We start from the raw sequence: 57,671 nt of genomic DNA, 5'->3' as shown, positions 1-57,671 counted from the left end.
TCAGGTTGCCGACGCCCTGGATCTGGATATCGCCACGCTTGCCGGGCTTGTAGCCGGTGGCTTTGCGCGGGATCAGTTCCAGCTGTTCGTTGCCGCGTTCCGGCTCCACCAGTTGCTGGGCCAGGTTGACCAGTTGCGCCAGGCGCAGGTCGCCGGCACCGAGGGCGGCGAACATGTCTTCGGCGATCTTCATGTTGGCCTTTTCGGCCAGCTTGTCGAAGTCCACCTGAGGCAGGCCCAGGCGCGCCAGTTCGCGTTCGAGCAGGCTTTTGCCGGCGGCGACGTTCTGGTCGCGCGCCTGCAGCTTGAACCAGTGGACGATCTTCGCCCGCGCCCGCGAGGTGGTGATGTAACCCAGGTTCGGGTTCAGCCAGTCGCGGCTCGGCGTACCGTGCTTGCTGGTGATGATCTCGACCTGCTCGCCGGTCTGCAGGCTGTAGTTGAGCGGCACGATGCGCCCGTTGATCTTGGCGCCCCGGCAGTTGTGGCCGATCTCGGTGTGCACGCGGTAGGCGAAGTCCAGCGGCGTGGCGCCCTTCGGCAGGTCGATGGCGTGGCCGTCGGGGGTGAAGATGTAGACCCGGTCCGGCTCGATATCCACCCGCAGCTGTTCGGCCAGGCCGCCGATGTCGCCGAGTTCTTCGTGCCACTCCAGCACTTGGCGCAGCCAGGAGATCTTCTCTTCGTACTGGTTGGACCCGGCCTTGACGTCGGTGCCCTTGTAGCGCCAGTGCGCGCACACCCCCAGCTCCGCCTCTTCGTGCATGGCGTGGGTGCGGATCTGCACTTCCAGCACCTTGCCCTCGGGGCCGATCACTGCAGTGTGCAGCGAGCGATAGCCGTTTTCCTTGGGGTTGGCGATGTAGTCGTCGAACTCCTTGGGGATGTGCCGCCACAGGGTGTGGACGATACCGAGCGCGGTGTAGCAGTCGCGCATTTCCGGCACCAGCACGCGCACGGCGCGCACGTCGTAGATCTGGCTGAAGGCCAGGCCCTTGCGCTGCATTTTGCGCCAGATCGAATAGATGTGCTTGGCGCGGCCGCTGATGTCGGCGTCGACGCCGGTAGCCTGCAACTCGGCGCGCAGCTGGCCCATCACGTCGGTGATGAAACGCTCGCGGTCGAGCCGGCGCTCATGCAGCAGCGTGGCGATCTGTTTGTATTGGTCGGGTTCGAGGTAGCGGAAGGACAAGTCCTCCAGCTCCCATTTGATATGACCGATACCCAGGCGGTGCGCCAGCGGTGCGTAGATGTCGAAGACTTCGCGGGCCACGCGGTTGCGCTTTTCGTCGTCGGCGGTTTTCACCGCACGGATCGCGCAGGTGCGTTCGGCCAGCTTGATCAAGGCGACGCGCACGTCGTCGACCATCGCCACCAGCATCTTGCGCAGGTTTTCCACCTGGCCCTGGGTGCCCAGCACCATGGACTGGCGCGGGCTGAGGCTGGCGCTGATGGCGGCCATGCGCAGCACGCCGTCGATCAGCTTGGCCACCACGGAGCCGAAGCGCTGGCCCACGGTGGCCAACGGGATATGCCCTTCACGCACGCCGCGATAGAGCACGGCAGCGATCAGCGAATCCTGGTCGAGCTTGAGATCGGCGAGGATCTCAGCGATTTCCAAGCCGGTGCGAAAGCTCGAAGTGCCTTCGGCCCACAGGTTCTTGGCCGCATTGTCTTGCTGTTCAGACTCACGAGCGAACTCGCAGGCTGCTTTCAAGGCTTCACGGTCCAGTGCCGGGTCGACACTGATGGCATGATCCAGCCATGCCTCGAGATTGATACTGCCGTCGGTGTTGATCGGCTGGTGTGCTCTCACCTGTACCATCTTGCTTACCTTCCCTACGACGCACCTTCGATGCGCCAAAAATCATCGCTGACCTGCTTTATCACTAAAGCTCACACACTCCCTGGCAGGTCACGGCCCAGGAGAATGCAGGCCAGTCGGATTAAACGGGCATCCTAGCCCGCCTCAAATAACGCCATCGCCTCGACATGCGCGGTTTGCGGAAACATGTCGAGGATCCCGGCACGTTTTAGCCGGTAACCCTGCTTGACCAACTCAACCGTGTCCCGCGCCAGCGTCGCCGGATTGCAGGACACGTACACCAGGCGCTTGGCCCCCAGGCTGGCGAGCTTGCGCACAACCTCCAGGGCACCGTCGCGAGGTGGGTCCAAGAGTACCGCAGAAAAGCCCTGTTTGGCCCATTCCGCGTCAGTCAACGACTGGGACAAATCGGCCTGAAAAAACTGCACATTATGCAAATTATTGCTGACGGCATTCAGCGCCGCACGCTCGACCATGGCCTGCACGCCTTCCACCGCGACCACTTCGCGCACCTGGCGCGCAAGTGGCAGGGCGAAGTTGCCCAGCCCGCAAAACAGGTCCAGCACGCGCTCATCGGCTTGCGGCGCCAGCCATTCGAGGGCCTGGGCCACCATCGCCGCGTTGACCCCGGCGTTGACCTGGACAAAATCGCCCGGCCGATACGCCAGCTCCAGAGCCCACGGTTCCAACCGATAACCCAGGGCCTGGTCAGGCTCGACCGGCTCCGGCTGGCCCTCGCCATGCAGCCACAACTGGGCCTCATGGAAGGCGCAGAATTCTTTGAGGATCAGCAGATCGGCGTCGGACAACGGCGCCATATGGCGCAGCAATACGGCGATGGACGACCCGCTGAACAGCTCCACATGCCCCAATGCCTGCGGTTTGCTCAAGCGCCGCAGCATGTTGGGCAAGCGCTGCATGATCGGTTGCAAGGCCTGTACCAGCACCGGGCAATCGTCGATGGCGACGATGTCCTGGCTGGCCACGGCGCGAAAGCCCACTTCCAGGGTCTTGGCCTTGGCGTCCCAGCGCACCGCCACGCGGGCGCGACGCCGATAGCCCAGCTCCGGGCCACTCAACGGTGCCGCCCACGCCTGCGGTTCGACCCCTGCCACACGCGACAGTTGCTCGGCGAGCATGCGCTGTTTCAGGGCAAGTTGTTCAGCATGGGGCAGGTGCTGCACGCTGCAACCGCCGCAACGACCGAAGTGCGCGCACGGCGCCGGGCGCCGTAGTTCGCTGGGCTTGAACACACGCTCGGTGCGCGCCTCGACCACTTTGCCGTGGGCGCCCAATACCCGCGCTTCGACCTCTTCACCGGCCAGCGCACCGTTGACGAACCAGGTGCGGCCTTCAAAGAACACGATGCCACGGCCGTCATTGGCCAGGCGCTCGATGGTCAGGCGTTGCTTCTTGCCCACCGGAATCTGTGGGGTACGGCTGCCGCCCGTCGGCTGGAAGCGCAGGCCTCTCTCGTGCTTGGCCATCAGTTGGGTTCGTCGAAAATGCCGGTCGACAAGTAACGGTCGCCACGGTCACAGATGATCGCGACGATCACCGCGTTTTCCACTTCCTTGGACAATCGCAACATGCCGGCCACGGCGCCGCCGGAGGACACACCGCAGAAGATGCCTTCTTCACGGGCCAGGCGGCGCGTGGTGTCTTCGGCTTCACGCTGGGCCATGTCGATGATGCGATCCACGCGCGTGGCGTTGTAGATCTTCGGCAAATACTCTTCGGGCCAGCGGCGAATCCCGGGGATCGACGCGCCTTCCATCGGTTGCAGGCCGACGATCTGGATCGCCGGGTTCTGCTCCTTGAGGTAGCGCGAGTTGCCCATGATGGTGCCGGTGGTGCCCATGGAGCTGACGAAATGGGTAATCGTGCCCTGGGTCTGGCGCCAGATTTCCGGGCCGGTGGTGGTGTAGTGCGCCTCGGGATTGTCGCCGTTGGCGAACTGGTCCAGCACCTGGCCACGGCCTTCGGCGGCCATGCGCTCGGCGAGGTCGCGGGCGCCTTCCATGCCTTCTTCCTGGCTGACCAGGACCAATTCGGCACCGTAGGCGGTCATCGCGGCCTTGCGCTCGGCGCTGCCATTGTCGGGCATGATCAGCACCATCTTGTAACCCTTGATCGCCGCGGCCATGGCCAGGGCAATCCCGGTGTTACCGGAGGTGGCTTCGATCAGGGTGTCGCCCGGCTTGATCTGCCCGCGCAGCTCGGCGCGCGTGATCATCGACAGCGCCGGACGGTCCTTGACGGAACCGGCCGGGTTGTTCCCTTCGAGCTTGAGCAACAGGGTATTGCTGGTTTCACCCGCCATGCGTTGCAAGCGGACCAGGGGCGTGTTGCCGACGCAATCGGCGATTGTAGGGTACTGCAAGGTCATGGCGTATTCGCAATCCAGACTGCGGGGCGAACATCATACCGGGAAAGCCTGGCGCGCCATATCACGCAAAGTGCGGTGCTTATGGCTTAAAGGCATAAGCACGCAATCAGCCGGTCACGAAGCGGGTCCATTCCTCGCGCGTCAGTTGCTCAATCAATTGCTCCTCGTCGTGCGCCCTCAAGGCTTGCACCTTACGCACCAGCAGCAGGTACGCGCCTTCGCTCATCTCCGCACTTTCGACTTGCGCCTGCGCACGCTCCATTTCTCGATCGTATTGCCCAAGGCGCGCGTCGAACCGCGATCGGTATTTACGCGCCAGAAACTGCCGCCAATATTCTGCTTGCACCAATAAAGCCGGCCAGTCGAACTGAGCTTCGGCGGCCACGATCATTCCGTGCATCCTGGTGATTGAGTTCGCATTGGGACCGCCCAGTGTCCTGGCCAAACGCTCTTCGAATCCAAGGGGTAAATCCAGGCTGTGCGCCAACGCAATGCGGCTGGCAAGGATCATGCTGCTCACCACATCCCACGTTTGATGGCGGTCGAAACGCAACACCATCTCATCGATGGCCTGCAACCGTTTCAGGGCTCGAAAGTAATTCAAGAGTGGCGCCGCATCACCGTCCGTGTCGCGGGCGAGCAGTTCGATCGGCAGGAACTCAAGCTCCAGCGCATTGAGTGATAACAGCCAGCCATCCACCCCGCGATTGAGCTCGAAGCGGTGCTGAAACAGGATCACGGCCAGTTGCTCGTTATGGGTTGCACTCTCGATCAACTGCCACACGCGGCGCGTCAGGTCTTCTCGCAGCGCCCGAAAGCCGGTGGCGATGAGCGACGGATAGGCCGCGATACATGCCAGCAACTCAAAAAAACGATCAGACATCGGGCGTTGCTGCAGTTGCGCCCAAAGTGCCTGGTAGTGGGGAACCTCAGCGAAAGGCAGCACCGCCAACCATGTGTCGGGGCGTGTGGATGCCGCTGCGGGCTGGGCGCCCAGGCCAAAATCGATATCCGCCTGCCCCGGCCACTCACGGTAGCGGCGCATCATTTGCAGGGAGCCCTGTGAAAGCGGGTTGCCTTGCAAATTCATCGCTCGATGAACATTCGGGTAAATGAACAAATCGAGGCTGGTCAAGATCGATATTCGATTGTCACGCAAATCAAAGACCTCCAGTGATCGCAAGATGGCGGCGCCAAGGGGCAGGCTTTCAATTTGCGTATTGCGCAGGTTAAGCACGCGCAACTTCGTCAACCCATGCAGCTTCAAGCGCTGCCCCAGTCTCAGTGGGTTTACCGATAAATCCAGTGTCACCAGGCTGGTCATTTCAGCGAGCAGTAGTACGTCCCCCAGTTGAAGCTTGAGCCGATTATTCGAGAGGTTGAGCAGCGATAAATAGCCCAGCTGTGCCAACCCGACGGGAAGGCGCTGCAGATGATTACCGTTGAAAAACACCCAGCGAAGCTGCGGAAAACACCTGAAAAAACTGGTTGGAATGGTTTCCAGCCGATTGTTTTTCAGGCTCAACAGTTTTACATGACCGAAATAGGCGCCCAGCGGCGGCAAATCATTTAATGCCAAGTCATCCAGGATGAGTTCATACGGTACCCCGCGAACGGAGTCTTCTTTAGCCCAGCAGCGCTGAATGCGCGCAGCCGCCTCACGTTGTGCGGGCAAGTCCTCGGGCTTACCCTGTCGGCACCATCGTTCAAGGTTGGCATTCAAGACGGCGCGCTCTCTGAACATGAAGTTGATCGCGCTTTCCCGCTCTCGGACGGAATCACTCAGGCCCTGGAGCAGCGCGAAGGCCTGCTCATCGGTTTTCGCCGGAAACAGCTGTCGCAGCTTGGCGACGTGTTCACGGTCCACCGGCCCCCAATGATCACCGCCGCTCAACGGGTAACCCATGCGCCCATCCGCCAGGCGCCGTGGCGGGACGTACCAGGGGCGTCGCTGTGGGTCGAACAGGCTGAGGGCGCGTTGCGAACGCTGTTCGATCTCCCGGCGTAGCGCATCGTGGGTGTAGTGCAGCGCTTCACGTTCAATCGACGGTAATGCGTCCAACAGCACCGCCAGGAACGCCCCGGGACGCCCGGTCGGTTGCCGTTCACCGTTCGCTTGAAGAATGTAGGCCTGATAATCCACGTCGACCGGTTCCAGTATCCGTCTGAGCGCGCCGTCGACCGGGCCGATGCTATCGATCAGGCGACCGCGCTCCCACACCTCGACCCGCAGGTGGTTCGGCCATCCGTCGATGTCCGGCAATGTATGCAGGATCAGTCTCGAGGTGTCTTCACTCGCTGCAGCCGGCAGATACAATCCCTCCAGCGCCCTGATCTTGCGCGCGACGCTCACCCGCCAACGCGCGGCCGACATCAGGCTCAAGGGGATGCGGCCGGCCTGCAGGCTGAGGCGCTCCTGCGCGGTGACGTCGCGCACCAGTTCTTCGGCGAGTGCCGCCGTCAAACTGGGAAAATCGCGCTGCAGCACCTGCGCCAATGGATCGCCCGATGGCTGCTGTTTTTGGCCCAGCGCCTTGAAAAACAGGCGCTCCATGTGGGGCCGGTTGCGCGCGACCTCGGCCTCGAGCACCGCGACCTGCTCGGCGCGGGTGGCCGCCTGCCCCACCAACGTCTCGGCGCTGTCGGCACCGACCTCGCCGAGCAGCCTGTCGAAAAAATCCCGCCCCGTATCCACGCCGGTGTTGATCCGTTGATGCCGCATGAAGCGCTCGACGGTCTCCACCACGATTGCCGGCGCGCGCTCATTGCGCAGATGTATCCGGCGCAGGACGTCCGCTGTCACCCCGCTGATCTGCTGAATCTGCTCGATGGCATCCGCCGGCACTGCACGGGTAAACGGCCCCAGGCGCTGGAACGCCTTGGCGCCGTCCCACGTCAGCGGGTTTTCCCATTCGTGCCGCCAGGCGCCGGCACCGTTGTGGCTCAACAGCGGGGCATACGCATCGTTCAGGGACGGGTGCAATAGGCGCCATGGCTGCTCCGCCACCTTGAAATAAGCATCGTCCAGCCACAGGTAGCGCTCCGCCCCCAAGTGGTAAAGGCCAAGGGCATCAGGCTCTGCGGCGATACGGGCGGTATCGACATGACTGACGTAGTGCGCGATCTCGCGCCGGTCGGGATAAAACGCGCCATCCGGCGCACGATGGCGCAACAGGGCGCGAGCGACCTGACGCCGAAAGTCGGCAACGCTGTGCTCCGCGCTCAAGCCGAGTAGACGCCGGTCATCGTCGGACAGCTGGCGCATGATCGCCAGATAGAAACCGTTGGCACCACTCAGCATGGCGCCGGTGCGCGACTCACGGTGGTAATACGGCGAAAATCGCCCTTGGCCCTGATCAATGACCACCACGCTGCGGTCCTGCGCCCCCTGCGAAACATAGGGCAGCGCTTGCGTGGCCGGGCTGACGAGCAACGCCTGGGCGCTGCCGTCGCGCAGCACGCTGTGGGCGAAATGCGCGGCCCAATCCTGGGTTTGCCGGTCGAATCGGCGCGGATGAAAAAGCCCATCGACGATGGCTTCGCGGCGCGTCACCAGGCGTGCGGCGCGCAATGCGTCATAAAGCGCCTCGGGTTGCAGTTGCGACTGCAGCAGCTGGGTTTGCTGATGCTCCGATAACGGGTGTTCGCGCAACACCTCGAGCAACCGCGCCATGCTCAGTTCGGGGTGCAAGGCCCGTAGTTGGGTAATCACCGCCGGTACGGGCTGGTCGGGGCTGACGCGCTCGGGCAACAATTTGAGTACCGATGCACTGGCACCCACCGCGTCAGCACGGCAGGTGTCGGCAAACCGCGTGAGCGCGTCAAACAGATCGTTCCTCAAGGCCTTGGCTTTCGTCGCCAATTGCTGGCGAAGCAACTGCGCGTCACCCGAAACAAGCGTCGGCACCAACGCCACAATGGCCTGTGCCACATGGGCGGTGAAGCGGCGCGGCGTGGCATAGGCGAACTCATGATTTTCCAGCGCGGTCAGCGTAACCACTGCCGTTGTCGCACGCGTTGCCTCCTTATTGTAGCGACGCACCTCCAGGCCCTGATGGTCTTCAATGCTCAACGACATTCCCGCCGGCCAACCCTCCAACTGAGTAAGCAGCGGCGCCATGACGTCCAGCGCGTCGACGGGTGCGGGGCGGCTGGGGTCAGCGTCTGCGGCCAGCCAATCGATCAGCCGGTCGGCGCGCAACCGATGCACGGCGTCGACCAAAGACGCCGACGCTGGCGCGCCCTCCCATACCTGGTTCAAGGTCTCTGCCGAGGTCGCGCTCGTTTCGAGTAAAATCTCGATTTGCCGTGGCAATACGTCCTGGCTGCCGAGCATTCTTTCGAGCACCTGCGGGCTCGACAGATGCCGGTGTTCAGGCACGGCGCTGTAGCGCTGGGACAAGCGTTGATACAAGTGCTGATGGCGACGCAGCACGCTGCGCCCCAAACGCGTATGCAATCGACCACTGATCAGTAAATCGGCAAGGTCGGCAAACCCCTGGAGCAATTCGGCAGGCTCGCCGAGCAGCGCCTGCCGCCCCCCTTCGACCAACGCTTGCTCCATCGCTATGAACATCGCAAACGCCCTCACCCGCCCCAACCCTTTTAACGCCCCCGGCACCGGGATCAGCAGCACATCGAGGATTTCCCCGATCAGGGTCTGGAACAGCTCGATCATGGTGGGCATGAAACCGGGCGTCTGGTGCGCCAATTCCTGCAGATTGGCACGACTGCGCTCGCGATAGAAATCGTTCAGGCTCAGCGCCGGGGACTTTTGCACGACGTTGCGCACATAGCCGACTTTATCGACGATGTTGACGCTCGGAATGACACGGGCCAGCCAGTCGACCAGTTTTTCCAACCCCTCAAGGTCGCGACGCGGCTGCGCGGTTTTACCGATTTGCTTGAGCCGCGCACAGTCACGCAGCCACATGATCTGATACAGCCAATCGACCCGCCCCGCGCGGTAGGCCGCATGAAACTCCGCATGAAACACCTCGCAGGCTTGCCGATGGCTGGCATGATGACGCAGCGACCCGCCGGGGCGATTCGGGATAAAACTGAAAGCCCCCTTGCAACCGCTGACGGAAAAAACGATGTGGGGAATGCTCAAGCTGTCGCCGGGAGGCTGGCCGGCGTAATGCCCGACCAAGCCGATCGATTGTGGCAACCAACTGATGTTGTCCGTCCCATGGGGCACGAAAAGCAGCATTTCCTCTACGCGCTCCCAGCGCGCTTCTCCCGCCAGCGCACGTTTCACCTGCTGGTATTTGTCCCGGTCGACGCGGCTGGCTTCGGTGTTTCTCAAGGCCTCGATGAGGGCGAACTCAAACTCGGCATTCGCCAACCGCATGATGCTGCTGCCCAGCGAGGCGTTGGCCTGCAGCGCCTGGTCGAGACGGCGACGCAGTTGCCCGCCGAGATCGAGCCGGCGCACCAGCGCAATGAATTCGCCGGCGGTCGCGTTGATGTTCCTGTCGAGGTAACTGGCATCGGCCAGGCCGGTGCGGCCGGGGTAGCTCCAGCCGGTCAGGCCGTCATAGTTCATACAGGCGGCGTCCCATAAGGTCACGCTAGAGATCTTGATCTCATCGCCTTTCAATTCGCGCCGGACGCGACCGGAGTGCTTGAGGTAGCGGGTATTGATCTTCGCCACCTTGGGGTCGATGTACTGGCCGGTCAGGGTTATCAACGCGCTGCGCAACGACTCCAGGGCATGTAGCTCGAACGCTTCGGTGAGTTGGCGGATGCCCTGCTCCATGGTGTGCTGGGCATCGATCCAGGCCCTTTGCAGGCGCACGTACTCACGTTTTTCGGCAAGATCGAGCCCGCCGAGAAGGCCGTCGAACTCAGCTCTCAAGCCATCCAGGGCTTGCAGGACTGACCACTCCAGGCCGGCCATCAAGGGTGCGCGCTGCTGCGCGATAAAAGCGCTCAGCGTGTCCTGCGGTGTGGGGGTAATCGGCTCGCTCATGGCTCTGCTCCTGAAAAGCTCAGCCTATCGCCTCGCCGTCAGCGTCTCAGGTAGCTATGTAGCGCCATGGATCAGCCGTGGTTCTTGTCGAAAACCGCCGGTCCCATCGCCGCAATCTGGCCCTCGATCAACGCATCGAAGGGTTTGAGTAACGGCTCGAAAGAAGTGGGCGCCTCCAACACCTGCAACGCCTGCACAATCGCCTCCACCGTCGACAAGGCTCCGGGGCCCGGCGCCTTGCGCAGCCGGTAGCGCGAGACGGCGCCCGCGGCCAGCGTCACCCTGGGCAGCGCCGCCAGCAGCGGGTTGAGGTGCAACAGCTTGCGCGCCTTGCGCCAGGTGCCGTCGGGGACCACCAGCAACAACGGCTCGTCACTCGGCCCATAAGCCTGCAGCGGCTGGGCATCGTCTGCCGGAAACAACAGGCGCGCCTGATAGCCGGGCGGGTTCAGCAAGCTCGGCAGATCGTCGAATACCTCGCCCACCACCAACTGCGCATTGTTCAAGCCCAACGCCGCCAACCGCGCGGTATTGAGCGCATGGTTGACCTCGCTCGGGTGCTGCAGCAGCAACACGCGGGTGCGGCTGTCGAGGCTGGGGATCAGCGCGCACAGGCAATGGGTGGCGGGCCGCAGGCAACGGGAACACTGGGGTCTGGACATGGTTTTTCAGGCCTGGTTGAGCTGGGTTTTGAGCAAGTCGCGAAACGTCTGGATCAGCGGCTCGCGGCTACGGCCACGGCGCATGATCATCGAGAACGGCGCCTGGTAGCCGAAGGTCGCCGGCAGCAGCACGCGCAGGTCGCCCTTGTCGGCCCAGGCCTGGGCGTAGTGTTCGGGCAGGTAGCCGATGTAGGCGCCGGACAGCACCAGGATCAGTTGCGCCTCCATACTTTCCACGGTGGCGGCGCTGTGCTTGAAGCCGTGGCGCGCCAGTTCCGCCTGGCTCCAGTAGCCGCGCCCGACCATGCGCTGCTGGGTGATCACCTGTTCGGGGATGCGCCGCTCATTGAACAGCGGGTGCCGGGTGCTGCAATACAACCAGTGTTGTTCACGGTACAGCGGCATGTAGATCAGCCCGCTCATGCGGTTGGAGAACGCGCCGATGGCCAGGTCCAGGCGGTTGTCCTGCACACCCAGTTGCAGTTCGTAAGGGCTCAGCACCGACAAATGCAGGTGCACCGCCGGGTGTTCCAGGCTGTAGGCGCCGATCACCTCGGCGAACGGCAGGGCCTTGTCGCTGACGGTGGAGTCGAGCACGCCGAGCTTGAGTGTGCCGCGCAGCTCGCCTTTGAGCGCGGCGGCGTATTGCTCGAAACCTTCCAGTTCGCCCAGTAGCCGCAGAGTCTCCTGATGGAACAACTCGCCCTTGCTGGTCAGGCTGAACCCGCCCCGGCCACGGTGGCACAGCACCAGGCCCAACGCCGATTCGAGCTGGCTCATATAGGTGCTGATCGCCGAGGTCGACAGGTTGAGCTCGTGCTGTGCATTGGCGAACCCCTGGTGGCGCACGACGCTGACGAAGATGCGCAGGAGTTTCAGGTCAGGCAAGGCGTTGGCCATGGTCGGCTCCGGGGAGGTGATCGCAGTAGTCTACCTGCCGGCATTAGTTTAGAAAAATCTGAACTAAGTATTTGCCTCTGCCGATTCTTCCCACTCCGGGCTTTTCGCAGAATCGGCCGCTAATAAACACAACACGATGAGGCAATCCCGTGGACAAGATTTTCCACCAACCACTGGGCGGCAACGAAATGCCGCGCTTCGCCGGCATCGCCACCATGATGCGTCTTCCCCATTTGCAATCGGCCAAGGGCCTGGATGCGGCCTTTATCGGCGTGCCGCTGGACATCGGCACCTCGCTGCGCGCCGGCACCCGCTTCGGCCCCCGGGAAATCCGCGCCGAATCGGTGATGATCCGCCCGTACAACATGGCCACCGGTGCCGCGCCGTTCGATTCGCTGTCGGTGGCCGATATCGGCGACGTGGCGATCAACACCTTCAACCTGCTCGACGCCGTGCGGATCATTGAAGAAGCCTACGACGAGATCCTCGAACACAACGTCATCCCCATGACCCTGGGCGGCGACCACACCATCACCCTGCCGATCCTGCGGGCGATCCACAAAAAACACGGCAAGGTCGGGCTGGTCCACATCGATGCCCATGCCGACGTCAACGACCACATGTTCGGCGAGAAGATCGCCCACGGCACCACCTTCCGCCGCGCAGTGGAAGAAGGCCTGCTCGATTGCGACCGCGTGGTACAGATCGGCCTGCGCGCCCAGGGCTACACCGCCGAAGACTTCAACTGGAGCCGCAAGCAAGGCTTTCGCGTGGTGCAGGCCGAAGAATGCTGGCACCACTCCCTCGCGCCGTTGATGGCCGAAGTGCGCGAAAAAGTCGGTGGCGGCCCGGTATACCTGAGCTTTGACATCGACGGCATCGACCCGGCCTGGGCGCCCGGCACCGGCACCCCGGAAATCGGCGGGCTGACCACTATCCAGGCGATCGAAATCATCCGTGGCTGCCAGGGCCTCGACCTGATTGGTTGCGATCTGGTAGAAGTTTCGCCGCCTTACGACACCACCGGCAACACCTCGTTGCTGGGCGCCAACCTGCTGTACGAAATGCTCTGCGTACTGCCCGGCGTGGCGCACCGCTGATGAGCACCCATGAGGTGTTGAAAGCGGCGGCCGACCTAGTGTCGGCCTTCGCACGCAACGACCGCGAGGCTTACTTCGGCGCGTTCAGCGCCGATGCCAGCTTCGTGTTCTACACCCTGCCCCAGCCGCTGCTCAGTCGCGATGCCTACCAGGCATTGTGGGACAGCTGGCGCCGGGACGAGGGGTTTGAGGTGCTGTCCTGCGTCTCGAGCAACGCCGTCGTCAGCCTGCAGGGTGATGTGGCGATTTTTATGCATGACGTGGCCACCGAGCTGCGCATGAACGGGGAGCAATTCAATAGCCAGGAACGCGAGACCATTGTCTTCAGACGGCAAGGGTTGGACGTACAACAAAAACAAGGCCTGTGGCTGGCCTGTCACGAACATTTGTCCGCTATGTCGGAAGGGCTGCCGCCCCCTTAGCCAATGTGATCGGAGCTGATCATGAATAATAAAAACAACGAAAACAGTATTCGCAAGATAGAAACCAACGGGGTCGAACAGATCCCGGACCATGAACGTACCGCCGGGCCCAAGGATCTGTTTCGCCTGATCTTCGGCGGTGCCAATACCTTTGCCACAGCGGTGTTGGGTGCCTTTCCGGTGCTGTTCGGCCTGTCGTTCCAGGCCGGTGTCTGGGCGATTGTGCTGGGCGTGCTGGTGGGTGCGCTGATCCTGGCGCCCATGGGCCTGTTCGGGCCGATCAATGGCACCAACAATGCTGTGTCGTCCGGGGCGCACTTCGGTGTCCACGGGCGGATCGTCGGCTCGTTTCTGTCATTGCTGACGGCGATTGCCTTCTTCTCACTGTCGGTGTGGAGTTCGGGCGATGCGCTGGTCGGCGGTGCGAAGCGGCTGATCGGCCTGCCGGAAACCGACCTGACCCTGGGCCTGGCCTACGGCGTGTTTGCCATCCTGGTGCTGACGGTCTGTATCTACGGCTTTCGCTTCATGCTGTGGGTCAACCGCATCGCGGTGTGGGCGGCGAGCCTGCTGTTTCTGCTGGGGATCTTCGCGTTCGCGCCGACCTTCGACAGCCACTTCGCCGGCAGCGTGGCCCTCGGCCAGAGCGGTTTCTGGGCCGCGTTTATCGGTGCGGCGCTGGTGGCCATGAGCAACCCGATCTCCTTCGGCGCGTTCCTCGGTGACTGGTCGCGCTACATCCCGCGTGAAACGCCGAAAATTCGCGTCATGCTGGCGGTGGTCGCGGCACAGATCGCCACCTTGATCCCGTTCCTGTTCGGCTTGGCCACCGCGACCATCGTCGCGGTCAGGGCACCGGACTACATCGCGGCCAACAACTACGTCGGCGGTCTGCTGGCGGTGGCGCCGAGCTGGTTCTTCCTACCGGTGTGCCTGATCGCGGTGATCGGCGGCATGTCCACCGGCACCACGTCGCTGTATGGCACGGGGTTGGACATGTCCAGCGTGTTCCCGCGCCTGCTGTCGCGGGTCAAGGCCACGCTGCTGATCGGGGTGATGTCTATCGCCTTCATCTTTATCGGACGTTTCGCCGCCAACCTGGTGCAGAGCGTGTCGACCTTCGCGGTGCTGATCATCACCTGCACCACCCCGTGGATGGTGATGATGATCATCGGTCTGATCGTGCGTCGCGGCTTCTACTGCCCGGACGACCTGCAGGTATTTACCCGCGGCGAACGCGGCGGGCGCTACTGGTTCAGCCACGGCTGGAACTGGCGCGGCCTGGGGGCCTGGATTCCGAGCGCGTTGGTGGGGCTGTGCTTCGTCAACCTGCCGGGGCAGTTTGTCGGGCCATTGGGCAACCTCGCCGAGGGCATCGATATCAGCCTGCCGGTGACATTGGGGCTGGCCTCGGTGGTGTACCTGAGCTTGCTGCGCCTGTTCCCGGAACCGGCTGCCGTGTACGGCCCTACCGATCCACGCAGCGAACGCACGGACGTGCGCGCTGAACCGGCGCTGTAAAAAGCCGCCTGATTTCCATAAAAAAGATAATCGGAGACCCGCCGTCATGGCTTTGGATTTATTCGTCGTACTCATCTACGCCGCCGGCATGCTCGTGCTCGGCTATTACGGCATGCGCCGCGCCAAGACCCACGAAGACTACCTGGTCGCCGGGCGCAATCTCGGCCCGTCGCTGTACATGGGCACCATGGCCGCCACGGTATTGGGCGGCGCGTCCACCGTCGGCACCGTGCGCCTGGGGTATGTCCACGGCATCTCCGGCTTCTGGCTGTGCGCCGCGCTGGGCATGGGGATCATCGCGCTGAACCTGTTCCTGGCCAAGCCGTTGCTCAAGCTGAAAATCTTCACCGTCACCCAGGTCCTGGAAAAACGCTACAACCCCATGGCCCGCCAGGCGAGCGCGGTGATCATGCTGGCCTACGCACTGATGATCGGCGTGACCTCGATCCTGGCCATCGGCACCGTGCTGCAGGTGCTGTTCGGCCTGCCCTTCTGGATTTCGGTGCTGCTCGGCGGTGGCGTGGTGGTGATGTACTCGACCATCGGCGGCATGTGGTCGCTGACCTTGACCGACATCGTGCAGTTCGTGATCAAGACCGTCGGCCTGATGTTTATCCTGCTGCCGATCTGCCTGTACCGCGTCGGCGGCTGGGACGAACTGGTGGCCAAGCTGCCGGCGTCGAACTTCAGCTTCACCGCGATCGGCTGGGACACGATCATCACCTACTTCATGATCTACTTTTTCGGCATCCTGATCGGCCAGGACATCTGGCAACGGGTGTTCACCGCCCGTGACGAAAAGGTTGCCCAGTATGCAGGCACTTTCGCCGGTTTCTACTGCATTCTCTACGGCCTGGCCTGTGCGTTGATCGGCATGGCGGCCCATGTGCTGATTCCCGATCTGGATAACGTCAACAACGCGTTCGCCGCGATCGTCAAAGTGTCGCTGCCCGATGGCATTCGTGGGTTGGTGATTGCGGCGGCGTTGGCGGCGATGATGTCGACGGCCAGCGCCGGCTTGCTGGCGGCGTCCACCGTGTTGACCGAGGACCTGCTGCCACGTTTGCGCGGCGGCAAGCAGTCGAGCCTGAACATCAACCGTCTGTTCACCCTGCTGACCGGTATCGCGGTGCTGGGCATCGCGCTGGTGGTGAACGATGTGATCAGTGCCCTGACCCTGGCTTACAACCTGTTGGTGGGCGGCATGCTGATCCCGCTGATCGGGGCGATCTTCTGGAAGCGCGCGACAACTTCGGGGGCGATTACGTCCATGACCCTGGGCTTCGTGATGGCGTTGGTGTTCATGTTCAAGGATGGCTTGGACGCGAACACGCCGATCTACTACAGCCTGGCGGTGGCGTTGGTGAGTTTTGTCGGGGTGAGCCTGTTGTCGCGCCGACCTGAAACGGAACCGGCGCGGGCCGCCTGAACAAGCACGCGGGAAATCAGGTTTTCTTCAGCGGGTGCGACGTCGGATGTCGCACTCGTTTTTTTTTGCGTGGCGTACCACGCATCGCGAGGGCGGGTTTGCTTGCTCCCACACAAGCCCGTTCCTACACAGATTCTGCGGTGTTCCGACGACTGCGGTTCAACGCCGACGTGGACGACGCTGCTCATCATCCGTGCGAATGGGCACCGGCTGCAGCGGGGGCTCGATCAGGCCCAGCGCAACGCCAAGGTCGTGGAGCCAGGTTTGGATTTTCTCTTTCATGATTGCCCCCTTTGAGGGTAGTGCGGGTCGGCGGAAATTCTTTCGCCTCTTCCTACAAATAGTAGCCCTAACTCCTACACATTGCATGAACGAAACCACAACGAACTATTACCAAATTCATGCAAATACGACAGATCGGTCAGGCGATCGCCCGGCTATCTTGCAGGAACCCTGCCTGGCCTTCGCGCTGCAGTTCGATCCATGCGTTGAGATTAGCGCCGAGCATACCCTTTCGCCACATCAGCCAGGTGGTCGCAGTGGCAAAAGGCTCAGATAGGGGATGAACGGACACGCTGTCCTTGCCTGGCAGGCTGTCGAGCATGGATTCGGACATCAAGGCCACGCCGGAACCGGCGATCACGCAGGCGAGCATGCCTTGATAAGACTCGATCTCAATGGCACGACCCATCGCCACGTGCTCGTGGGAAAACCACGTCTCCAAACGTCGGCGATAGGAACAACTGCGTCGGAAGGTGAACACCGCACGGCCGGCAACATCCTGGGGACCGAGTACTGGCGGGTGGTCGGCTTCGCAAATCAGCATCAGCTTTTCGTCGCACAAGGGCACACCGTCCAGGGACGCGATAGTCAGCGGGCCGTCGACCAGCGCCGCGTCGAGACGCCCGGTGATCAAGCCTTCGAGCAGCTCGCCGCTGGGCGCCGATTGCACCTGCAGATTCACCATCGGATACGCCTTGTGATAGCGCGCCAACAGTTTCGGTAAGTGAATCGCGGCGGTGCTGTACATGCTGCCCAGCACAAAGTCACCGGCCGGTTGCCCGCCTTGCACGGCACCGTGGGCTTCGTCGTGCAGCGCCAGCAGACGGGTGCTGTAGTCCAGCAACACTTTGCCCGCAGGGGAAAGTTGCAGGCGTTGACGTTCACGAACGAACAACTCGACGCCCAGTTGCTCCTCCATCTGCCTGAGCCGGGTCGACAGGTTCGATGGCACGCGGTGCAAGCGCTCGGCAGCGCGGGTGATGGAGCCCTCTTCCGCCACGGCCTGGAAAATGCGCAATTGACTGAACTCCATACCTTTCTCCAAAACTGAACAAGTTGCTCACTATTATTCATTTTTACAGAAAGTCAATCCGCCTTAGCCTGCATGTCATTCGCTTTCCCGCAGGAAACCTTGCACATGTCGCCGTTGACTCGCCTCCTCGCCAGCTTTATCGCCCTGATGATGGCCATGGGCATTGGCCGCTTCGCCCTCACCCCGCAGATGCCACATCTGCTCAGCGAGGGGCAGATTGATCTGACCGGTGCCGGGCTGATCGCCGCCGCCAACTACCTGGGTTACTTCGTCGGCGCGGTGGATTCGATTTTCGCGCGCAGCCATCACCCTGTACGCGGTCGTTTGTACGGCGGGTTGTGGTTGTGCGTGCTGCTGACCCTGGCGTCGTACTGGGCCCATGGGTTCTGGCCGCACCTGCTGTTGCGCTTCGGCACCGGCGTGGCCAGCGCCTGGGCGCTGGTGATGATCACCAGCCTCAGCCAACCGCTGGCGATTGCCGCCGGGCGGCCGCGCTTGGGCGCCCTGGTGTTTGCCGGGCCGGGCCTGGGGATTCTGTTGACCGGCCTGCTCGCGCTGGGTTCGAACCTGCTGGGACAAAGCTCCGCAACACTGTGGCTGGTCTACGGCGGGGTGGCGCTGCTGATGCTGCTGGCGATCCTGCCTTTCCTGCCTCAACCGAGCGTCACTGACACGCCCGTCAGCGACGCGAGCAGCAATGCGAGCATCGCGCACCTGGGTTGGGTTTATTTCCTCTACGGCCTCGGCTACATCATCCCGGCGACCTTTCTGTCCCAGATGGCCAGCGCGCAGTTCAAGGGCGCCTGGCAGGCAGACCTGTTCTGGCCATGCTTTGGCCTGGCGGCTGCGCTCGGGGTGGTCGTGGCGAGCCTGCGCCGCAAGGCCGCGAACACAACCCGCCGCTGGCTGATGACAACCTTATGGTTGCAAGCGGCGGGCGTATTTACCTGCTTGCTCGGCAACGGCTGGGGCCTGGCGCTGGGCGTATTGCTCTGCGGCGCACCGTTTCTGGCGTGTATGCAGTTGGTGATGGCACGCTTGCGCGAGGTGGCGCCCCACGGCTACCAGCGCAGCACTGGGGTGCTGACCGCGAGCTTTGCCATCGGACAACTGAGCGGCCCATTGCTCGCGTCGATAAGCAGCCACCTGAGCGGCGGCCTGCAACCGGCGCTGGTGATCGCCGGTTGCGGGTTGTTATTGGCCGGCGCGCTGTTGCTGCGCCCGGCCGCGGCAGTCAGCCAGCCATCAGCGGCGTTGGCACGCGAGCCTGTTCGCGCCGAGCGAGCACCAGGAAAAACAGCCCACCCAGGAAACAACCGGTGAACCAGGCGAAGTTGGCCATGCCCTGCAAGGCCGGGGTGAACGTGATCGCGACACCCACCAGCGTCGCCGGCAACAGAGCCTTGACCGCCGTCCAGTTCACGCCGCCGTCGAAGTAATAACGCCCGCTCGGGCTGTCATCGAACAGCGCATCCACGTCGATCTGCTGTTTTTTGATCAGGTAGAAGTCCACCAGCAAAATCCCGAACAACGGCCCGATAAACGCGGCGAGGATGTCCAGGGTGTAGTGGATCATCAGCGGGTTGTTGAACAGGTTCCACGGGGTGATAAAGACTGAAGCCACCGCTGCAATCATGCCGCCGGCGCGCCAGCTGATTTTGCTCGGCGCAACGTTGGCGAAGTCGAACGCCGGGGACACGAAGTTGGCGACGATATTGATGCCGATCGTGGCCGTGACAAAGGCAAAGGCGCCCAGCAACACGGCCATGCTGTTGTCGATACGCGACACGGTGGCGATCGGGTCGTGGAGCATTTCACCGAATACCGGCAAGGTGCCCGAGACGATCACCACGGTCACCAGGGAGAACGCCAGGAAATTCACCGGCAGACCCCAGAAATTACCGCGACGCACATCCTGCATGCTGCGGCAGTAGCGGCTGAAATCGCCGAAGTTCAGCGTCGGCCCGGAAAAGTACGACACCACCAACGCCGTCGCCACAATCACCTGGCCGAAAGCCTGCCAGCCCGACAAGGACTTTTCCGCCAGGGTAAAGCTGATATTCGCCCAGCCCGCCTTCCACACGATCCAGCCGGCCAGGGCGAACATCACCGCGTAGACCACCGGCCCGGCCCAGTCGATAAAGCGCCGGATAGACTCCATGCCCGCCCAGAATACGGCCGCCTGCACCACCCACAAGCTGAGGAAACCAAACCAGCCCAGGTAGGACAGGCCAGCGAAGTGCGGCTCTGCATACACGGCCATCTGTGGGAAAAAGCGCAGCACCACGATGATCAGCGCACTCGACGCCAGATACGTCTGAATCCCGTACCACGCCACCGCGATCAAGCCGCGTATCACCGCCGGAATATTCGCACCGAACACACCAAACGCCAGTCGGCAGATCACCGGGTACGGTACAGCCGCTTGCTGGCTCGGCCTGGCCACCAGGTTAGCGATCAATTGCACGATGCAAATGCCCGCGAGCAACGCAATCAGCACCTGCCAACTGGCCAGCCCGAGGGCGAACAGGCTGGCGGCGAAGACATAGCCGCCGACGCTGTGTACGTCGCTCATCCAGAAGGCAAAGATGTTGTACCAGGTCCACTTCTGCGGCAGTGGGCCCAGGTCCTGGTTGTACAGGCGCGGGCTGTAGCCTTTGGGCAATTGTTCGGTCATCGCTTGGCTCCTCGAAATACCCGCCTGCGCTGCCGTAACGGGATGCATACGGAAGGCGGCGCGGTTTGTATACGAAAGAGTCAGCAGAATGCGTGCCAATGGCACACAATCCCCACGGGGCGGGGTGCCAAAGGATGTATCGAGAGTTAGATCGGTGTATACCGCTCAGCAACGGTGCACGCCTTAATCCTGTACACAATCACTTGCACACCCGTTGTGCACACAGGTGCCTGACTGCGCAGCAAGCGGCGCTGAGGAATGTGACCAAGTTGCTCAGGTCATCTGCGCCGTAGGCCGACGGAACAAGGATTTACGGGGCATCGGCACAGCCTCTGTAGGAGCGATTCGCTCCTACAGAAGAGCAAACCGCACTCAGCTCAGTTCAATGCGGTCGGCATGAATCACAATCTGGCCCTGCTTGTAGAGCGCACCAATGGCCTTCTTGAAGTTGCCTTTGCTGACGCCGAACAAGTTGCTGATCACCGCCGGGTCGCTTTTATCGCTGACCGGCAGGCTGCCGTTGTTTTCGCGCAACTTGGCGAGGATCTTCGAGTTGAGGCTGGAAGCCGCTTCCTGGCCGACCGGTTGCAGGCTCAGGCTGATATTGCCGTCGGCGCGGATTTCCTTGATAAAGCCCTTCTCTTCCTTGCCCGGACGCAGGAACTTGAACACTTCGTTCTTGTGGATCAGGCCCCAGTGCTTGTTGTTGATGATCGCCTTGAAGCCCATGTCCGTGGCCTCGGCCACCAGCAGGTCGACTTCCTGGCCAACCTGGTAGTTGGCGGGCGTCTTGTCCAGGTAGCGGTCAAGGCGCGCGGTGGCGGTGATGCGCTTGGTGTGTTTATCGAGATAGACATGCACCACGCAATATTCGCCAGCGGTCAATTGACGCTTTTCTTCCGAATACGGCAGCAACAGATCCTTGGGCAAGCCCCAATCGAGGAAGACACCGATGCTGTTGACTTCCACAACTTTCAAACTGGCAAATTCGCCAACTTGAACTTTTGGTTTTTCAGTGGTGGCGATAAGTTTGTCATCGCTGTCCAGATAAATGAATACGTTAAGCCAGTCTTCATCTTCACTGGGAATATCTTTGGGGATATACCGATTAGGCAAGAGGATTTCACCGTCTTGCGCACCATCCAGGTACAAACCAAAGTTAGTGTGTTTAACCACTTGCAAGCTGTTGTAGCGCCCGACTAAAGCCATTTCCAATACCCTCATTGCGTGGGCGGCATTCTACCCGAGTTGCGTCCGGCACGCGCGCACGCCTGAAAATTCGCGGGTTCGCATGGCATTCTACCGGCACCGCCCCGCTCGTCTGATCAATCGGCTGAATTCCGCCGCGCCGGCGGCGCCCGACAGACCGCGTGGTTTCGAGTTAAAACAGTAAGTTAGAGGCTTATTTCGACGACGAACTTTGCCGATTTCAGCCAGCGCACCAAATACAAGGGGATATTTACCAAGCAATTGTCAAGCATTTCCTGTACGATGCCTGGCCAAGTTAATTTTCTACAGGTTAGTGGCCGCCATGCGCGTAAAAGCATCCAACAGCAAAGCAAAGCCAGCTCCCGCCGTCGAAACCAGCGAGTCGATCAACAGCCAGATCGCTGCGTTCCTCAAGTCCGGTGGCGAAATCCAGCAGATTGCCAAGGGCGTCAGCGGCCAGACTTTCGGCCCGTCCAAGCAGATCAGCCTGGGCAAGAAGTAAGCTGACCGCGCAACACACCTGGTCCCTAAGCGTCTTGCCAACAAGGCGCTAGGACTAGAGCCCGAAACACCCCATTGCTTCTCCCGCGACACAAAATCGACCAACGGACCTCACCGTCTGGCATTCGCCGGTATGCTTGCACACGTCTAGCACGGGCATCTGCCTGATACCTTCCGTTACTGCTCCTCGCTTTTCATGGAGTGAAGCATGCTCAAAACCTGTATTTTCCTGCTCGCCGCCCTCGCCGCCAGCCCTTTGGCCGAAGCGCAGATTTTCCAGCGCGAATTGGGCGACTTCGATCTGAAACTGGGCACCACGCCCAGCCGCAGCATGGCCCAGGGCCTGGTCAAGCCAACATCGCCGGGCAGCGACGCCTTCCACGGCGGCCTCGACCTGAGCCACGACAGCGGCCTGTACATCGGCCAGTTCTCACCGAACATGGGCCTGTCTTCGGCGAGCAACCTTGAAATCGACTCGTACATGGGGTTCAAACACCCCTTCGACCAGACGCTCGGCTACGAAGTGGGGTTGATCCACTACAGCTATCCCTCGCTCAGCCCCCTTGACAGCCAGGAGTTCTATGGCGGCCTGAACCTGCTGGGCAATCGCTTCGGCGCGTCCTTCAGCAACGACCCCGACCGCCAGGACAGCACCCTGTTCGCCGACCTTGGCGGCACACAGCCGTTCGGCATCGGCGTCAGCATGAAGTACACCACGCATCAACTGGGCAGCCCGGTCTCGGTGGACGGCGGTTCGATCCGCAGTTTCAGTGACTGGTCGGTGCAATTTTCACGGGCGTGGATGGGCGTTGACCTTGACCTGATCTACAGCGACTCCAGCCTCAACGGCGGCGACTGCTCGGCCTACTCGGGACACAATTCGCAATGCGATGGGCTGTTGACCTTGAAGGCAGCGCGGACGTTTTATTGAAGGGCTGAACTGTCGCACCCAGCGCGGGTTCACATGCATTAACCCCCTCTGCGCAAGGACCCGCCCATGCTGAGCCGGCTCAACTTTCTGCTGCCATTCGTGATCCTGAGCCTGGTGCTTGGCGGCTGCAACCGCGTGGGTTTGGCCTACCGCAATCTCGACGTGATCATCCCGTGGACCCTCAGTGACTACCTGGACATGAACGCCGGGCAGAAACGCTGGTTCAACGACACCCTCCAGCAACACCTGGCCTGGCATTGCACCACGCAGTTACCGGGTTATCTAGACTGGCTCGACCGCCTGCAACAGATGGTCGACAACCATCAGGTCAGCGACAACGCCTTGCAGAGCCGTACCGACGAAGCCAAACAGGCGGTGGGCGAGATCGCGCGCGCGATCACACCGTCGGCGGTCCACTTGCTGCGCGGGCTGGACGACCAGCAGGTCAAGGACATGAACGACGCCCTGGCCAAAGACCTGCGCAAGCGCCAGGACGAATACCTGAAACCGCCCCTGCCGCGACAGATCCAGGCGCGTGCCGAGCGCATGAGCAAGCGCCTCGATGCGTGGATCGGGCCGCTCAGCGCCAGCCAGCAGCAACGGGTGGCGGCCTGGTCTGCGGAGCTGGGTGACCAGAACCAACAGTGGATCGGCAACCGCGCCCGCTGGCAGGCGCAGTTCATCGACGCTGTGCAACAACGCCACGACCCTGACTTTGCGCAGAAAATGCAACAATTGTTGGTGGACCGCGAACGCGCATGGACCCCGGAATATCGACAGGCCGATGCCCAGACGGAAACAGCCGCGCGCAGCCTGATCGTGGATCTAATGGCGCAAAGCAGCGTACAACAACGCCAGAAATTGACGCACAAAATCGCGGGCGTGCGCAGCGATTTCAAGGCGCTCAAATGCCTCAACGCCGCCGCAGACTAGAACGTGGGAGCAACATCGCGCCCACAGGCCCTTCAGGCAATCGCCGCCTTGGACGCCACGTCGTCGAACGTCGCCGGTTCCAGCGCATCCGCCTGCTCATCGAGCACCTGACGCGGGTGAGCGTGGCCCGGTATCGAGCTGTCGATCAACGCCAGCAATTGGGCTCCTCGTGGCGTCAGGATAAAGTTCTCACCATTACCACCCTCGTCCTCGGGCCGCGACTCGATAAACCCGCGCTTGAGCAACAGCGCCTCGTAATCCGCAGCGGTTTTTTTCAACACATCCAGATTGCCGGTGGACTCGCCCGCCATGACCTTCTCGGCGGCCTCCTGCTCGGCGTACTTACGCGGGGCAAAGCTGCCCTCGCCATTCTGCACTTCATGCAACAGCCGTTCGATCAGATCCCAGTTGTAAGTCGTCATCCTGATTCCTCCTGCGGGCCAAAAGGAAAAGCAGCCCGTTCAGAGTTGGGACACGTCTCGTCAGCGGCCGTTCAGCCGAATGGACAGACGTCACTTCTGTGTACTTTCCAGACGTTCGCCGCCTCAACTGGGCAGAAAGAAGCTGCGGCCAAGGCAAAAAACAGCAGGCAAAAAAAACCGGACAGCGTCCGGTTTTTTTATCGCGGCCCAGCCTTATTCGGCAGCCGGTGCTTCTGGCTTGCGGCGCTTGAGCGGCGCCATGCCGTCCTTGCTGACCAACGACAGGTTGTCGGTCTTCGGCCGGTTGGCGATCTTGCGCTTGGTCGGCGACTTGGCACCGGCCTTCTTCTTGTCACCCTTGCCGTCGACTTTTTTCTTCTTCACGCCTACGGCCTTGCCCGAAGCCTTGACCTTCTTCGGCCCGGTGTAGGTGCCTTTGACTTCCTTGATGGTGCGGCGCTCGAACGACTGCTTGAGATAGCGCTCGATGCTCGACATCAGGTTCCAGTCGCCGTGGCAGATCAGTGAGATCGCCAGGCCATCGTTGCCAGCACGCCCGGTGCGACCGATACGGTGGACGTATTCGTCGCCGCTGCGGGGCATGTCGAAGTTGATGACCATGTCCAGGCCGTCGACGTCCAGGCCGCGCGCGGCGACGTCGGTGGCGACCAGGATCTTCACCCCGCCTTGCTTGAGGCGGTCGATCGCCAGCTTGCGGTCCTTCTGGTCTTTCTCGCCGTGCAGGACGAACGCTTTGTAATCCTGCGCCACCAGGCGGCCATAGATGCGATCAGCCGCAGCGCGGGTGTTGGTGAACACGATGGCCTTCTGATAGGTCTCGTTGGCCAACAGCCAGTTGAGGATCTGTTCTTTGTGGACGTTATGGTCAGCGGTGATGATCTGCTGGCGCGTGGTCGCGTTCAGGTCGCTGACATTGTTGACCTGCAGGTGCTCGGGGTTGTTCAGGACCTTGGCAACCATGTCGCGCAGGGTCGAACCGCCGGTGGTGGCGGAGAACAGCATGGTCTGCTGACGATTCACGCACTCGGCCACCAGGCGCTGCACGTCATCGGCAAAGCCCATGTCGAGCATGCGGTCGGCTTCGTCGAGCACCAGCACTTCGACTTCCTTGAGGTCGAGGTTGCCGGCGTTGAGTTGCTCGATCATGCGGCCCGGGGTGCCGATGAGGATGTCCGGGACCTTGCGCAGCATGGCGGCCTGGACCTTGAAGTCTTCGCCACCGGTGATCAGGCCGGACTTGATGAAGGTGAACTGCGAGAAACGTTCGACTTCTTTCAGGGTCTGCTGGGCCAGCTCGCGGGTCGGCAGCAGGATCAGGGTCTTGATGCTGACGCGGACTTTGGCCGGGCCGATCAGGCGGTTAAGAATAGGCAGGACGAAAGCGGCCGTCTTGCCACTCCCGGTTTGAGCCGTCACCCGCAGGTCACGCCCTTCGAGCGCGAGCGGGATGGCCGCTGCCTGCACAGGCGTAGGCTCGACAAATTTAAGCTCGGCCACGGCTTTGAGCAGGCGTTCGTGCAGGGCGAATTGGGAAAACACGGGTGCTACCTCGAAGAAATACAAAATATCAGCTGCATAGGGTAACGGTTTCGAGCGTCCAAACCGAGTTTCTTTACGCGAACAGGGCTAATCAGCTGCTTTTTTGTTAAGGCGTTTGTCTGTAACGCCAATGTAGCTGTACTTAAATGCTCTAATCGACCGGTCTTGTCTTACAGAAGAATCGGTTTCACCCATGGATATCAAACAGCTCTGGCTCAACGTCAAAGACCTTTGGAATGCCCTCGATGAACACCCGCTGCTGCATTCCAGCCTGGGCTTGCTGGTGTTGTTGGTGGTGGCGCTGTTGCTCGGACGGGTGGCGCGTTACCTCATCCTGCATGCAGTCAAATTGCTCGGCCGGCAACCGGCCCTGCACTGGCTCAACGACCTGCGCCACAACAAAGTCTTCCACCGCCTGGCGCAGATGACGCCGTCGCTGGTGATCCAGTTCGGCCTGCACCTGGTGCCGGACCTGAGCAAGACCGCAACGCTGTTCATCGGCAACGTGGCGTTGGCGTTCACCATCCTGTTCGTGGTGCTGGCCATCAGTGCGCTGCTCAACGCCCTGCTGGACATCTATGCGCGCACCGAACATGCACGTACCCGCTCGATCAAGGGCTATGTGCAGTTGGCGAAGATGATTCTGTTCGTGTTTGGCGCGATCATCATCGTCGCCACCCTGATCGACCGCTCGCCGCTGTTGCTGCTGTCCGGCCTGGGTGCGATGTCGGCGGTTATCTTGTTGGTCTACAAGGACACCTTGCTGTCGTTCGTCGCCAGCGTGCAGTTGACCAGCAACGACATGCTGCGGGTCGGCGACTGGATCGAAATGCCCCAGGTCGGCGCGGACGGTGACGTGGTGGACATCACCTTGCACACGGTCAAGGTGCAGAATTTCGACAAGACTATCGTCTCGATTCCGACCTGGCGCCTGATGTCCGAGTCGTTCAAGAACTGGCGCGGCATGCAGGCGTCAGGCGGGCGTCGGATCAAGCGCAGCCTGTTTATCGATGCCAGCGCCGTGCGCTTCCTGCGCGACGATGAAGAAGTCCGCATGACCCAGGTCCACCTGCTCACCGACTACATCAGCCGCAAGCAGGCCGAACTCAAGGCCTGGAACGAAGCCCAGGGCCAAAGCGCGCAGTTGTCGGCCAACCGCCGGCGCATGACCAACCTCGGCACCTTCCGCGCGTATGCCCTGGCTTACCTGAAAAGCCACCCGGACATCCAGCCGAACATGACCTGCATGGTGCGTCAGATGCAAACCACCGCCCAGGGCGTGCCGCTGGAAATCTACTGCTTCACCCGCACCACGGCGTGGTCGGATTACGAGCGGATTCAAGGGGATATCTTCGACTACCTGCTGGCGGTGCTGCCGGAATTCGGCTTGAGCCTGTATCAACAGCCGAGCGGCACGGACCTGCGCAGCGGGCTGTTCGCAATGACGCAGAACACCACGACCGCCCAAGCGCTGGAGCGCTGACAAGGCAGACGGCGCGGGGCTCGCGTGCCCCTCGCCGGTCGAATCACCACGCGCCCCCGCGCCCAATCAGGCCTTGCGCTACAGGCCAGGCCAACTCGGTAAATAACCGAGGAACATGTCTAGTTGCCGCACGCGGCAAAATCAAACCGACGCCGCAACTAAGAAAACTCTACCTATACGTTTAGTGAATTTCACTATTCAGGCACCCGGTTTTTAATCTGTTTTTAGAAAAACCAAAGCTATAGCATCTGGCCATCGAACAACTCTGTGAGAAGGCGTTACTTATGTTATGGACAACTAAGCTTTCAGATGATGCGGCACACTTTGTATTAAGTTCGGATGCGGAAGCATTGACTCATTACTGCGGTGCAACTGCCTTTTCTCAACCTCGCGACTTTTATACCGACAGCCCCTACCAGCGGCCTTCAAGGCCGCAGGACGTGACCGATTCGATTATCAGCAGTTGCCTGACAAGCGAGCAACTCTCACACAGCCAGCATCTTTTGGCGCAACGTTTATTATTGAATATCTATGAGCAAGACTTGGTCTTTTTACCCAAGCCGCCCATGGCGCTGGATCTCAAGGTATTCAAGGAATTTTATGACCCATTGCATGCCGCGTCGGGTAAAAAGATTCGTCCGTTATTGGAGCACTACCTCTACAACTGGCTCAAGGAAGAGGTGCACATCAACGGCCCCTGGTGCCTGGACGCCTTTGTCGCCCACACCGACAAGGTCTTGGACGATGTGGCCCGCTCCGATTCAAAACTCCATGAGGTCCTGACCGCCAGCCGCCATCCCGAACGTGCCGCGCGGTTCTTCATGACGCAATGCGCCGGCGACTTCCTCAGTGAAGCCTCGGCCATGGCGCGCAATGTGCTGGGCAACAGCGGCGTGTACACCAGCGAGCTGTTCAAGATCCTGATCGACGAATACGGCTACGGCATCGACAAGAAAAAGCACAGCACCATTTTTGAAGACATGCTCAAAGACATGGACATGTCCCATCACGTGCATCACTACTGGCAGTTCTATACCCCGGCCTCGCTGTCGCTCACCAACTACTTCCACTACGTGTCGGCCAACCATGGCGAGCTGTTCCGCTATATCGGCGCCATGTACTACACCGAAGCCACGCTGGCCCTGACCACCCAGCATCAGTCGCGCGCCATCAAGACCATCTTCAACGGCACCGTCTCCACCGAATACTTCGACGAGCACTCACACATCGATGTGCATCACGGAAGAATGGCCCTGCAACGCCTGATCCTGCCGATGATCAAGCAGTTCGGCAACGCGATCATCCCCGACCTTATCCGCGGTTTCGAGGAGTTCCGCTTACTGCAGGACATCGCCGACGAAGAGCTGTATGCCCATATCAAGTGGCATGACGAGTTGGACGAACACCGTGCCCAAGCCAGCGCCCTCCAAGGCCGCAAGCCAGTGGACCTGACGATCACCGAGCCTGAACACGAGCTTTCGGTGCTGCATACCCACCCCAACGACGAGCTGTTCTGGGTCGAGTCCGGCGAGCTGGATTTCGTCGCCAGCCCCGAACTGAGCGTGCGCCTCAAGGCCGGGGAAGGCGTGGTGATTCCCAAGGGCATGCTGCATGGCACCCGCGTCGTCAGCCCGTCCTGCACTTACACCGTCACGGCCATTTGAGGACGCCGCCCCATGAAAGCCATCAGCCTGAACCTCAGCCACACCCACTATGTGGCGGTGGAAGGGAAAACCTACTTTCTCAAGCGCCATGCACATTCGACTCAACTGCTGCCGACCGCCTGCCCCCATCGCGGCGGCCCGCTGCACATGGGAGAAGTGACGGGTGACGGGCAAAGCGTGATCTGCCCCTGGCACGACAACGCCTACAAGGTCTGCAACCTGGAAAAGAAGTCGCTGCCCACCGTTCGCGTCAGAAACCAGATCAGCACCGTCATTGGTGACACCGAGCGGTGCGTGCCTCTCCTTAAACTCTCTCGTTACGACTGATGGTGCCCATGAATAATAAATCGACCCTTGCTGCGTTTTATTCGATCGTGACCCTCTTCACCGGCCTGGACATGGCGATTGTGATTGCCATGGTCTGGTTCGGCCTGGAGACCACCGGCTCGACCTTCCTGGTGGGCGCCACCTTATGCGTGGCGACCGTGGTGCCGTATCTGTGCGAGCAGTACATCGGCCGGTTCTTCACCATTGAACTGAGCATGAAACGGCTGTTGTACATTCGCCTGACCGCGTTCGCCGCCGTGCTGGGGCTGTCGTTTACCGACGCGGCGCTGTTGCCGATCGGTTTCCTGGCGATTGCCTTCGTGGTGGGAGTCACCGACTACTTCACCATCAGTACCCTGGAATCGAAAAACACCAAGCTGGTGCTGGCCGGGCTGACCAACAGCGACACCTCGGCGCGCTTGATGCAAACCTCCATCCAGATCGGGGCCTTTGGCGGTGCGCTGCTGGGCGGGGTGATTGTGGATGTGTTCACGGTCAACCAGACCCTGCAGATCATCAGCCTGGGGGCGATCCTGTCGTTGGCGGCGATTCTTTTTGTCGCGGCCACGCCCACCGCCGACGCCACCGAGCAAGTCGCCGACACCCACACGGCGCAGTCTCTACAGTTGCCGCGCAACCTGTACATCCTGATCATCGTGTTGAGCATGATCGGCTTCCATATCGGCGCCTTCAACAGCCTGGTGCCGATCGTGTTCCAGAAGCTCAACGAATGGAACGCCACCCTGTTTGGCGTCGCCAGCGGCCTGGCGGGCCTCGGTGCGTTCAGTGCCGCGGTGCTGCCACGGATCAAGCTCAACAGCTACAGCGCGATCCTGCTGGTGATCCTGGCCGACGTGGCAATCGTCTATTTCCATAACCTCTACGTGATGATGGCCGCCGCTTTCCTGCTGGGTTTCTGCATCAACAGCCTGCGCATCCAATTGCGTAAAACCCTGATCGAGTCGGCGCCCAACGCACGGATCGCCGACGTGATCGCCGCCAAAAGCTCGCTCTACTACCTGCTGGTCAGTGGCTCGGCGCCGATGATCCTGACGTTCTTCACCACCACAAGCTTCCTCGGCCTCGAAGGTGCGCGCGTGCTGATGATCGTCTCCGCCGCGCTGTTGGCCGCTGCCGTACTGGCGTGGAACCTCACCCCTGCCGTCGCGGCCACCGCCACCACAAAATAGGAGTACCTGCTTTGGAAACCGTACTGATCGTTGACCCGTTCTCCACAGGTAAACTCTACGCGCCCTTGCTCAAGGCTCAGGGCGTGAGGTGCTTTGCCGTGATTTCCACCGACAGCTTGCCCGCGCATTTCACCGATGACCTGATCAGGGAAAACTTCGAGGCGGTCTACCACTGGGAAGAGGGTTTGCTGGAGATCCTCGAACCGCTGTCACTGAGCGCCGTGATCGCCGGTTGCGAAACCGCGATCTACCTGACCGACTACCTCACCGAAGTCCTGCGCGTTCCCGGCAACAGCCGCGTCACCAGCGACCTGCGTCGCAACAAGTTCTCCATGCAGCACGCCCTGAAAAAACACGGGCTGGCGAACATCGAATCACAACTGCTGAGCTCGCCGACGCGCATTGCAGAGGTGGTTGCCACGCTGGACGACAAGACCACCTACGTGGTCAAGCCGCTCAATTCCGCCGCCACCGAAGGCGTGGTGTTTGCCCAAGGCCGGGCCGGCGTCAAGAGCGCCTTGGACGCTGCGGCCTGGCAGCGCAAAAACGACCTGGGGGAAATCAACCTCGGTTTCATCGTGCAGCCGTTCGTGTCGGGCCCGGAATATGTGGTGGATATGGTCGCCTTTGACGGCGTGTACATCATTGCCTCGGTGTGCAGGTACACCAAGGTCCAGAGAAACGGCAGCATGTTTGTCTACGAAAGCCTGGACACCCTCGACCCCCGCGCCGAAGACCTGCAACCACTGACCGACTATGCCCGTCAGGCGGCCGCGGCGCTGAGCATCGAGGTCGGCCCGATTCATATGGAGATCATCTGGTCTGCCCACGGCCCGATGATGATTGAAGCCGGCGGCCGCTTGCATGGCGGCATCGCACCGCTGCTGTTTCAACAGGTGTATCACCCGGATTTGCTCTCGCTGGCCATCGACAGCTACCTCGGCCGCCCACGCCCGCGCGCCGATGCGGTCAGCCAGATCAGCCACGGTCGGATCGGGTTCTTCTGCTCCGACGAACAACGCACCTTCGCCGCGCCCTCGCCGCAGGCCCTGCAGAGCGTAATGGAGGACGAGGCCTATTGCGGCCACCGCTACTTCATCCGCCCGGGCGACACCACGCCGGTCACGATCGACTTCGCCACCTGCCCGGGGCTGTTCTGGCTGCAACACCTCTCGGCGCCGCAACTGGACATCAGCAGCGCCAATCTACGTAAACAGCTGTGGTGTTAAGACCATGAAAAGTCGTTTGATCATCCGAAAGTCAGCCAGTGATCTGGGCATCAACAACGCGTGCGCGGCGGTTATCGAAGACATTACCGTGTCGGACGACCAGAGCTTCGTCAGTGTCCTGCAAAGCAACCTGAATCACGTTGCGTCCCACCTCAACGAGCTGGACTCCAACGTCATTTACGAAGGCTTTGCCAAGCAACTCAAGAAGCTCGGCTACGAAAACACGGTGAGCGCCAACGAGAAACTGTTGCGGCGCTTCATCGCCAAGGGCGTATACCCCATCAACAACATCGTCGATGCCTATAACGCCGTGGCGATCCGGCATGGGGTCAGCATCGGCGTACACACCTACCATCGGCGGGATGACATCTACGTCATGCGCTCGGAGGCGCCCAGGGCTTTCCGCCCGCTGTTCGCCAAGAAGGAGATTACGATTCCAGCGGGCGATATCGTCTATACCTGCGGTGACGTGCCCCTGGCGAGCATCGGCAAGGTCGACGCCGACGCCCATGACTTCAGGCTGACGAAGGACTCGTCGAGCCTGCTGGTGGTGGTGCTGGGGCACGACGATACGCCGTTGGCCTTCAACCAGGCCGTCATCGAAGAGTTCGTCGACACCCTGCGCCAGCGAATGCCGGCCTTGAGTCACCACTTTCTCGAGACCGTACACGATCACGCCTGAGGCTGGAACCGCATAGCCGCTGCCAGAACAGCAGCGGCTACCGCCAGGCCTTGAGCACCGGGTTGACCACCACCTCGCGCACATGCTCGATCTTCAGCAGGTTGTCCTTGAACACCATCAGCTCTTCAAAGTTGCGGTATTTGACCTCGAGCATCATGTCGACGTCGCCGAACAGCGAATAAGCCTGAACCACTTCACGGAACTGGTAGATCTTCGGAAACACCAGGTGGCAGTTGCTGCCATTGAGCGTGAGCATCAAAAACGCCGATTGCTGGGCTTCTTCATCGGCGGCGACGTTGATGGTGAAGCCGAGGATAATGCCCTTCTCGATCAGTTTCTGAACCCGCGATTCCACGGCGGTTCGCGACTTGTGAACTTGTCGCGCCAGCTGCGCCAGGCTGACCCGGGAGTCGTCCTTCAAGGCAGCAATGATCTGTTCGTCAACCTTGTCCACTCTGCCGCCCCCACACTTTTCTCTTCTATAACAGACTTTCATTCCCGCTCACGCCTGCCCTGGGCCTATCACCTCGCAGACTGTACGCCAGGCCCGGGCTTTATGCCCAACCGACTGATCCACACTGCCGCCAGAATCACCAAACCGCCCAGGGCCAGACGGCCCAACGGCTCGTGCTGGTTCCAGATCAACAGGTTCAATAACAGCCCCACCGGCACATGCAGGTTGTTCATCACCGCCAGGGTTCCGCCGTTGACCAGGCACGCGCCCTTGTTCCACCAGTACATACCCAGGGCCGTGCTGACCAGCCCGAGGAACACCAGCACGCCCCACTGCAGCGGCGCTTCGGGGAGGAAATCAGCCTTGCCGAACACCAGGAATGCCGGCAACACCACCAGCAGCGCACCGAGGTAGAAATAACCGAAGCGCCGGTAGTGCGGCAGATCACTGGGGTAGCGCGCCACCAACTGCTTGTACATGACTTGCCCGGCGGCGTAGGTGAAGTTGGCCAGTTGCAGCAGCAGGAAGCCCCCAAGGAAGTGCGGGGTGACTTGATCGAAGCGGATGACCGCCGCACCCGCCACCGCGACCAGCGCGGCGACCAGGGCCCAGGGGTTGAAGCGCCGGTTGAGGGCGTCTTCGATCAGGGTCACATGCAGCGGCGTGAGGATAGTGAACAGCAGCACCTCGGGCACCGTGAGCACGCGAAAGCTCAGGTACAGGCAAACGTAGGTCACGCCAAATTGCAGCGCACCGATGACCAGCATGCCGCGCATGAAGGTCGGCTGCACCGAGCGCCAGCGCGTCAGCGGAATGAACACCAGCCCGGCCAGCAGCACGCGCACCAGCACCGCGAAGTAGCTGTCGACGTGACCGGCAAGGTATTCGCCGATCAAGCTGAAGGAAAATGCCTGTATCAGGGTGACAACCAGTAAGTAGCCCATGCGCGCCTCGTATCGAATGGGCGGGACATTAAAGGTTTTCGGCGGCTCACGAAACTCGGCGCAAAAAAAACCCGACCTCGCGATAGCGGCAGTCGGGCAGGAGCACTCAGGAGCAACAAGTGCAAAGGGAGGTTTTTACGCGGACTTGAAGGGTTTGCGTGGTGAGATATAAACACCGCGCGATTATGTGACGATTAAAGGATCACGCGACTTGCGCCAGCAACGCCTTGGCGTGGTTGATGCCTTTTTCCTGGAAGTCGCCGCTCAGGTTCACCCCTTCGGCGTGAATGAACGTCACGTCATGAATCCCGATGAATGCCATCACCTGACGCAGGTAAGGTTCCTGGTGATCGGAGCTTGCGCCGGTGTGAATCCCGCCCCGGGCGGTGAGCACGATGGCCCGCTTACCGATCAACAAACCCTGGGGGCCGGTGGCGGTGTACTTGAAGGTCACACCTGCACGCAACACATGATCCAGCCAGGCTTTGAGGGTGCTGGGGATGGCGAAGTTGTACATCGGTGCCGCCATCACCAACACGTCGGCGGCGAGCAATTCGTCGGTCAAGGTGTTGGAGCGATCCAGGGATGCCTGTTCGCTGGCGCTGCGCTGATCCGCCGGTTTCATCCAGCCGCCGAGCAGGTTGGCGTCCAGGTGCGGAAGCGGGTTGAGCGCCACGTCGCGCACGGTGATCTGATCCGCCGGGTGCGCAGCCTGCCATTGGCTGATGAACTGCCGGGTCAGTTGGCGGGAGATCGAATCCTGCTGGCGGGCGCTGCTTTCGATGATCAGTACGTTGGACATGGCTGCGTAGGCTCCATCTGTAATTGCTGTAAGTCGATGGAGAAAAGATTAACCAGAGCCAATTCGATAAAAAAGCGCAAAAAACTGCTACAACCCATCTAGAAATTTGTTTATAAGCGGAGTATTGCTGTAGGCATGCTCCGCTGTCGCTTTATTTCGGTGCACATTCCAGTGCGATACGCATCTTGATGATCGCGCGGTTGAACTTGACGGTGGTGTTGGTGCTTTTGCCCGCCGGCACGCTGACAGTACGGCGACGGGGTGATTCCGGGCCGTTGGTGAAAGTCACCGAACACAGCGCGTCGCGCGTGCCGTAGTTGTTCAGTTGGATCGAACTGATGTCACCGTCCACGTCGGACGCGGTGTAATCCACGCTCACGCCGTCGATCTTTTTTGTCACATCGATGGGGTAGGCAAACGCACTGAGCGGCAGCAGTGCCAGCACCACACAACACAATTTTCTCATTCGGCAGTCTCCAATAAGGACTGTCAGCTTAGGACAAGAGGAGCTCATCTTGAAAGCGCCCCGCGTTACCCTCGATCAATGGCGCACGCTGCAAGCCGTGGTCGACCATGGCGGCTTCGCCCAGGCGGCCGAAGCGCTGCACCGTTCGCAGTCCTCGGTGAGCTACACCGTGGCCCGCATGCAAGACCAGCTCGGGGTGCCGCTGCTGCGCATCGACGGGCGCAAGGCCGTGCTCACCGACGCCGGCGAAGTGCTGTTGCGCCGCTCCCGGCAGTTGGTGAAAAACGCCAGCCAACTCGAAGACCTCGCCCACCATATGGAACAGGGCTGGGAAGCCGAAGTACGCCTGGTGGTCGATGCCGCCTACCCGAATGCACGCCTGGTGCGCGCCCTGACCGCCTTTATGCCGCAAAGCCGCGGCTGCCGCGTGCGCCTGCGCGAAGAGGTGTTGTCGGGGGTTGAAGAGCTGTTGATCGAAGGCGTGGCCGACCTGGCGATCAGCAGCTTCAACATCCCCGGCTATCTCGGCACCGAGATGAGCAACGTGGAGTTTGTCGCCGTCGCTCACCCCGAGCATGCCTTGCACCGCATGAACCGCGAACTGAGCTTCCAGGACCTGGAAAGCCAGATGCAAGTGGTGATCCGCGACTCCGGGCGCCAGCAGCCGCGCGATGTCGGCTGGCTCGGCGCCGAACAGCGCTGGACCGTCGGCAGCCTCGCCACGGCCGCCAGTTTCGTCGGCAGCGGCCTGGGCTTTGCCTGGTTGCCCCGGCACATGATTGAGCGCGAACTCGCCGAAGGCGTGCTCAAGCAGCTACCCTTGGAGCAGGGTGGCAGCCGTCACCCTACGTTCTACCTGTACTCGAACAAGGACAAACCCTTGGGGCCAGCGACGCAGATCCTCGTGGAGCTGCTGCGCACATTTGACACCGCCCCCCTGGATGCGCCTTTCGCCGCACCGCAGCAAGCCTGAAACGGAGTTCATGCATGGCCTGGTTCGAACATGAAGGGTGCAGCCTGCATTACGAGGAATATGGTCACGGCACCCCGCTGATTCTGATCCACGGCCTGGGCTCCAGCAGCCAGGATTGGGAACTGCAGATTCCGGTGCTGGCCCGGCATTACCGCCTGATCGTGGTGGACGTGCGTGGCCATGGGCGTTCCGACAAACCCCGGGAGCGCTACAGCATCAAAGGTTTCACCCTCGACCTGATCGCCCTGATCGAACACCTGGACCTGCCCGCCGCGCACGTGGTGGGCTTGTCCATGGGCGGCATGATCGCGTTTCAACTGGCGGTGGACGAACCGGCGCGGGTCAAGAGCCTGTGCATCGTCAACAGCGCGCCCGAGGTCAAGGTGCGCAGCGCCGACGATTACTGGCAATGGGCCAAGCGCTGGACCCTGGCACGCGTCCTCAGCCTGGCCACCATCGGCAAGGCCCTGGGCGACCGGCTGTTTCCCAAACCGCAGCAAGCCGACCTGCGCCGCAAGATGGCCGAGCGCTGGGCAAAAAACGACAAACGTGCTTATCTCGCCAGCTTCGATGCAATTGTGGGCTGGGGCGTGCAGGAACGACTTTGCAGAATTACCTGTCCAACCCTGGTCATCAGCGCCGACCACGACTACACCCCTGTGGCGCACAAAGAAATCTATGTAAAACTGCTGCCCGATGCGCGGCTGGTGGTCATCGAAGATTCCCGCCATGCCACACCCTTGGATCAACCCGATGTCTTTAACGCTACCCTGCTCGATTTTCTAAAGACAGTCGAAACCACTACCCAGGATCACTGACCCATGCTGAAAAAAATCGCCTTCTTTGCCGGTTCCGTTCTGTTCGCTGCCAACCTGATGGCCGCCGAGCCCGCCAAGGCGCCCCACGTATTGATCTCCACCACCAACGGCGACATTGAAATCGAACTGGACCCGGTCAAGGCGCCGATCAGTAGCAAGAACTTCCTGGCCTACGTCGACAAGGGCTTCTACACCAACACGATTTTCCACCGTGTGATCCCGGGCTTCATGGTCCAGGGCGGCGGGTTCACTGCGCAGATGGCGCAAAAAGACACCAACCCACCGATCAAGAACGAAGCCAGCAACGGCCTGCATAACGTGCGTGGCACGCTGTCGATGGCCCGCACCTCGAACCCGGATTCGGCCACCAGCCAATTCTTCATCAACGTCGCGGACAATGCCTTCCTCGATCCAGGCCGCGATGCCGGTTATGCCGTGTTCGCCAAAGTGGTCAAAGGCATGGACGTGGTCGACATCATCGTCAACTCGCAGACCACCACCAAACAAGGCATGCAGAACGTGCCAATCGATCCTGTCCTGATCAAGTCGGCCAAGCGCATCGACTGAGGTCCGCAGGTAGTTCCGCGCGGCGCTCACAAGGCGTCGCGCGCCTTTGAACAGGAGAGCCCGCCGGGCGGGCGTCAACCCTAATGCTCTATCGTCGTTTCGAACAACTGATCGATATTTTCCGCGACGCGCCCAGCGCCGCCCCTCCCGATAAAGTCCTGCCTTTCTACCTCTACTACCTGCGTCAGGTGTGGCCGTGTTTCGCCGCGCTGTTGGTGGTGGGCCTGATCGGCGCACTGATCGAAGTCGCGCTGTTCAGCTACCTGAGCCGCATCATCGACCTGGCCCAGGGCACACCGCCCGCGAACTTTTTCCAGATCCACAGCACCGAGTTGATCTGGATGGGCGTGGTCGCCCTGCTGCTGCGCCCGATCTTCGGCGCCCTGCATGACCTGCTGGTCCACCAGACCATCAGCCCTGGCATGACCAGCCTGATCCGTTGGCAAAACCACAGCTACGTGCTCAAGCAGAGCCTGAATTTCTTCCAGAACGACTTCGCCGGGCGCATCGCCCAGCGCATCATGCAAACCGGCAACTCCCTGCGCGATTCCGCCGTGGCGGCCGTGGATGCGATCTGGCACGTGGCGATCTACGCCATCAGTTCCCTGGTGCTGTTTGCCGAAGCCGACTGGCGCCTGATGATCCCGCTGGTGACCTGGATCGTCTGCTACAGCCTGGCATTGCGCTACTTCGTGCCGCGGGTGAAAGCACGTTCGGTGATTTCCTCCGAGGCGCGCTCCAAGTTGATGGGCCGCATCGTCGATGGCTACACCAACATCACCACCTTGAAGCTGTTCGCGCATACCCAATCCGAGCAGGAATACGCCAAGGAAGCGATCATCGAGCAGACCGAAAAAACCCAGTTGGCCAGCCGCGTGGTGACCAGCATGGACGTGGTGATCACCACCATGAACGGCCTGCTGATCGTCACCACCACCGGCCTGGCCCTGTGGTTGTGGACCCATTCGCTGATTTCCGTGGGCGCGATTGCCCTGGCGACCGGCCTGGTGATTCGCATCGTCAACATGTCCGGCTGGATCATGTGGGTGGTCAATGGCATTTTCGAAAACATCGGCATGGTGCAGGACGGCCTGAAAACCATCGCCCAGCCGCTGGCCGTGGTCGACCGCGACAACGCTCCACGCCTGACCGTGCCCCATGGCGAAGTGCGCTTCGAGCAGGTGGATTTCCACTACGGCAAGAAAAGCGGGATCATTGGCGGCCTGAACCTGACCATTGAGGCCGGTGAAAAAATCGGCCTGATCGGCCCCTCCGGTGCAGGCAAATCGACCCTGGTCAACCTGCTGCTGCGCCTGTACGACCTGCAAGGCGGGCGCATCCTGATCGACGGCCAGAACATCGCCGAGGTCGCCCAGGAAAGCCTGCGCGAACAGATCGGCATGATCACCCAGGACACGTCGCTGCTGCACCGCTCGATCCGCGAGAACCTGTTGTATGGCAAGCCGGACGCCAGCGACGAGGAGCTCTGGGCGGCCATACGCAAGGCGCGTGCCGATGAGTTCATCCCGCAGCTGTCAGACGCCGAAGGCCGCACCGGGCTGGATGCCCATGTGGGCGAGCGCGGCGTGAAACTGTCCGGCGGGCAACGCCAGCGCATCGCCATCGCGCGGGTGCTGCTCAAGGATGCGCCGATCCTGATCATGGACGAAGCCACCTCGGCGCTGGACTCGGAAGTCGAAGCGGCGATCCAGGAAAGCCTGGAAACCCTGATGCAAGGCAAGACGGTGATTGCGATTGCGCACCGCTTGTCGACCATTGCGCGGATGGACCGCCTGGTGGTGCTGGAGAAAGGCCAGATCGCCGAGACCGGCAGCCATGCCCAGTTGCTCGCCCACGGCGGGCTGTATGCGCGGCTGTGGCAGCACCAGACCGGAGGCTTCGTCGGCATCGACTGAAACTGCCGGGCCTACACAACTCAAAAGGTGGGAGGGGGCTTGCTCCCACATGGGTGTCCTGGATTTGTGCCGCAACCGTGCTGTACTCAGTGCAGTGCCAAGACGGGCGCTGAAGTAAATCGCAGGGAGCATCACTGATTTACTGATTCGGTAGAGCGATCTATCAAGGACGGGTACATGTCTTTGTTCAAGCGTTCAGTCACAGAAGGTTTAGGTACGTTTTGGCTGGTGCTGGGCGGTTGCGGGAGTGCGGTGTTGGCCGCGGCGTTTCCCGCAGTCGGCATCGGGTTGTTGGGGGTGGCCCTGGCCTTCGGGCTCACGGTACTGACCATGGCGGTCGCCATCGGGCACATCAGCGGTTGTCACCTCAACCCGGCGGTATCGGTGGGGCTGGTCGTGGGCGGCAGGTTTCCGGCCAGGGAGTTACCGGCGTACATCGTTGCCCAGGTCATTGGCGGCATTATCGCCGCGGCGCTGTTGTATGTGATCGCCAGCGGCAAACCGGGGTTCGAACTGGCGTCAGGCCTGGCCTCCAACGGCTATGGCGAGCATTCGCCTGGCGGCTATTCAATGGCAGCGGGGTTTGTCTGTGAGCTGGTGATGACAGCGATGTTCGTGCTGATCATCCTCGGCGCCACCGACCCGCGTGCCCCGAAGGGCCTCGCCCCCATCGCCATCGGCCTGGCGCTGACCTTGATCCACCTGATCTCGATTCCCGTGACCAACACCTCGGTCAACCCGGCCCGCAGTACGGGACCGGCGCTGATCGTGGGCGGGTGGGCGATCCAGCAATTGTGGATGTTCTGGCTCGCGCCGATCCTCGGCGCGGTGATCGGCGGCGTGGTCTATCGATGGTTGGGCAAGGAGGAGCCGGCCTGAGGCAAAACGGGTTCAGCCCTGCCGATACGGCAGGGCTGCCCTCGCTTCTTCGGCATACGCCAGAATCCCCACCCGCTCGCGCTCCAGGAAGTCTTCGACGGCCGTCTTCAACCCTGGATGACGCAGGTAGTGCCACGACCGGGTGATCACCGGCTCGAACCCGCGAATCAATTTATGCTCGCCCTGGGCACCGGCATCGAAGCGCTGCAAGCCGTGGGCGATGGCGTAATCCATGCCTTGGTAGAAGCAGGTTTCGAAATGCAGGCGGTCGAATTCCGCCAGGCAGCCCCAGTAACGCCCAAAGAAGCTGTCGCCGCCGATCAAGCTGAACGCCATCGCGACCGGGCGCGTGCCTTGTTTGGCCAGCACCACGCGGATCGCTTCGGGCATGCGTTCGGCCAGCAGGCTGAAAAACGCACGGGTCAGGTACGGCGCCTGGCGGCGCACCGCGTAGGTGTTGGCGTAGCAGGCGTAGACGAAATCCCACTGCGCCTCGCTCAGTTCATGGCCTTGCAACCATTCGAACTCAATGCCCTGCCCCGCCACCTGTTCGCGCTCCTTGCGCATCTGTTTGCGCTTGCGCGAACTCAAGGCGTCAAGGAAGTCCTGGAAATCCCGGTAGCCGCGGTTCTGCCAGTGAAACTGACAGCCCAGGCGCGGCAACCAGCCCGGCTGTCGGGCCAGGGCGTCATCCGCCAGCGGGTCGGTGAAGTTGATATGGGCGCTGGAGAGCCCTTCGATTTCCAGGTAACCGGGCAGGCTGCCGAGCAACTCGAAACCGTCTTCAGCGCTGGCGGCCAACAGGCGCGGGCCGCTGACCGGGCTGAACGGCACGGCGACCAACAGCTTGGGGTAGTAATCGATACCGGCCCGCTCGCAGGCCTGCGCCCAACCGTGGTCGAAGACGTACTCGCCAGAGGAATGCCATTTGCGATAACCGGGCAATGCCGCCACCAGCCGATCACCGTCCCAGTGCAGTAAATGCTCAGGCTGCCAACCCGAATGCGGGCCGAGGCTGGCGCTGTCTTCCAGCGCGCTCAGGAACGCATGTCGCACAAAGGGCTGGGCCTGCGGCACCAGGGCGTCCCAGGCCTGCGGGGCGATTTCGGACAGGCTGTCCAGGCGTTGCAGCGGCATCGGCATCCTCACTACTTCAGGGCGTGAAAGCCTCGCGAGTATCGCTTATCGCCGCTGCCGACACACCTCCAAATCGCCGGACAAGGCTCTAAACCAATAGTTCCGTTCATAAATAATTTGTCATCTACCTGACATCAGTTCGCCACTGCGCCGTCATAAACGATCGCGATACTGACGCCTGTTTTTAGCGCGCCTGGTTCTACCCCGGCAGTTATTTTTCCGTCCGTCATCGGTCGGTTGTGTCCTGGATGGTTTGCCATCCCTCCTCACTTTCGGAGATTGATATGCGTCTTGCTTCCACTAAAACTGCGGCGGCCCTTTGTGGCGGCTTGCTGCTGGCCCTGAGCGTTCCGGCCAGCGCTGCAGTCGACGCTAAATTGCTCGACATGCTCAAGGCCAACGGTCAAATCTCGGCTTCGCAGTACACTGAACTGCAAGCTGAGCTGGCCAAGGATCAGAAAGAAAAGCAGATCGCACAGCAAGCTCAACAAGAGACCAACGAACAGATCGCGGCCACCGCGAAAAAAACCAACGACCTGAGCGTGTTCGACCAGAAACTTGCCTGGGCCGCCAAGACCCAGTTCAAGGGTGACGTGCGCTTCCGTCAGGAAACCGTGAAGATCCAGGGCGAATCCAACAACGGTGGCCGTGACAAGGACCGTCAGCGTATCCGTGCCCGTCTCGGCGCCTACACCGAGATCAACGACCAGGTCGACACCGGCATTCGTATCGCCACCGGCAGCAGCGACGATGCACGCTCCACCAACCAGGACCAGGACAACTACTTCGACAAGAAGTCGATCTGGCTGGACCTCGGCTACATCGACTACCACCCGAAGCAGATCAAGAACCTGCACGTCATCGGCGGCAAGATGCTCCAGCCATGGGTGAACATGGGCGACGTGATCTGGGATAGCGATATCAACCCGGAAGGTCTGGCCCTGACCTACAAATACCCGCTGGGTAGCAGCGCCGAGCTGTTCGGCAGCCTCGGTAACTACAACCTCAAGGACAACGTCGACGGCGACGGCGTGCAATTCCGCCACGACCTGCGCCTGACTTCCGGCCAGTTGGGCACGCGTTTCTCGGTGACCGACAACCTGAAAATGACCCTGGGCGGCAGTATCTACGCCTACCAGAACGACGAAAACAGCACCTGTACGAGCAGCACCACGCCTTGCGCACTGGCGGTCAACGGCAACTCGGCGAACGAACAATTCCGTCTGTACGAAGGTTTTGCCCAAGCCGACATCGGTGGCCTGGCCGTGCCGCTGGCGTTCTACGGTCAGTACGTGAAGAACAACGATGCTTCCACCGATCAGGACACCGCCTGGTTGCTGGGTGCCAAGTCCAAGGTGTTCGGTTTCAACCTGGACTACAACTACCGCGATACACAACGTAACGCTGTGGTAGGCGCCTTCACCGATTCGGACTTCGCCAACGGCACCACCGGTTCGCGCGGTCATAAGATGAAGGTCAGCTACGACATCGACAAGAACTTCGCTGTCGGCGCCACGTACTTCCTGACCAAGGCTGACTACGCCAGCCGCACGCAGCGTGATGCCAACACCAACACCCTGCAGTTGGATGCTGAAGCCAAGTTCTAACTGTAAGTGCGACACGCCTTGGGCCAGGATGGCCCGGGGTGGCTGTAACAGCCTGGCGTGGGTAAATCGGTCCCCATCATCCGTCCGATTCTCCCACGCGAGTCTGCCTTCCCCCCGCCGTTACTGATCCTTGCGCCGCTCGGCGGCCAGCCGTTCAGCCAAGGCATCCACATCCTGTACCGGCGCCTGCGGCATGATCCGCAATGTGGCCTGCAGCAAGCGCATCTGACGGATAAAACGCCGGCAATTAGGGCAGAACATCAAGTGATGACGCACCAGCAGCCGCTCGCGAAAGGTCAACTGACCATCGAGAAAGTCACTGGAACGCGCCACTTGCTCTTTACACGTCAACATTCGCCGGTTTCCTCAAAATGCTCCACCGTGGCGAAGACTTTAAGCCGTGCGCGATGCAACAGCACCCGCACATTGGAGAGCGAAAGCGTCAGAAGATTACAAATCTCCTCCAACTCCAGGCCCTGGCGTTCACGCAGCACCAGTACGCTGCTTTGCAATTCCGACAAGCTCAGCAACGTATGTTCCAGGCATTTGCGCAGTTCGTCCTCCGTGAGCAGGGCTTCCGGGGTGTCCTGGTGCCAGGCAAAAGGGGCGACCGCCCAGTGACCGTCATCCGCGCTGAAACGCTCATCGCCGATCGTGCCGTGGGGCGAGGGCAAATCATCGAGCAACACTTCGCGACGATTCTGTTTGTAGCGGCTCTTGGCAGCATTGGCGGTGATGGTCAGCAGCCAGGTCTTGAGGCTGGAGCGCCCTTCGAACTTGGGCAGGTTGCGTACCACCGACAGCCAGGCGTCCTGTACCACTTCGTCGGCATGACGCTGACCGGCAATCGCATAGGCCACCGCGCGCATGGCGCTTTGGTATTGGCTGACCAATTCCTTGTAGGCCCGCTGCTCGCCCTTGAGCAAGCGTTCAAGCAGGTGCGCGTCGTCCGCTACTGCCATTCGAGACCTCGGTTTCCAAGTGAGAACGCGATCTATGTGGGGGCTGGCTTGCCAGCGCCCACATTTGACCGCGGCGAGCCGCAGGATCAGCGTTTGCGCAGGATCACGCTGCCGATCGAATAGCCAGCGCCAAACGAGCTGAGTACCGCCACGGCGCCTTTGGGCAGGTCGTCCTGGTAAGTGTGGAACGCGATCACCGAACCCGCCGAGCTGGTGTTGGCGTAGGTGTCGAGAATCACCGGTGCTTCTTCCACCGTGGCTTCACGCCCCAGCAGCTTCTTCACGATCAGGTGGTTCATGCTCAGGTTGGCCTGGTGCAGCCAGAAGCGCTTCACGTCGTTCACGTTCAACTGGTTTTCCGCCAGGTGCGTGCCGATCAACTCAGCGACCATCGGGCAGACATCCCGGAAGACTTTACGGCCTTCCTGCACGAACAGCTTGTCGGGCGCGCCGATGCCCTCTTCCGCCGCGCGGTTGAGGAAGCCGAAGTTGTTGCGGATGGTATTCGAGAACTTGGTCAGCAGCTTGGTGCTGACCACGTCGAACTGGTGCTCGGAGGTCGCCAGGTCAGCGCGCTCGAGGATCACCGCAGTGGCCGCGTCACCGAAAATGAAGTGGCTGTCGCGGTCGCGGAAGTTCAAGTGGCCGGTGCAGACTTCCGGGTTGACCATCAGGATCGCCCGGGCCTGTCCCAGCTTGATGCTGTTGGCGGCGTTCTGGATGCCGAAGGTCGCCGAGGAACACGCCACGTTCATATCGAAGCCGAAACCGGCGATGCCCAGGGCTTCCTGGACTTCGATGGCGATGGCCGGGTAGGCGCGTTGCAGGTTGGAGCAGGCGACGATCACCCCGTCGATGTCGGCGGCGGTCTTGCCGGCGCGCTGCAGGGCCTGTTCGGCGGCGCCGATGGCCATCTGGCAGAGCACCGACCATTCGTCGTTGCTGCGCTCGGGCAGGCGCGGGGTCATGCGCTGCGGGTCCAGGATGCCGTCCTTGTCCATCACAAAACGGCTCTTGATGCCCGACGCCTTCTCGATGAAGGCTGCGCTGGACTCCGTCAGCGCCTGCACGTCACCGCGCTCGATGGCGGCGGCGTTCTCCGTGTTGAACTGCTGCACGTAGGTATTGAAAGACTGCACCAGCTCTTCGTTGGAGATGCTGTTGGCCGGGGTGTACAGGCCAGTGCCGCTGATGACGACGTTATGCACGGTCGTTCCTCTAAATCTGTCAGGCAGAAGATATTGGTACCGTCGTACCAAACTGTAAGTCGTTTGATTCCGTCCAGCGGGCATCAAACTGGCAACGCTTTATTCCATCGCGCCGCGGCTGCACACCAGCCCATCACGACGCTCCCGGCATTTATAACCGCGAAGTTTGCCACAACCCTGGGGATTTGGCGCCATATCCCGGATAAGCGCCATTGCCCATTGGTGTGATTACGCTTCGACCAGGCTCCATTGCTTGCTCAAGCGCTTGTCGGAAATCGGCACCCGGGTGCCCAACTGCTGGGCAAACAACGACACCCGATATTCCTCCAACCACCAGCGATAGAGCGCTAGCTGGGGGTCGTGCTTGCCTTCCTGGGCATGCTTGTTCAAACGGTTCTGGTACTGCGCCCACAGGCCCGCCAGCTCGCCGCTCCACACCCGATCTTTTTGCACCTGGCTGGGCAGTTTTTCCAGACGCAGCTCGATCGCCTTGAGGAAACGCGGCAACTCCTTGAACCACTGCGCCGGAGTTTCGCGCACAAAGCCGGGATAAACCAGATTGCTCAGTTGCAGCTTGATATCGTTCAAGGCCACCGCCTGGGCCAGGTCGATCTTGCCTTTGAAGCGCTTTTGCAGGCCGTGCCAGAGTTTCAACACGTCCAGGGTCAAGCGCGCCAGGCGCTCGGCGTGTTCGGTCCAACCGCCACGCTTGCGCTCGGCCAGCGCCGCCAGCCCGGCGCCGTCACGCGGCAGGCTGGCTTCGCCTTCCAGCACGCAGCTGTCGAGGCTGGCCAGCAAAATATCTTCCACCAGCGCCTCGATGCGCCCCAGTTCGCGGTACATCAGGCCCAGCTCGGTCAGGCCGGGCAATTTGCCGCGCAGGAATTTTGCCGGTTCGGCCAATTGCTGCATCAGCAGGCGCTGCAAGGCGCGACGGTGCTGGAACTCGGCCTCGGCGGCGGTGGAGAAACGTCCTTCCTTGACCGTGCCGTTTTCTTCCACCAGCGCCGGGTACACCGTCATCGACAGCCCGGCGATCTTTTGCTGGGTCTTCTCGGCCACCGCCGCGAACACCTTGGCTTCCACCGGCTGTTGGCTTTTTGCCGTCTGCGGCACGGCCAACGCGGCCTGGCTGGCCTCGGCAAAGCGCGCGGTCAGTTCGGCCAGGTCGCGGCCTTCGCCGAGAAACTTGCCCTGGCCGTCGACCACTTCCAGGTTCATCTTCAGGTGGCTTTCCACCTGCTGCGCGGCCTCGGCCCAGGCTTCATCGCTGACGCGCGCGCCGGTCATGCGCAGCAGTTCGCGCCCCAGCGCCTGGGGCAGCGAGCCCTGGGCGAATTCGATACGTTGCAGGGCGGCCCTGACGAAGTCCGGCACCGGCACGAAATTCTTGCGCAGGGCCTTGGGCAGGTTGCGCACCAGGGCGATGCACTTGGCTTCGATCACCCCCGGCACCAGCCATTCCAAGCGTTCGGCGGGCAAGGCCGGCAACAGCGGCGCCGGCACGCGCAAGGTCACGCCGTCACGCGGGTGGTTGGGTTCGAAGTGGTAACTCAAGGCCAGCGCCAGGTCGCCCAGGTGCAGGGTGTCCGGGTAATGCGCGGCGGTGACTTCGCTGGCGTCGCGGGCCAGCACGTCTTCCTCGCGCATGATCAGCAATTGCGGGTCTTTCTGGCTGTTGACCTTGTACCAGCTGTCGAACGTCGCGGTCTGGTGGATCTCCGCCGGCAAGCGCGCATCGTAGAACGCGTACAGCGTCTCTTCGTCGGCCAGGATGTCGCGCCGACGCGCCTTGGCTTCCAGCTCGTCGAGCTGCTCCAGCAGTTGCTGGTTGGCGATCAGGCACTTGGCCCGGGACTGAATCTCGCCGCGCACCAGGCCTTCGCGGATAAACAACTCGCGCGACACCACTGGGTCGACCGGCCCGTAATGCACCGGCCGGCGCCCGACCACGATCAGCCCGAACAGGGTGATCTGCTCGAACGCCACCACTTGGCCGCGCTTCTTCTCCCAATGCGGTTCGAAGTGGTTTTTCTTGATCAGGTGCCCGGCCAGCGGTTCGATCCAGTCGGCATCGATCTTCGCCACCATGCGTGCGTACAGCTTGGTGGTTTCGACCAGCTCGGCGGTCATCAGCCACTGCGGACGTTTCTTGCCGATGCCCGACGACGGGTGAATCCAGAAGCGCCGCTGACGCGCACCGAGGTAATCGCCGTCTTCGGTTTTCTGCCCGATCTGACTGAGCAGGCCCGACAGTACGGCTTTGTGCAGTTTCGCGAAGTCGGCCGGTTCCTTGTTGACGGTCAGCTGCATGTCGCGGCAGATCAGGCTCAACTGGCGATGGGAATCGCGCCACTCGCGCAGGCGCAAGTAGTTGAGGAAGTTCTTGCGACACCAGTTGCGCAGCGGGCTGGCGGTCAGTTCCTGGCGTTGCTCTTCAAAGCCACGCCACAGATTGACCAACCCGGCGAAGTCCGAATCGGCGTCCTTCCATTGTGCGTGGGCCTGGTCGGCGGCCTGTTGGCGTTCCGGCGGGCGCTCGCGCGGGTCCTGGATCGACATGGCGCTGGCCACGATCAGCACTTCCTGCAGGCTGCCCAGCTTGGCGGCTTCGAGCAGCATGCGGCCCATGCGCGGGTCCACCGGCAGGCGCGCCAACTGGCGACCCAGCGGGGTCAGTTGGCTGTTGCGGTCGACCGCCGACAGTTCTTGCAGCAGGTTGAAACCATCGCTGATGGCCTTGCCGTCCGGCGGTTCGATAAACGGGAAGTCGCTGATTTCGCCCAGGCGCAGGTGCAGCATCTGCAGGATCACAGCCGCCAGGTTGGTGCGCAGGATCTCCGGGTCGGTAAATTCCGGACGGCCGATAAAGTCTTCTTCGCTGTACAGGCGGATGCAAATCCCCGGCTCGACCCGGCCGCAGCGGCCTTTACGCTGGTTGGCGCTGGCCTGGGAGATCGCCTCGATGGGCAGTCGCTGCACCTTGGCGCGGTAGCTGTAGCGGCTGATGCGCGCGGTGCCGCTGTCGATCACATAGCGAATGCCCGGCACGGTCAGCGAGGTTTCGGCGACGTTGGTCGCCAGCACCACGCGCCGGCCCGGGTGGGACTGGAAAATGCGCTGCTGTTCGGCCGGTGACAGGCGCGCGTACAGCGGCAAAATCTCGGTGTGCTTGAGCTGGGCCTTGCGCAGCATGTCGGCGGCATCGCGAATCTCGCGCTCGCCCGGCAGGAACACCAGCACGTCGCCAGGGCTGCGCCGCTCGCTGCGCTCGTAGGCGGCGATTTCATCGAGGGTGGCAAGGATCGCCTGGTCGACGGTCAAGTCGTCCTCGACGCGGTTGCCCTCCTCGTCCTGTTCCAGGGTCAGCGGGCGATACCAAGTGTCCACCGGGAAGGTGCGGCCCGACACTTCGACAATCGGCGCATCGTCGAAATGCTTGGAGAAGCGCTCCAGGTCGATGGTGGCCGAGGTGATGATGACTTTCAGGTCCGGGCGACGCGGCAACAGGGTTTTCAGGTAGCCGAGCAGGAAGTCGATGTTCAGGCTGCGTTCGTGGGCTTCGTCGACGATGATCGTGTCGTAGCGTTCGAGGTAGCGGTCGTTCTGGGTTTCCGCCAGCAGGATGCCGTCGGTCATCAGCTTGATCAGGGTGTTGGAATCACTCTGGTCTTCGAAGCGCACCTGATAACCGACCAGTGCGCCGAGCGGCGTGGCCAACTCTTCGGCAACCCGGCTGGCGACGCTGCGCGCTGCGATCCGACGCGGCTGGGTATGGCCGATCAGGCCGTATTGGCCGCGACCGATCTCCAGGCAGATTTTCGGCAACTGGGTGGTCTTACCCGAACCGGTCTCGCCGGCGATGATCAGCACCTGATGCTTGAGCAACGCCGCCTTGATTTCGTCGCGCTTGGCGGCGATCGGCAGGCTGTCGTCGTAGCGGATCAGCGGCAGGCTGGCGCGCCGCGCCGTGACCTGGGCGCAGGACGCCTGCATGCGCGTCACCCACTGCGCCAGCTTCTCCTCATCGGGCTTCTTGCGCAGCTCGAGCAACTGCCGCCGCAAACGGTGGCGGTCGGCGAGCATGGCGTGATCGAGGTTTTTCAGCAGTTGGTCGATAGCGGGCGCTTGGTCAGTCATCAGGTGCGTTTTGGTCGTCTATTTATGCAGGGGGCGGATTGTCGCAGAAAACCGCCGGCATGCGCGCCCCTCATTCGTTCTCGCGCTCCTTGCGCCGGTATGGAAACACATCGATGACCTTTCCGGCGCGAATCGCGTCCTGCAGGCCCTTCCAGTAGTCGGCATCGTACAACTCGCCGTGCAGTTGATCGAACAGCTTGCGCTGGCCGGCGTCGGCGAACAGGAACGGCGGGAACTCTTCGGGGAACACATCCAGCGGGCCGATGGAGTACCAGGGCTCCGAGGCCATTTCATCCTCCGGCGTGCGGGGCGCGGGGATGTGGCGGAAGTTGGCTTCGGTGAGGTAGCAGATCTCGTCGTAGTCGTAGAACACCACGCGGCCGTGGCGGGTGACGCCGAAGTTCTTCAGCAGCATGTCGCCGGGGAAAATGTTCGCCGCCGCCAGTTGCTTGATCGCCAGGCCATAGTCTTCCAGGGCTTCGCGTTCCTGGGCGGGGCTGGCGTTGTCGAGGTAGAGGTTGAGCGGGGTCATGCGCCGTTCGGTCCAGCAGTGGCGGATCAGCACGGTGTCGCCTTCGACGGCAACGGTGCTGGCGGCCACGTCGAGCAATTCGGCCAGGCACTCGGGCTCGAACTTGCTCAACGGAAAGCGAAAATCGGCGAACTCCTGGGTATCGGCCATGCGCCCGACGCGGTCGACGCTTTTGACCAGGCGGTACTTCTCGATCACGGTGGCGCGGCTGACGTTTTTCGACGGCGAGAAGCGGTCCTTGATGATCTTGAACACCGTGTTGAAGCCCGGCAACGTAAACACGCTCATGACCATGCCGCGGATACCGGGAGCCATGATGAACTGATCGTCGGTGGTGGCCAGGTGGTTGATCAGCGCGCGATAGAATTCCGACTTGCCGTGCTTGTAGAAGCCGATTGAGGTGTACAGCTCGGCAATGTGCTTGCCCGGCAGGATGCGCTTGAGGAAGCCGATGAACTCCGCCGGCACCGGCACGTCGACCATGAAGTAGGAGCGGGTGAAGGAGAAAATGATCGACACATCGGCTTCGTCGGTGATCAGCGCGTCGATCTGGATGCCCTGCCCTTCGCGGTGCAGCAGCGGGATTACGAGGGGCCACTGCTCGTCACGGGTGTAGATGCGTCCGACAAGGTAGGCACCCTTGTTGCGGTAGAGCACCGAGGAAAACAGCTCGACCTTCAGCTCAGGGTCCTTGCACACCCAGTCCGGCAGGTTCTCGCGCAGTTGCACTTCGAGGCGGCGCAGGTCGGCCGGCAGGTCCGCGTAGGGCTCGCTGAAGCTGTAATCAGCGAAAATCTGCGCCAGCATGTCGGAAATTTTGCCGACTGGGGTGTAGACCCGGGTTTGCGCCGCCCTCGCCCGGCGCAGGCTCGGCCGCGTGGTGTGGACGAACATGCAGCCGTCACTGATCAGGTCATGGCTGAACAGGCCACAGAAGATCGAGTTGTACCAGGTCTCGGACAGCTCATCGTCAAAGCGCAGGTCGATCAGGCCGATGTAGGCGCTTTTCACCAACGGCCAGGCCTCAATGTCCATCAGGGTGGCGTCATCGAAGCTCGCCCGCAGGCGGCTCGTCACTTCGCTGACTTTCTCCTCATACAGGTTGATACGCGCCGCCGAAGCCGCCTGGCCCTGCTGCCACTGGGCCTTTTCGAAACGTTCACGGGCGCCATCGGTGATCTGGCGGAAGTGCTCGCGGTAATCGTCGAAGCCATCGAGGATCATCTGGGCGATAGCGAGGGCGGGTGTGCGCTGCGACATGCGGGAAACCTCGGACGGGTATCTGGAAGCCCAGAGCTTAGCCAGTCAAGGGAGCCAGGAGAAGCAGTCATTTAGCATGCTTGTTTGTGGACTTTCGTTCATTTCGCAGATTTATGGGCGTTATTGGAAACACTCACTGCGGCCAATGCACAAATCGGCCAACACAGCCGATGACGCGGGTTGTCCTGTAATCAGTGATTGTGTCGAGCCAGTCGCTGGGCAACACTCGCCGCCTTATTGATGTAGGAGTTTTCCGTGAGACCTGTCGACACCCTATACCTGCTGGGGCTGGCCGCGATCTGGGGCGCGAGTTTCCTGTTCATGCGTATTATCGCCCCGGAAATCGGCACGCTGCCGACCGCGTTTTTCCGCGTGTCGATTGCCGCCGCCGGGTTGCTGGTGATGCTCGCGGTGATGCGCGTGAACTGGGACTTCCAAGGCAAGTTCAAGACCATCCTGCTGCTGGGCGTGATCAACTCCGGCATACCCGCGACCCTGTACTCCGTGGCGGCCCAGGTGTTGCCGGCGGGTTACTCGGCGATCTTCAATGCCACCACGCCGTTAATGGGCGTGCTGATTGGCGGAGTGTTTTTCAGCGAACGCCTGACGCCATCGAAAGTCGCCGGGGTGTGCCTGGGCCTGTTTGGCGTGGGCGTACTGACCCGCGCCGGGCCGGTGGCGTTTGACCTGGAATTGTTGATGGGCGCGTTGGCCTGCTTGTTGGCCACCACTTGCTACGGCTTTGCCGGGTTTCTCGCGCGCCGCTGGCTGGATCAGCGCGGCGGGCTCGACAGTCGGCTCGCGGCCCTGGGCAGCATGCTCGGCGCGACCTTGTTCCTGCTGCCGCTGTTTGCCTACAGCGCCATCGTTCATCCGCCGGCAAGCTGGGGCGGTTGGCACGTGTGGTTGTCGTTGCTCGGGTTGGGGCTGATGTGTACGGCGTTAGCCTACGTCCTGTACTTTCGCCTGCTGACAGCCATTGGCCCGGTGCGATCGATGACCACCACGTTCCTGATCCCACCGTTCGGGGTGCTGTGGGGCGCGTTGCTGCTGGATGAGCCGCTGTCGATGGCGCATCTGTATGGCGGGATATTGATCGCGGGGGCATTGTGGTTGGTGTTGCGGCCAGGGAAATTGGCCAAAGCGCTGTAGGAGCATGCCTGCCCCTACAGCGTGTCCGCTGGTTAGCGTTGACGGAACACAAAAACCAGACCAATGATGATCAACCCCATCCCCAGTAAGCTCAACCACGCGAGCCGATTGCCGAAGATCAGGTAATCCATCACCGCCGTCACCGCCGGCACCAGGTAGAACAGGCTGGTGACATTGACCAGGTTGCCGCGGGCGATCAGGCGGTACAGCAACAGCGTCGCCAGCAGCGACACCACCAGGCCCATCCACAGCACCGGCAGGTAAAAACTGGCGGTGTGTTCAAAGTGGAACGGCTGGAACGGCACGAACACCGAGCACAACACCAACCCGGCCAGGTATTGCACGGGCAGCGTGCCCAACGGGTTATCGGTGATGCGCTTCTGCATGATCGAGCCGAAGGTCATGCTTGCCAGGGCCAGCAAACCGAACAGCATCCCGGCCAGGGACATCCGCGACAACCCGATGCCTTGGTACACCACCATGATCAAGCCGGCCAACCCCAGGCCCAGGCCGAACATCCGGCGCCAGGAACGCTGGCGCTCCATCAGCACCACGGTCAGGATCGGCTGCACGCCCATGATGGTCGCCATCATCCCCGGCGTGACGTTGAGGTCCAGGGCCAGCAGATAGAAAATCTGGTACGCCCCCAACAACACCAGCCCCGTCGCCGCCGCATACCACAGCGGCTTGCCGGGTTGTGGCAGTTTCAGCTTGAGGATCGGTACCAGCATCACCAGCCCCGCCAGGGCGATGGCAAAACGGATCAGCAAAAAGGCAAAGGGCGACGCATGGGCCAGGCCCAACTTGGAGAAAATCGCCCCGCTGCTCCACAGCAATACGAACAGGCTCGTCGAGGCCGCCGCGGCCACGGATTGTTTCGACATAACAGACATGGTTACCACCTGTAATCAGGCAAAAAAGCCGATTCAGCCAAGCAAGGCTGAAACTCAGTAGGTTTTTTTCAGGCGGGCATAGGGCAACAGCAATCAGCTGATCAGCCCGAAATGCCAACACCCGGCGGTGATACGACTGCGTACACCGGCGTGCTACTGACAGGTGGGGGGTAGTGGCTGATCTGCGCAGGCTGCAGGTTCCCGCACGGCACGACCACAGCGCTGGACGCTGAATCGACTACCGCTATGCACAGGAATGCAGGCATGGGCTGATCTTTTGAGGAGGTGAAGACGCGGCGACTATAACCAACCGCCGACATATTTTGCAATCGCTCCGACAGCGCCCTTTTCGCGTGACGGCATTTTCATTTTGGCGCCGGAACCCACTCGCTATACTACCGAGCAGTTTTTTCCAAGGATGTCACATGACCGCATTGCCCTGGGTGTATCTCGTCCTCCTGTCCATCGGCTATGCACTGGCGTTGCTCTACGGCCAACTGGGTGTGCTCGCGGCCATCTCCGTGGCGCTGTTGTTGATCGCCGGGTATGCGGTACGCCAACAACGTACCCCGTGGGCGCGCTACGTCGGCCACGGGTTGTTCATCGTCTTGGCCTTGGGCCTGGCGATGCACTGGCTACCGGGGTTCTACAACGGGCGTGGTATCGCCCCCCAGCGTTTCAGCGCCGATGCCGTGCCCTTCTCGATGTACCTCAACCAAGACAAACCACTGATCGGTTTCTGGCTGCTGCTGGCCTGCCCGTGGATTGTGGCGCGGCGTTCATTGCGCCTGTCGATCTGCGTCACCGCCCTGGCGCTGGCGCTGACGGCCATGGCGGCGCTGGGCGGCGCGGCGTTGCTGGGGATCATCAGTTGGGCGCCGAAGTGGCCGGAGCAGGCGTGGCTGTGGGTGCTGAATAACCTGTTGCTGGTGACGCTGGTGGAAGAAGCGCTGTTTCGCGGCTACATTCAGGGCGGCCTGAGCCAGCGCCTCAAACACTTGCCCTACGGCGAAAACCTCGCATTGCTGCTGGCCTCGCTGCTGTTCGGCCTGGCGCACCTGAGCGCGGGCTGGCAGTGGGTGCTGCTGGCCAGCATCGCCGGGGCCGGTTATGGCCTTGCTTATCGTTTTGGCGGCCTGGGTGCGGCAATTGCCACGCATTTCGGCCTGAATTTGCTGCATTTCGGACTGTTTTCCTACCCAATGCTCGCCGGCTGATTATTACGAAAATAAGTTAAATAAATGATCGCCACCGCCGATACCCCTTGAAAGCCTTGCGGATTGAATAACCATGCGTAATAACCAACCCGTTACCCAGCGCGAACGTACCTTCCCCGCTCAGCAACGGTTGATCTCCACCACAGATGCCAAGGGTGTCATCACTTATTGCAACGACGCTTTCGTCGAAATCAGTGGTTTCTCCCGCGACGAACTGGTGCGTGCCCCGCATAACCTGGTACGCCACCCGGACGTTCCGGCGGCAGTGTTCGCACACATGTGGTCCACGCTCAAGCAAGGCTTGCCATGGATGGGCATCGTCAAGAACCGCTGCAAAACCGGCGATCACTACTGGGTCAACGCCTATGTAACGCCGGTGTTCGATGGCAACCAGGTGATCGGCTATGAATCGGTGCGCGTCAAGCCCACCGCCGAGCAGGTCCGCCGGGCCGAAGCGCTCTACCACCGCATCAATCAGGGCAAGCCCGCCATTCCCCGGCGGGACAAGTGGCTGCCGGTGCTGCAGGACTGGCTGCCATTTATTCTGGTCAGCCAGTTGAGCTTCATGATTGGCGCATCGCTCAATTCTCAATGGGGCTTTGCCCTCGCGGCAGGGTTGTCGGTGCCGCTGGGCCTGCTGGGCCTGAGCTGGCAACAGCGCGGCCTCAAGCGTTTGCTGCGCCTGGCCGAACAGACCACCTCCGACCCGTTGATCGCGCAGATGTATACCGACAGCCGTGGCGCCCAGGCGCGACTGGAAATGTCGATCCTCAGCCAAGAGGCACGTCTGAAGACCTGTCTCACGCGCTTGCAGGACACCGCCGAACACCTCAACGAGCAGGCCGCGCAGTCCAACACCCTGGCGCACAACAGCTCCAGCGGCCTGGAACGCCAGCGTGTGGAAACCGAACAAGTGGCTACCGCGGTCAACCAGATGGCGGCGACCACCCAGGAAGTCGCCAGCCATGTGCAGCGCACGGCCGATGCCACCCAGGAAGCCAATCGCCTGACCGGGCGCGGCCGCGATATCGCCGGGGAAACCCGCGAGGCGATTCAGCGGCTGTCGGCCGCGGTTGGCGAGACCGGCGTGACGGTCACCCAACTGGCCAAGGACAGCGATGAAATCGGCGGCGTGGTCGACGTGATCAAAGGCATCGCCGACCAGACCAACCTGCTGGCCTTGAACGCCGCGATCGAAGCGGCACGTGCCGGTGAGATGGGCCGTGGTTTTGCGGTGGTTGCCGATGAAGTCCGCCAATTGGCGCAGCGTACCGCTGAATCGACCGGGCAGATCCATACCCTGATCGCCAAGCTGCAGCAGACCGCCGCCGCTGCCGTACAAACCATGGACGCCGGGCATCGCCAGGCCGAAGAAGGCGTGGCGCGGGTGATGGAAGCGGACCAGGCACTGGTGGGCATCAGCGAAGCGGTGGCCAACATCACTGACATGACCACCCAGATCGCCGCCGCCACGGAAGAGCAAAGCTCGGTGGCCGAAGAGATCAGCCGCAATATCAGCACCATCGCGCTGTTGGCGGACCAGACCTCGGAACAGGCATTGAACTCGGCGCAGTTGAGTGAAGAGCTTACTGTTACCGCCAATACTCAGTATTCGCTGGTAGAGCGTTTTAACCGTTAAACCGCTATCGGGGGCAAGCCGAATCGTCGCACCGCCCCTCCCACATTTAACCGCGTACATACCTTGGAATGCAGTCGAATGTGGGAGAGGGCTTGTTCCTTCCCACATTTAACCGTGTACACACCTTGGAATGCGGTCGAATGTGGGAGAGGGCTTGTTTCCTCCCACATTTAACCGTGTACACCTCATGTGGGAGGGGGCTTGCCCCCGATAGCGCTCTAACAGGCGCCGATAAACTGAGCCACTCGCACCGCCGCCGCCTCCAAATGCTGCTCATGGCTGAACCCTGAAGCCTTCAACGGTTTCAAATCATGATCCCCCGCCGCCAGCCACAGCACCTCGATGCTCGGTGACAAGTCATACCCCTGCACCGCGGCTCGATTACCCAAGGCATCGCGTTCGCCCTGCACAATCAATGTCGGCGTGTTCAACCCGGCCAAATGCGCGACTCGCGGCTTTTCCGGCTTGCCCACCGCATAGAACGGATAGCCCAGGCACACCAAGGCATCGGCCTCCAATTCATCGGCGAGCAAACTGGCCATGCGCCCGCCCATGGACTTGCCACCAATGGCCAGTTTCCCAGCGGCATGGCGTCGCACCTCGGTATACACCTCGCGCCAGCTTTCCAGCAGTTTCGGCGCCGGGTTGGGCGGGCGTTTGCCCCCGTCCAACCGGCGCTGGGCCATGTAGGGAAACTCAAAGCGCACCACATTGACGCCATGCCTGGCAAGGCGCGCAGCCATGTCGTTCATGAAAGATGAGTCCATCGGTGCGCCGGCGCCGTGGGCCAGGATCAGCGTCACAGGCGTATGCGCTGACGCACCCGAGGCGATATCCCACAGCCAGCCATGCTCCTGCACACACCGTGCCCATTGATCCCCGTCAATACTGGCCTTGTGCTCTTTGCCCATGCTTACCTCGCTTTTTAGTCTGCCTATAACTCCAGCCCAAGTGTCGCATCTGCTTGGGTTGAACCGTGGATGGGGAACCATGAACACTACTTTAAGTACCGCCTATAACTACAAGGTGGTCCGCCAATTCGCGATTATGACGGTGGTGTGGGGCATCGTCGGCATGGGGCTCGGGGTTTTTCTCGCGGCTCAATTGGTGTGGCCTGCACTCAACTTCGACTTGCCTTGGACCAGCTTTGGCCGCTTGCGCCCGCTGCACACCAACGCGGTGATCTTCGCCTTCGGGGGTTGTGCGCTGTTTGCCAGCTCCTTCTACTCGGTGCAGCGCACCTGCCAAACCCAGCTGTTCGCGCCGAAAGTCGCGCAGTTCTGCTTTTGGGGCTGGCAACTGGTCATTGTCCTGGCAGCGATCACCTTGCCACTGGGTTACACCAGTTCCAAGGAATACGCCGAGCTGGAATGGCCGATCGACATCCTGATCACTATCGTCTGGGTGGCTTATGCCATTGTGTTCTTCGGCACTGTGGCCAAGCGCAATACCAAGCACATCTATGTCGGTAACTGGTTCTTCGGTGCGTTCATCATCACCGTGGCAATCCTGCATATCGTCAACAACCTGGAAATCCCGGTCAGCCTGACCAAGTCCTACTCGCTGTACGGCGGTGCGACGGATGCCATGGTGCAGTGGTGGTATGGGCATAACGCAGTAGGTTTCTTCCTGACTGCCGGCTTCCTCGGGATGATGTACTACTTCGTACCCAAGCAAGCCGAACGTCCGGTGTATTCCTATCGCCTGTCCATCGTCCACTTCTGGGCGCTGATCACCCTGTACATCTGGGCCGGTCCGCA

48 protein-coding genes (1 of these 48 running past the window's edge) are annotated in these 57,671 nt (G+C 61.4%); 24 read left to right on the top strand and 24 right to left on the bottom strand.

Translation table 11 applies throughout. From position 1 onward, the window contains the following. The 6 genes from relA to NR164_RS10505 all read right to left on the bottom strand — a co-directional run. Positions 1–1,825 carry the 5' portion of a GTP diphosphokinase gene (gene relA / locus NR164_RS10530; protein WP_017845308.1) on the bottom strand. The gene continues 419 nt to the left of window position 1, outside the view, so the window shows 1,825 of its 2,244 coding nt (coding positions 1–1,825); the start codon lies at positions 1,823–1,825; its stop codon lies off the left edge, out of view. Between the two features lie 134 nt (positions 1,826–1,959). Then, positions 1,960–3,312 carry a 23S rRNA (uracil(1939)-C(5))-methyltransferase RlmD gene (gene rlmD / locus NR164_RS10525; RefSeq protein WP_046382479.1) on the bottom strand — a complete coding sequence of 451 codons (1,353 nt, stop codon included), beginning with the start codon at positions 3,310–3,312 and terminating at the stop codon, positions 1,960–1,962. After that, on the bottom strand, positions 3,312–4,214 hold the full coding sequence (gene cysM, locus NR164_RS10520; RefSeq protein WP_017845306.1) for a cysteine synthase CysM: 903 nt from the start codon (positions 4,212–4,214) through the stop codon (positions 3,312–3,314). The genes rlmD and cysM overlap by 1 nt, the downstream gene beginning before the upstream one ends. A gap of 106 nt (positions 4,215–4,320) precedes the next feature. Then, on the bottom strand, positions 4,321–10,188 hold the full coding sequence (locus tag NR164_RS10515; RefSeq protein ID WP_256822728.1) for a protein phosphatase 1 regulatory subunit 42: 5,868 nt from the start codon (positions 10,186–10,188) through the stop codon (positions 4,321–4,323). 71 nt (positions 10,189–10,259) lie between these two features. After that, positions 10,260–10,850, bottom strand: coding sequence for a tRNA-uridine aminocarboxypropyltransferase (locus NR164_RS10510; protein WP_108524715.1), 591 nt, complete (start codon positions 10,848–10,850; stop codon positions 10,260–10,262). A gap of 6 nt (positions 10,851–10,856) precedes the next feature. Continuing rightward, positions 10,857–11,750, bottom strand: a complete 894-nt coding sequence (locus tag NR164_RS10505) for a LysR family transcriptional regulator (RefSeq protein ID WP_017845303.1) — start codon at positions 11,748–11,750, stop codon at positions 10,857–10,859. Between the two features lie 149 nt (positions 11,751–11,899). On the opposite strand from NR164_RS10505, the gene speB reads away from it, so the two are divergent. From speB to NR164_RS10485, 4 genes are read left to right on the top strand one after another with little or no spacing between them, the layout of a single operon-like run. Beyond that, positions 11,900–12,850 (top strand): agmatinase, encoded by a 951-nt coding sequence (gene speB, locus NR164_RS10500; protein ID WP_017845302.1) that lies wholly within the window; start codon positions 11,900–11,902, stop codon positions 12,848–12,850. After that, on the top strand, positions 12,850–13,272 hold the full coding sequence (locus tag NR164_RS10495) for a nuclear transport factor 2 family protein (RefSeq protein ID WP_017845301.1): 423 nt from the start codon (positions 12,850–12,852) through the stop codon (positions 13,270–13,272). The genes speB and NR164_RS10495 overlap by 1 nt, the downstream gene beginning before the upstream one ends. Positions 13,273–13,293: 21 nt before the next feature. Beyond that, complete coding sequence (locus NR164_RS10490) at positions 13,294–14,793, top strand: cytosine permease (protein ID WP_256822727.1); 1,500 nt, start codon at positions 13,294–13,296, stop codon at positions 14,791–14,793. A 46-nt stretch (positions 14,794–14,839) separates the two neighbouring features. Then, positions 14,840–16,222: a sodium:solute symporter gene (locus NR164_RS10485; RefSeq protein ID WP_046382476.1), complete on the top strand. Its 1,383-nt coding sequence runs from the start codon at positions 14,840–14,842 to the stop codon at positions 16,220–16,222. A gap of 159 nt (positions 16,223–16,381) precedes the next feature. On the opposite strand, the gene NR164_RS10480 is transcribed toward NR164_RS10485, so the two are convergent. Both NR164_RS10480 and NR164_RS10475 read right to left on the bottom strand, forming a co-directional pair. After that, a complete protein-coding gene (locus NR164_RS10480; protein ID WP_017737772.1) occupies positions 16,382–16,504 on the bottom strand; it encodes a PA1414 family protein in 123 nt (40 codons plus the stop codon). Between the two features lie 139 nt (positions 16,505–16,643). Continuing rightward, positions 16,644–17,537 (bottom strand): LysR family transcriptional regulator, encoded by an 894-nt coding sequence (locus tag NR164_RS10475; protein WP_017845298.1) that lies wholly within the window; start codon positions 17,535–17,537, stop codon positions 16,644–16,646. Positions 17,538–17,642: 105 nt separating this feature from the next. Here NR164_RS10475 and NR164_RS10470 point away from each other — a divergent pair, with 105 nt between their 5' ends. After that, a complete protein-coding gene (locus NR164_RS10470; RefSeq protein WP_256822726.1) occupies positions 17,643–18,860 on the top strand; it encodes a YbfB/YjiJ family MFS transporter in 1,218 nt (405 codons plus the stop codon). On the opposite strand, the gene NR164_RS10465 is transcribed toward NR164_RS10470, so the two are convergent. Together NR164_RS10465 and NR164_RS10460 are read right to left on the bottom strand one after the other, a co-directional pair. After that, the gene (locus NR164_RS10465; RefSeq protein ID WP_017845296.1) at positions 18,772–20,214 is read right to left on the bottom strand and encodes an NCS1 family nucleobase:cation symporter-1; all 1,443 of its coding nucleotides are present in this window, start codon (positions 20,212–20,214) and stop codon (positions 18,772–18,774) included. The two genes, NR164_RS10470 and NR164_RS10465, sit on opposite strands and share 89 nt — an antisense overlap. A gap of 372 nt (positions 20,215–20,586) precedes the next feature. Next, positions 20,587–21,423: a S1 RNA-binding domain-containing protein gene (locus NR164_RS10460; protein ID WP_028617391.1), complete on the bottom strand. Its 837-nt coding sequence runs from the start codon at positions 21,421–21,423 to the stop codon at positions 20,587–20,589. A gap of 322 nt (positions 21,424–21,745) precedes the next feature. On the opposite strand from NR164_RS10460, the gene NR164_RS10455 reads away from it, so the two are divergent. The 3 genes from NR164_RS10455 (at position 21,746) to NR164_RS10445 (ending at position 23,788) form a co-directional block, all read left to right on the top strand. Continuing rightward, positions 21,746–21,925, top strand: coding sequence for a hypothetical protein (locus NR164_RS10455; RefSeq protein ID WP_003193095.1), 180 nt, complete (start codon positions 21,746–21,748; stop codon positions 21,923–21,925). Between the two features lie 207 nt (positions 21,926–22,132). Then, positions 22,133–22,855, top strand: a complete 723-nt coding sequence (locus NR164_RS10450) for a TorF family putative porin (RefSeq protein WP_079444481.1) — start codon at positions 22,133–22,135, stop codon at positions 22,853–22,855. Between the two features lie 66 nt (positions 22,856–22,921). Next, positions 22,922–23,788, top strand: coding sequence for a DUF6279 family lipoprotein (locus NR164_RS10445; protein ID WP_256822725.1), 867 nt, complete (start codon positions 22,922–22,924; stop codon positions 23,786–23,788). 32 nt (positions 23,789–23,820) lie between these two features. On the opposite strand, the gene NR164_RS10440 is transcribed toward NR164_RS10445, so the two are convergent. Together NR164_RS10440 and NR164_RS10435 are read right to left on the bottom strand one after the other, a co-directional pair. Next, the gene (locus tag NR164_RS10440; RefSeq protein WP_046382471.1) at positions 23,821–24,210 is read right to left on the bottom strand and encodes a hypothetical protein; all 390 of its coding nucleotides are present in this window, start codon (positions 24,208–24,210) and stop codon (positions 23,821–23,823) included. A gap of 213 nt (positions 24,211–24,423) precedes the next feature. Beyond that, positions 24,424–25,770 carry a DEAD/DEAH box helicase gene (locus NR164_RS10435; RefSeq protein ID WP_017845291.1) on the bottom strand — a complete coding sequence of 449 codons (1,347 nt, stop codon included), beginning with the start codon at positions 25,768–25,770 and terminating at the stop codon, positions 24,424–24,426. Between the two features lie 193 nt (positions 25,771–25,963). Here NR164_RS10435 and NR164_RS10430 point away from each other — a divergent pair, with 193 nt between their 5' ends. The 6 genes from NR164_RS10430 (at position 25,964) to NR164_RS10405 (ending at position 32,345) form a co-directional block, all read left to right on the top strand. Next, the gene (locus tag NR164_RS10430) at positions 25,964–27,253 is read left to right on the top strand and encodes a mechanosensitive ion channel family protein (protein ID WP_046382470.1); all 1,290 of its coding nucleotides are present in this window, start codon (positions 25,964–25,966) and stop codon (positions 27,251–27,253) included. A gap of 440 nt (positions 27,254–27,693) precedes the next feature. Further along, a complete protein-coding gene (locus NR164_RS10425) occupies positions 27,694–28,917 on the top strand; it encodes an iron-containing redox enzyme family protein (protein WP_241561619.1) in 1,224 nt (407 codons plus the stop codon). Between the two features lie 12 nt (positions 28,918–28,929). Next, a complete protein-coding gene (locus NR164_RS10420) occupies positions 28,930–29,244 on the top strand; it encodes a Rieske 2Fe-2S domain-containing protein (RefSeq protein WP_017845288.1) in 315 nt (104 codons plus the stop codon). An 8-nt stretch (positions 29,245–29,252) separates the two neighbouring features. Next, a complete protein-coding gene (locus NR164_RS10415; protein ID WP_046382468.1) occupies positions 29,253–30,434 on the top strand; it encodes a hypothetical protein in 1,182 nt (393 codons plus the stop codon). Between the two features lie 11 nt (positions 30,435–30,445). After that, positions 30,446–31,663, top strand: coding sequence for an ATP-grasp domain-containing protein (locus tag NR164_RS10410; protein ID WP_256822724.1), 1,218 nt, complete (start codon positions 30,446–30,448; stop codon positions 31,661–31,663). A 4-nt stretch (positions 31,664–31,667) separates the two neighbouring features. Further along, positions 31,668–32,345 carry a phenylalanine--tRNA ligase beta subunit-related protein gene (locus NR164_RS10405; protein WP_017845285.1) on the top strand — a complete coding sequence of 226 codons (678 nt, stop codon included), beginning with the start codon at positions 31,668–31,670 and terminating at the stop codon, positions 32,343–32,345. A gap of 37 nt (positions 32,346–32,382) precedes the next feature. On the opposite strand, the gene NR164_RS10400 is transcribed toward NR164_RS10405, so the two are convergent. From NR164_RS10400 to NR164_RS10385, 4 genes are all read right to left on the bottom strand, one after another. Next, a complete protein-coding gene (locus NR164_RS10400; protein ID WP_017845284.1) occupies positions 32,383–32,799 on the bottom strand; it encodes an Lrp/AsnC family transcriptional regulator in 417 nt (138 codons plus the stop codon). A gap of 68 nt (positions 32,800–32,867) precedes the next feature. Continuing rightward, the gene (locus tag NR164_RS10395; RefSeq protein WP_017845283.1) at positions 32,868–33,743 is read right to left on the bottom strand and encodes a carboxylate/amino acid/amine transporter; all 876 of its coding nucleotides are present in this window, start codon (positions 33,741–33,743) and stop codon (positions 32,868–32,870) included. Positions 33,744–33,945: 202 nt separating this feature from the next. Next, the gene (locus NR164_RS10390) at positions 33,946–34,545 is read right to left on the bottom strand and encodes an FMN-dependent NADH-azoreductase (protein ID WP_017845282.1); all 600 of its coding nucleotides are present in this window, start codon (positions 34,543–34,545) and stop codon (positions 33,946–33,948) included. Between the two features lie 151 nt (positions 34,546–34,696). Continuing rightward, on the bottom strand, positions 34,697–35,011 hold the full coding sequence (locus NR164_RS10385) for a hypothetical protein (protein ID WP_026139816.1): 315 nt from the start codon (positions 35,009–35,011) through the stop codon (positions 34,697–34,699). Positions 35,012–35,060: 49 nt separating this feature from the next. On the opposite strand from NR164_RS10385, the gene NR164_RS10380 reads away from it, so the two are divergent. From NR164_RS10380 to aqpZ, 5 genes are all read left to right on the top strand, one after another. After that, entirely contained in the window at positions 35,061–35,984 is a 924-nt protein-coding gene (locus NR164_RS10380; protein ID WP_017845280.1) for a LysR family transcriptional regulator, read from the top strand. Positions 35,985–35,998: 14 nt separating this feature from the next. Further along, positions 35,999–36,802: an alpha/beta fold hydrolase gene (locus NR164_RS10375; RefSeq protein ID WP_256822723.1), complete on the top strand. Its 804-nt coding sequence runs from the start codon at positions 35,999–36,001 to the stop codon at positions 36,800–36,802. A 3-nt stretch (positions 36,803–36,805) separates the two neighbouring features. After that, positions 36,806–37,369 carry a peptidylprolyl isomerase A gene (locus NR164_RS10370; RefSeq protein ID WP_017845278.1) on the top strand — a complete coding sequence of 188 codons (564 nt, stop codon included), beginning with the start codon at positions 36,806–36,808 and terminating at the stop codon, positions 37,367–37,369. A gap of 83 nt (positions 37,370–37,452) precedes the next feature. Beyond that, complete coding sequence (locus NR164_RS10365; protein WP_046382464.1) at positions 37,453–39,285, top strand: ABC transporter ATP-binding protein; 1,833 nt, start codon at positions 37,453–37,455, stop codon at positions 39,283–39,285. A gap of 177 nt (positions 39,286–39,462) precedes the next feature. Then, the gene (gene aqpZ, locus NR164_RS10360) at positions 39,463–40,164 is read left to right on the top strand and encodes an aquaporin Z (RefSeq protein ID WP_126588855.1); all 702 of its coding nucleotides are present in this window, start codon (positions 39,463–39,465) and stop codon (positions 40,162–40,164) included. Between the two features lie 12 nt (positions 40,165–40,176). Here the strand turns inward: aqpZ and NR164_RS10355 are convergent, their stop codons facing one another. Continuing rightward, a complete protein-coding gene (locus tag NR164_RS10355) occupies positions 40,177–41,301 on the bottom strand; it encodes a GNAT family N-acetyltransferase (RefSeq protein WP_079444486.1) in 1,125 nt (374 codons plus the stop codon). A gap of 284 nt (positions 41,302–41,585) precedes the next feature. Here NR164_RS10355 and NR164_RS10350 point away from each other — a divergent pair, with 284 nt between their 5' ends. Next, complete coding sequence (locus tag NR164_RS10350) at positions 41,586–42,908, top strand: putative porin (RefSeq protein ID WP_079444487.1); 1,323 nt, start codon at positions 41,586–41,588, stop codon at positions 42,906–42,908. Between the two features lie 120 nt (positions 42,909–43,028). On the opposite strand, the gene NR164_RS10345 is transcribed toward NR164_RS10350, so the two are convergent. The 5 genes from NR164_RS10345 to aceK form a co-directional block, all read right to left on the bottom strand. Then, complete coding sequence (locus tag NR164_RS10345; protein ID WP_017845273.1) at positions 43,029–43,262, bottom strand: anti-sigma factor; 234 nt, start codon at positions 43,260–43,262, stop codon at positions 43,029–43,031. Then, positions 43,256–43,870 (bottom strand): RNA polymerase sigma factor, encoded by a 615-nt coding sequence (locus NR164_RS10340; RefSeq protein WP_017845272.1) that lies wholly within the window; start codon positions 43,868–43,870, stop codon positions 43,256–43,258. The genes NR164_RS10345 and NR164_RS10340 overlap by 7 nt, the downstream gene beginning before the upstream one ends. Before the next feature lie 86 nt (positions 43,871–43,956). Next, positions 43,957–45,078, bottom strand: coding sequence for a beta-ketoacyl-ACP synthase III (locus tag NR164_RS10335; protein WP_017845271.1), 1,122 nt, complete (start codon positions 45,076–45,078; stop codon positions 43,957–43,959). 228 nt (positions 45,079–45,306) lie between these two features. Then, on the bottom strand, positions 45,307–49,218 hold the full coding sequence (gene hrpA / locus NR164_RS10330) for an ATP-dependent RNA helicase HrpA (protein ID WP_256822722.1): 3,912 nt from the start codon (positions 49,216–49,218) through the stop codon (positions 45,307–45,309). Positions 49,219–49,288: 70 nt separating this feature from the next. Continuing rightward, positions 49,289–51,010, bottom strand: coding sequence for a bifunctional isocitrate dehydrogenase kinase/phosphatase (gene aceK, locus NR164_RS10325; protein ID WP_046489433.1), 1,722 nt, complete (start codon positions 51,008–51,010; stop codon positions 49,289–49,291). Between the two features lie 255 nt (positions 51,011–51,265). On the opposite strand from aceK, the gene NR164_RS10320 reads away from it, so the two are divergent. Further along, the gene (locus NR164_RS10320) at positions 51,266–52,162 is read left to right on the top strand and encodes a DMT family transporter (protein ID WP_256822721.1); all 897 of its coding nucleotides are present in this window, start codon (positions 51,266–51,268) and stop codon (positions 52,160–52,162) included. A 32-nt stretch (positions 52,163–52,194) separates the two neighbouring features. Here the strand turns inward: NR164_RS10320 and NR164_RS10315 are convergent, their stop codons facing one another. Continuing rightward, the gene (locus tag NR164_RS10315) at positions 52,195–53,055 is read right to left on the bottom strand and encodes a DMT family transporter (protein ID WP_057003831.1); all 861 of its coding nucleotides are present in this window, start codon (positions 53,053–53,055) and stop codon (positions 52,195–52,197) included. Positions 53,056–53,480: 425 nt separating this feature from the next. Here NR164_RS10315 and NR164_RS10310 point away from each other — a divergent pair, with 425 nt between their 5' ends. Together NR164_RS10310 and NR164_RS10305 are read left to right on the top strand one after the other, a co-directional pair. After that, positions 53,481–54,272 carry a CPBP family intramembrane glutamic endopeptidase gene (locus tag NR164_RS10310; protein WP_079444490.1) on the top strand — a complete coding sequence of 264 codons (792 nt, stop codon included), beginning with the start codon at positions 53,481–53,483 and terminating at the stop codon, positions 54,270–54,272. Positions 54,273–54,345: 73 nt separating this feature from the next. Next, positions 54,346–55,911, top strand: coding sequence for a PAS domain-containing methyl-accepting chemotaxis protein (locus NR164_RS10305; RefSeq protein ID WP_079444491.1), 1,566 nt, complete (start codon positions 54,346–54,348; stop codon positions 55,909–55,911). A 218-nt stretch (positions 55,912–56,129) separates the two neighbouring features. Here the strand turns inward: NR164_RS10305 and NR164_RS10300 are convergent, their stop codons facing one another. After that, positions 56,130–56,822: an alpha/beta family hydrolase gene (locus NR164_RS10300; RefSeq protein ID WP_256822720.1), complete on the bottom strand. Its 693-nt coding sequence runs from the start codon at positions 56,820–56,822 to the stop codon at positions 56,130–56,132. A gap of 79 nt (positions 56,823–56,901) precedes the next feature. On the opposite strand from NR164_RS10300, the gene NR164_RS10295 reads away from it, so the two are divergent. Further along, positions 56,902–57,671 (top strand): cbb3-type cytochrome c oxidase subunit I (locus tag NR164_RS10295; protein WP_256822719.1); only part of this gene is annotated, 770 nt, incomplete at its 3' end.

Origin of the sequence: Pseudomonas sp. Pse79 (assembly GCF_024519615.1) — a bacterium.
Taxonomy (GTDB): Bacteria; Pseudomonadota; Gammaproteobacteria; order Pseudomonadales; family Pseudomonadaceae; genus Aquipseudomonas; species Aquipseudomonas veronii.
This window is presented reverse-complemented; position numbering and strand designations above follow the sequence as displayed.

Coding starts and splice junctions, on each gene's coding strand:
- NR164_RS10375 (WP_256822723.1), top strand. CDS start 35,999: ATGGCCTGGTTCGAACATGAAGGGTGCAGCCTGCATTACGAGGAATAT.
- NR164_RS10465 (WP_017845296.1), bottom strand. CDS start 20,214: ATGACCGAACAATTGCCCAAAGGCTACAGCCCGCGCCTGTACAACCAG.
- NR164_RS10365 (WP_046382464.1), top strand. CDS start 37,453: ATGCTCTATCGTCGTTTCGAACAACTGATCGATATTTTCCGCGACGCG.
- rlmD (WP_046382479.1), bottom strand. CDS start 3,312: ATGGCCAAGCACGAGAGAGGCCTGCGCTTCCAGCCGACGGGCGGCAGC.
- NR164_RS10390 (WP_017845282.1), bottom strand. CDS start 34,545: ATGTCCAACGTACTGATCATCGAAAGCAGCGCCCGCCAGCAGGATTCG.
- NR164_RS10340 (WP_017845272.1), bottom strand. CDS start 43,870: ATGGCAGTAGCGGACGACGCGCACCTGCTTGAACGCTTGCTCAAGGGC.
- NR164_RS10515 (WP_256822728.1), bottom strand. CDS start 10,188: ATGAGCGAGCCGATTACCCCCACACCGCAGGACACGCTGAGCGCTTTT.
- NR164_RS10510 (WP_108524715.1), bottom strand. CDS start 10,850: ATGTCCAGACCCCAGTGTTCCCGTTGCCTGCGGCCCGCCACCCATTGC.
- hrpA (WP_256822722.1), bottom strand. CDS start 49,218: ATGACTGACCAAGCGCCCGCTATCGACCAACTGCTGAAAAACCTCGAT.
- NR164_RS10460 (WP_028617391.1), bottom strand. CDS start 21,423: ATGGCTTTAGTCGGGCGCTACAACAGCTTGCAAGTGGTTAAACACACT.
- NR164_RS10480 (WP_017737772.1), bottom strand. CDS start 16,504: ATGAAAGAGAAAATCCAAACCTGGCTCCACGACCTTGGCGTTGCGCTG.
- NR164_RS10440 (WP_046382471.1), bottom strand. CDS start 24,210: ATGACGACTTACAACTGGGATCTGATCGAACGGCTGTTGCATGAAGTG.
- NR164_RS10395 (WP_017845283.1), bottom strand. CDS start 33,743: ATGGGCTACTTACTGGTTGTCACCCTGATACAGGCATTTTCCTTCAGC.
- NR164_RS10315 (WP_057003831.1), bottom strand. CDS start 53,055: ATGTCTGTTATGTCGAAACAATCCGTGGCCGCGGCGGCCTCGACGAGC.
- NR164_RS10505 (WP_017845303.1), bottom strand. CDS start 11,750: ATGGCCAACGCCTTGCCTGACCTGAAACTCCTGCGCATCTTCGTCAGC.
- NR164_RS10490 (WP_256822727.1), top strand. CDS start 13,294: ATGAATAATAAAAACAACGAAAACAGTATTCGCAAGATAGAAACCAAC.
- NR164_RS10485 (WP_046382476.1), top strand. CDS start 14,840: ATGGCTTTGGATTTATTCGTCGTACTCATCTACGCCGCCGGCATGCTC.
- NR164_RS10305 (WP_079444491.1), top strand. CDS start 54,346: ATGCGTAATAACCAACCCGTTACCCAGCGCGAACGTACCTTCCCCGCT.
- NR164_RS10430 (WP_046382470.1), top strand. CDS start 25,964: ATGGATATCAAACAGCTCTGGCTCAACGTCAAAGACCTTTGGAATGCC.
- NR164_RS10350 (WP_079444487.1), top strand. CDS start 41,586: ATGCGTCTTGCTTCCACTAAAACTGCGGCGGCCCTTTGTGGCGGCTTG.
- NR164_RS10370 (WP_017845278.1), top strand. CDS start 36,806: ATGCTGAAAAAAATCGCCTTCTTTGCCGGTTCCGTTCTGTTCGCTGCC.
- NR164_RS10310 (WP_079444490.1), top strand. CDS start 53,481: ATGACCGCATTGCCCTGGGTGTATCTCGTCCTCCTGTCCATCGGCTAT.
- NR164_RS10415 (WP_046382468.1), top strand. CDS start 29,253: ATGAATAATAAATCGACCCTTGCTGCGTTTTATTCGATCGTGACCCTC.
- NR164_RS10355 (WP_079444486.1), bottom strand. CDS start 41,301: ATGCCGCTGCAACGCCTGGACAGCCTGTCCGAAATCGCCCCGCAGGCC.
- NR164_RS10300 (WP_256822720.1), bottom strand. CDS start 56,822: ATGGGCAAAGAGCACAAGGCCAGTATTGACGGGGATCAATGGGCACGG.
- NR164_RS10345 (WP_017845273.1), bottom strand. CDS start 43,262: ATGTTGACGTGTAAAGAGCAAGTGGCGCGTTCCAGTGACTTTCTCGAT.
- cysM (WP_017845306.1), bottom strand. CDS start 4,214: ATGACCTTGCAGTACCCTACAATCGCCGATTGCGTCGGCAACACGCCC.
- NR164_RS10455 (WP_003193095.1), top strand. CDS start 21,746: ATGCGCGTAAAAGCATCCAACAGCAAAGCAAAGCCAGCTCCCGCCGTC.
- NR164_RS10445 (WP_256822725.1), top strand. CDS start 22,922: ATGCTGAGCCGGCTCAACTTTCTGCTGCCATTCGTGATCCTGAGCCTG.
- NR164_RS10420 (WP_017845288.1), top strand. CDS start 28,930: ATGAAAGCCATCAGCCTGAACCTCAGCCACACCCACTATGTGGCGGTG.
- aqpZ (WP_126588855.1), top strand. CDS start 39,463: ATGTCTTTGTTCAAGCGTTCAGTCACAGAAGGTTTAGGTACGTTTTGG.
- NR164_RS10385 (WP_026139816.1), bottom strand. CDS start 35,011: ATGAGAAAATTGTGTTGTGTGGTGCTGGCACTGCTGCCGCTCAGTGCG.
- NR164_RS10405 (WP_017845285.1), top strand. CDS start 31,668: ATGAAAAGTCGTTTGATCATCCGAAAGTCAGCCAGTGATCTGGGCATC.
- NR164_RS10495 (WP_017845301.1), top strand. CDS start 12,850: ATGAGCACCCATGAGGTGTTGAAAGCGGCGGCCGACCTAGTGTCGGCC.
- aceK (WP_046489433.1), bottom strand. CDS start 51,010: ATGTCGCAGCGCACACCCGCCCTCGCTATCGCCCAGATGATCCTCGAT.
- NR164_RS10450 (WP_079444481.1), top strand. CDS start 22,133: ATGCTCAAAACCTGTATTTTCCTGCTCGCCGCCCTCGCCGCCAGCCCT.
- NR164_RS10470 (WP_256822726.1), top strand. CDS start 17,643: ATGTCGCCGTTGACTCGCCTCCTCGCCAGCTTTATCGCCCTGATGATG.
- NR164_RS10475 (WP_017845298.1), bottom strand. CDS start 17,537: ATGGAGTTCAGTCAATTGCGCATTTTCCAGGCCGTGGCGGAAGAGGGC.